The sequence below is a fragment of the Pontibacterium granulatum genome, assembly GCF_029961155.1.
Taxonomy (GTDB): Bacteria; Pseudomonadota; Gammaproteobacteria; order Pseudomonadales; family Balneatricaceae; genus Pontibacterium; species Pontibacterium granulatum.
Map to the genome: position 1 here is coordinate 173015 of NZ_JASBRH010000005.1, position 57671 is coordinate 230685.

Sequence of the window (57671 nt, forward strand, 5' to 3'; positions counted from 1 at the left end):
CTTTGCTCTGGCTGGCCGCTTCAGCATCAGCAGGAACGACGGTGTTGCAATCAAAGCAGAAGGTGCTGCTATCAGGCATTGCGGAACCAGCAGGGCGTTTGAAGTACACCTTCAGTACTTCCTGGTTGTCTTGACGTGACAGCTTATAGTGACTGATTGCATTCACATCGGTCAGGCCCATTGCGCTCAGGGTGTTGAATTCTGACATTGCTCTTTCCGTTGTTCTTATGGTTATGTGATTCGTCTCTTGCTAACACTCAAGAATAAAGCAGGGGGTTTGATTCAGTAGGGCCAGTTTGGTCGGGTGGATATAGCCAGTTTTGGTTCCAGCGGGATTTTTTTTCTGGCCCTAATGAGGAGAGGGCTCACTGCTTATAGTGAAATCATCAGGTCGACACTTGGTTTGAAGGAGCAGACAGTATGTCGGCCGAGGTTATAAGACTATAAAAACAACGCAGGAGTCATTATGGCGACTAAAACTCAAGTACAGATCGAACTGCAGCCTGAAACCTTGGAATTGTTTGATCGTTACCACAAATACACCGGCACAACCCCTGAACTGTACATCACCGAGTTGGTTGAGAAGACGCTCCCAACTGTTCAGGCAATGGTAGACGCAATGGATGAAGCCAGCGAAAACCCAGAGGGTGCTGATGTGATGGAGATCTTCGGTCGTAAGATGGCTGAAGCCGCTTTGCAGCAAAAGCAGGAAGCGCAGGGAACTCCGCTGACTGTATGAGACATCATTGTCTCTCCCTGAGAGTCGTTACTTTTTCTTTGCTCTGGTAACGCGCTGTTCGAGCCACGCCCACACGTGGCTCTTTTTTTTGGTTGGTCATCGTGAAGCGATGCCCAACAACTCCATTCAAAAATTCCGACTTAATGTTGGGTTCCGCACAGCGAAGACCAACCTATGCTTTTTTATATCTGGCTCCCACTACGGGTTCCCATGTTCTGCGTGGGAACCCATTGTTCACTCGCATTGCATACAAGTCCTATGCATTCCCTCGCAGAACGTGGGAACGAGGTAGGCAACTGTGCGTACAAAAGCTAAGAAAAGAAAGAAAAGAACACTATCACGGCTTAGGAAAGCTGAGCATGAACCAGCGCATGGGTCGTACTGCCGTGATAGTGCATGCCAAAGCCTGGCAACGGGTTGGTGGTATTGCGTTACGAGTGAAACAACGGCCGAACACCCCTGACGGGGTAACGGCCGGTCTTACATGTCACGATCACTATATCGGGCAAGCGTCTGACCTGTTTAGGTCCAGAGACAGGCGATACAAAGTGCCAGCGTTAAACGCCTCTTTTATATGAACTGCGCCGAAATGGTGCCAAAGTTCGATAAGTGTTGAGGCCAGTACTGTATAAAAGAGGAGTGGTCGTTGCCAGTGAACAGCAAATTGCTTAGTTTCAATTTCATGTCAGATCGACGGAGAAGAGGACTATGCAGTTAAAGGTTTCCCATAAGATAACCTTAGGTTTCACCTTTCTGGTGCTGTCAATTATGTTGGTTGGCGGTGGCGGACTATGGGGGGCTGCCACGATCAGCCGTGGCCTGGATCAGGTTACCAATCAGTCCCTTCCAACCGTGTCAGGCAGTCTTAACCAGATGATCACGCTGCAGCAGGCTAACTTGGCGCTGCTGACGGTTTTATCTGACGACAAAGACAAAAAGCTACGTGCCGAGCAGAAGAAAGGCTTTGAAGAGCAGGTGCAGGTGTTCCAGGCTCGTTTGCAAGACCTGGGCACACAGTATGATCTCAATGACGAGCAGCGCACCCAGCTGCAGACCGCAGCAGAAACAGAGGCCAAGTTTACAAAAGCCGCGATGGATGCCATGACGTTGCACGAAGAGCAGTTAATGCTTGCCGAGCGTGTGCGTCAGAAGGAGAGTGGTTTCCAGCGCAAGATGGATACACTCAACACCTGGGGCCAGAAATACATCAGCAAAACCACAATCAGCGATCGGCTAACCCGTATTCGTGCTTTCATGCGCGCCGCTAACGCCCACCGTACGCAATTAATAAATTTCCACCAGAGTCAGGATATGCCCCGCCTCGATCGTGAGCTGACCAGTACCGACGGTGAACTGACCAAGAGCCTTCAGGCTTTGGTCGCAATTGACCCGAGCGCCAAACGAATCAGTCGTCTGGTCGACGATCTGATTGCCGATCTATACGGCGACAACGGTATGGTGGCGCTGTACCGGGAGGCCTACAACAAAGGCAACCTACTGACTAAACAGCTTGCGTCTACCGCCCAACTGCAGACCGAAGCACAGGCGGTTGTGGATGGGTTTATCACCGCATCGATGAATCAGGCGGCTGAACGTAAAGCGGAAGCCGATAACAGCTCCCAGATCACAGAAACCATGATTGTGGCGTTGCTGGTCGGTAACCTGATACTGGCGATTGTGATCGCAACACTGACCGTCCGCAGCATCCATCAGCCTTTGTCTGCAACCGTAACTAAGCTCATGTTGTTGGCAAAAGGCGATATGCGCACCAGCTTTGATGACGACCGTAAAGATGAATTCGGTGATCTGGGGCGTGCGCTGAACGAAGTGGTTGCAAACCTGCACGACATTCTTGAAGAGATCGCCAACGGTTCTAAGCACCTGAGTGACGTGGCTGAAAGTAACGCTGTAACCAGTCGCCAGACCCATCGCGCGATGGGACAGCAAAGCGAACAGCTGACTATTACCGCCTCTGCATCCGAAGAGATGGAATCGATGGTGCAGGAAGTAAACCAGTTTGCGCGGACCACACTGGAAGCGGTGCAAAACTGCGAGCAACTTAGCTTGGATGCCGACCAACACGTACAGCAAACCGTATCCAGCATTCGTCAGCAGGCAGATGATATCACCAAGGCGGTATCTCTAAGTGATCAGCTAAGCCAGTACAGCAACCAGATCGGCTCGATTCTGGACACGATTGGCGATATTGCCCAGCAGACAAACCTGCTGGCGTTGAACGCAGCCATTGAAGCGGCTCGGGCAGGTGAGCAAGGCCGCGGATTCGCCGTAGTCGCTGACGAAGTACGCGAGCTGGCACGCCGCACTCACCACTCGACCCAGGAAATTCAGGAGATGGTGGAAAATATGCAGTCCAGCATCACCAGCGTTGTCGAGGTAATGCAGCACAGCGTAGCGCAGACCGAGTCATGCGTGGAGTCCGCACATAGTTCACAGGACGCCCTGATGAAGATGAAGGATGCCGTTGCCAATATTCGCAGTATGAGCACCCACATCACAGAAGCGACCAGCCAGCAGAACCAGGCGGTAGAGGAGATGGCGCGTACACTTGAACAGATCAACTCCGCCGCCAGCGAAACCGCAAACGGTGCCGAGAAAGTCTCCAATCACAGTGACGATCTGCTGCAGATCTCCACCCAACAGAAAGAGCTGATCAGCCGCTTCACCGTCTAATCCCCCAAACCTTCAGTCCAGTTGTTTTCCTAATTTGCTACTTTGCAAGGGGAAACAACTGGTACTAAAGGTTAATCATCCCTGTCACTACAGTTTATAAATCGCATAACCATATACTCGAATGTATCGCGTATACTTTCTCGCGCTCATCGCTGCGTCGTGCTGAATCGCCTGCAGCCTGTCGAACTTTCTGAATTGGAGCACCACCTATGTCCACCTCACAACTGCGGGCGTTTATGGATAAGAACGCTTTTAAAGAGTGGTTTTCGATGATTATGCCGGGGCTCTTGCTCTGTTTTGTGGTGGGTATGGCGGCTAAGTTTGTCTCTGAACACTACGGTGGCCCGACAATTCTTTACGCGCTGCTCATGGGGATGTCACTCAACTACTTGTCCGTAGAGGGGCGTTGCGCGCCGGGTATTCAGTTTGCTGCCAAGTCAATCCTGCGCTTTGGTATCGCGCTTCTTGGTGCGCGTATTACGTTTGAGCAGTTGATGGGGCTGGGTATTACACCCATCGCCATCGTCTTGGCTGGCGTACCGGCAACGATCTTTTTTGGTGTGCTCTGTGGTCGCTGGTTGGGGCTGAGCAAAAACCAGAGCATCCTGTCCGGTGCATCCGTCGGTATCTGTGGCGCATCCGCTGCACTGGCTGTTTCCGCCGTACTGCCCCAGAACAAAGAGTCTGAGAAACACCTGATCTTCACCGTGATTGGTGTAACGGCGCTCAGTACGGTCGCAATGATCGCGTATCCGCTGGTTGTTACCAGCCTTAACCTGAACCCCGATGAAAGCGGTATCTTTCTCGGTGCCACCATCCACGACGTTGCGCAGGTAGTGGGTGCCGGTTACATGATGTCCGACGAGATTGGTGACGTTGCTACCTTTACCAAGCTCCTGCGGGTCGCGGCACTGGTGCCGGTGGTCGTAGTGATCTCTATTCTTGTCGCTCGCAAAGCGGAAATGACTACCGATGGCAGGTCAAAGCTGCCTCTGCCGGGGTTTCTTGTTGCGTTTGTAATTATCGTGACCATCAACAGCGCAGTTGCCGTACCGGAGGTCGTAACGACCGGAATGAGCGAGTTGTCACGCTGGTGCCTGATCATCGCGATGGTGGGGCTGGGTATGAAAGCCTCGTTCAAAGAGCTGGCGACGATGGGCTGGAAGCCGATTGCGCTGCTGGTGGCTGAAACCGTGTTCCTTGCTGCGCTGGTCGCAATCTGGCTTATCTGCGCTCGCTAAGTTCTCTCAGGGCCTGTTTTGCAGGCCCGCCTCTTCCTCAAGCCCCTTAAACTATGCAGATTTGGCCCGACAGGGAGATATTGCCGTGTCGTTAGGCGATCCGAATAAGGCCGAATCGCGTTACGGGATCCGCGCAGAAGTAGATTTGGGCAAGGGGCTCCGTAAGACGTTAGAAGCGTTGTGTGACACTCAAACCAGTCTCGTAAGTTAGGCGGTTACATCCGAAAGTAAGCGCCTTAGCCATCGACACATCGGATCGTTGTGATAGCGCTCGTGCCAGTAAAGATTGAACTGGGTCGGTGGCAACGCCATCTCCGTCGGCAACGGTTGTATCGTTACGTCATGCCCTTTAGCAACCATGTGGGCGATGATCTCCGGGATCGCTACAAGCAGATCACTGCTTTCACAGAAATAGGCGGCAGGCGTGAAGTTGGGCAGTCGTGTTGGTTCAGGTGAGGGGATGTAGATTCAGTTTGTGCATGATGGATATGTTTATTATGCATTTTGTGAATCTGGTAGCCGTAGATATCCTTCTGCACATCGATTGAAAAACAACGGAAACCGCAACGAAGAGACCCCGCGCTTATGCATGGGTTCCCTAAACGGAATATACGGAGTGCAGTTACATGTCCAAAACGCTCAAAATCGCAGTTGCCTATCATAGCGGCTATGGCCACACCGAAGCGATTGCAAAGTCCGTTGCCAAAGGTGCGGAGCAGGGTGGAGCCGAGGTGGCGTTGGTATCTGTTGCAGACCTGGATGAACTCAACTGGGACATCCTAAACAATGCGGATGCGATCATCTTTGGCAGCCCAACCTACATGGGCAGTGTTAGCGGCCAGTTTAAGACCTTTATGGATGCCAGCTCCAAAGTCTGGTTCGAGCAGGGTTGGAAGGACAAGCTGGCCGCTGGTTTCACCGTATCGGCGTCCCAGAGTGGTGATAAGCTAAATACGCTGGTGCAGATGAGCATCTACGCAGCCCAGCAGGGCATGATCTGGGCAGGCACCGGTATGATGCCGGGTAACAACAGCAGTGCTGGCAGCGTCGAAGATCAGAACCGTCTGGGCAGCTTCCTGGGTTTAATGGCCCAGGCGAATGCCGATGAAGGCGCAGATGTATCCCCTCCAGCCACAGACCACCGCACTGCAGAGGCTTTTGGACAGCGCATCGCCGAAGCCGCTGAACGCTGGCACAAGCCTGAATAATCCAGATCGCCAGCGTTTGCCAAGCCTTACACCGGGAACGTCGTTTCCCGGTTTTTCCGTTTATTGAGGATAAGTATTTGTGACGATAACCGTTAGACGCCTGACAGTTCTATTGGCCATGTTGGTTGCTGTGACTCCGTTAGCAATCGATATGTACCTGCCCGCAATGCAGATGATGGCAACAGACCTTGAAACACCCATTCATCGCGTGGAACTGTCGGTCAGCGGCTTTTTACTGGGGTTTGCGATGGGGCAGATTTCAGGCGGCAGCTTGTCTGACCGTTGGGGGCGAAAACCAGCGGTTGCCTTGGGGCTTGGGATTTTTGCATTCACCAGCATTGCACTGATCTGGGTTGATACCATCGAAAGTTTGTTGGTGTTGCGGGTAATACAAGCAATCGGCGGGGGGATTGCCGTGGTGAACTCGTCGGCAGTGGTACGGGATCTTTACAGTGGCAAAGATATGGCACGCATCCTGTCGATGATCGCCATGGTGATGATGACAGCACCGCTGCTCGCACCCATGCTGGGGGCCTTTTTGGCAACGGTGGGTGGTTGGCGTTTGATCTTCGCAGCACTTGCCGGGTATGCGATTCTGGTGGGGATTCTGTTTTTGTGGCACGTGCCGGAAAGCAACAAACGCGATGCGAAATCACCGGGGATGATCGCAGCGTATCTTAGGATTGTCCGCCATCGTCAGGCAATGGCCTACATACTGGTGTTGTCATTCGCGTTTAGCGGCATGTTTGCGTTTATTACCGCCGCGCCGTTTACCTACCTTGAGCATTTCGGTGTGGGGGTTGAGATTTTTCCGTTTCTGTTTGGTGCAAACATTATAACGATGATGCTGTTCAACCGGATCAATGTTCGACTGCTCAGCCGCTGTTCGCCCAACACATTGATGACGGCAGGTGTCTGCGTACAGTGCGTAGCCGGGGCGGGGCTACTCGTGGCAAGTATGGCGGATGCTCCTCTATGGTCCGTTGTTGTGTGCAATATGTTGTTTGTGGGTGTTCTGGGCCTGATTGCTGCCAATGCGACCGCCAGTTGCTTGCAGTTTTTCCCTGACATCAGCGCCAGTGCGAATGCTGTTATCGGCGTGGTTGAGTTTTGTATGGGCGCCTTGGTGGGTCTTATGTGGGCACGGATGCACGACGGCACGCTGGTACCTATCGCATCGGTGATGTTCGGGTGTGCGCTTTTAGCCCTGTTTTCGTTCTTTGTAATAGGCAGCAAACAAAGGTTACAACCTGAACCAATTTCATCGTCGATACAGTCCTGACAATGATCTGTATCCCGTAGCGGCGCGTAAACCTGATTGTAAAAACAACATAAAAACCCGCCGCCGGGTACGGAGCTCACAGTATGTTTTTCACCGGTCTAACACAGATTTTCTGGGTGAATCTGGTCGGATTTCAGATGGTGTGGTGGCTGAGTATTTTGGGGCGCGATACCACGCAAAGCATAATTTTCCTGTTGCTTGTTATTCATCTGATGCTTCACGCACGTCCACGCCATGAACTAAAAGTGGTGATTATCTGCGGGATATTAGGGTACGCCATTGACACCGCACTGACCTATGCCGGTGTATTCGTGTTCAAGGAGCACGGCGGAGGTGTTTACCTGCCGCCACTCTGGTTGTTACTGCTGTGGTTTGGGTTCTCCGCTACGTTGCGCCAGAGTCTGGTGTTCTTCGTTGATAAGCTGCCGCTTGCTTCGGTTTGTGGTGCGATTGCGGGGAGTCTGACCTATTTGGCCGCGGTCAATTTGGGTGCCGTGCAATTGGGGTATTCAACGCACACATCCGCGTACTTGATTGCTGTGATTTGGGCCATTCTTTTCCCGTTTTTGGTGTGGCTAAGTGACCGTTTGGGGGAGTTTCATGTCGTTAAGCATACCTAGGGGTATGAGATTTTTGGCAACGTGCACAATTGTCTTAATGGTGTTCGGTAATAACGCACATGCACAACTAACCCCGCCAAACGACTACAAACAAGTAGGCGCGGCTAAGTTACGTGTGCTTTGGTTTGATATTTACGATGCCGAGTTAAGCAGTCCCGATGGTCGGTTTTCACGTATCACAGGCCCACTTATGCTGAAACTGACCTATCTTAGAGATATTAAAAAGAAGAAATTGCTTGAGGAAACAGCGAACCAGTTACGTGCGATTGAGCCGCCACGGGTTCAAATTTGGCTGAATCAATTGGAAAGGATCTGGCCGGAAATAAATCGGGGAGATCATCTTGCTTTCTATCTGGATGCGGAAGGATTTGGGCATTTCTACTTCAATGAGCATTACGTCGGATCGATCAACGACGCGCGCTTCGGAAAAGCTTTTATAAGCATTTGGTTGGGCCAAAACAGCGACTATCCGGAGCTCGCCAGAAAGCTGAGGGGGGAATCGTAATATGCTCACTCGTTTGGAAGCTTTCATCTCTGGAATGGTATTTTTGATGCCAGGGTTTACGACGCCTATTAACACCATGCCTGAGGAGATGCCCGCGCATTGGACGCCTACACGCTATGTTGAACAGCTTTTGGGTAGCGGAAGGGATGACTTAAAGCTTTGTGCCAATCATCAGAATAGGGAAACCACAAACAAGCCATTCTCGGTTCGGCTGCCCATCGAAAGTGGAATGGGAGAGATCGTTCATAAAGACTGGCAGTATTTTATTCTCGATTCGACTACCGCCAGTAGTCTGAATTTCGGCGGACTAAGTACTCCACCTGAAGGACATCGTTGGCGTATCACCAAACGTTACATCACTGATCATCATGGGCCCGGTGAGCATTGCCTAAACCCATTACAATCGCCTTGGATCAACAAACCCTCATATGTGATGTAGCTGATCCAATCGTACCCGGCAGCGTATAAATGGGTACTATGAAAAACAACTCCTCATCCTCAAAGCTTCCCTGGAAACGTACCTGGATTACGGGCGCGGGACGAGGTATAGGTGCGGCGTTGGCTCATGGACTGTGCTGGGCTGGCGTAGACGTATATGCTTCGGCGCGATCTGAAGACCAGTTGCAGCGCTTAAAGTCAGATCTCAGCGACGCGCCGGGTCGGATTCATCCTTGCCCGCTAGATATCTGTGACATCGAACAGGTTGAACGTTTGGCTTCGGACTGGGACAACACTAATCTTTGGCCCGATCTGGTAGTCCTGAATGCAGGAACACATGATCCTTTCCCGGCAGCGGACTTTACCGCGTTTCGTACCATGCAGCTGATCGAAACCAACGTCGGTGGTACTCTAAACTGTCTTGAGCCTGTTTTACGGCACTTCATGCAGCAAAACCATGGTCATATCGCCGTGATGGCTTCGGTTGCCGGATACCGGGGCTTGCCCACTGCGGCCGCGTATGGGGCCAGCAAAGCTGCACTGATTAATCTGTGTGAAGCATTGCACTTAGACCTTAAAGGAACAAACGTAAAACTTCAGATGATCTGCCCGGGCTTTGTACGCACACCGCTTACCGACAAGAACGAGTTCAAGATGCCCGCACTGATGGAGCCGGAGGATGCTGCAGAACGCATTCTCGAAGGGTTATCCAGCAATCGTTTTGAGATCACCTTTCCTAAACGGTTCGTTTATTGGTTGAAGCTGCTTCGATTGTTACCGTACAACTGGTACTTTGGCCTTGTCGCAAAAGCTACCGGTACGGGAAAAGGGTGATGGATACGATGGCAGAGACAACGATTACGCAAACCGAATCGGGGCCGTTGCATGCATACGCAGATACACTTGGATCGCTGAACGCGCATAACCTCGCCTCATTAAGCGAGCAGCTGGCCGTCAATGTAGTATTTACCGATCCATTTCATCGTGTACAGGGTCGAGACCGGTTTATCACCATCATGGACGATATGTTCCAACGTCTCGATAACGTTGGATTCAAAATACACCAGGTCACTCCTAATCCGGCGCCAACGAGTGGCGGCTTTCTATACTGGACGTTTGCCGCTGAGAATAAGCTCACCGGTAGGTTCAGTTTTGAAGGCGTCAGCCGAATCGAAATGGATCAGCAGGGGCTGATATCACGCCATGAAGATTACTGGGACAGTGCCGAACTGTATCGACGCATCCCGGGACTTAAAGTGCTGTTTAATTGGTTGCGTAAACGCTCAGCGACCAGCATCGAACCTTAAAGGTTGAGCCCTCAGTGAAGTGAAACATGGGCCCGCAATCACTTAGTCCAGTCATTCGATACACGTATGGCGATCACTTCTCCGCTGGCGCAACACCTGTTGTCACTGTACACGTCACACTCAACAACGATCTTTCGTTCATCTATTTCCTGCACCTCTGCATGCAGCTCAACTTCCTTATCAAGCCTGGAAGGGTGCTTGTAGCGTACTTTCAACTGACCGGTGACATACCAGATCAATTCGCCGGTCCCGATCTTCCGTTCTTCCAATTGGTATGCCTTGGCGATTGCAGTGCAGATACAGTGGCAGTCAATCAGCGTGGCAATAATCCCGCCGTTGAGATATTCCTTGGGGCCCGCACTATGGTGGTGTGACGGCTGAAAATGACAGATTGAACGATTACGCTTGCTCCAGTAACTTTTGATGCGAAGTCCGATATTGTTATGCGGCCCGCAACCAAAACAATGGTTATGAGGAATAAGATCCTGGAAAGCAGTGTGTTGTGACATGATACGCCTCCTGGTGACGAACGCAGCGGAGGCTTGAGCTGATTGAGTGCAGCGCGCTCTCCATGAGAGGCTTGCAGTTTGATACTGACAAGAAGTTCAATAGCGCAGCAGGACCGCTGCATCGCGTGTTAACTGCCTTAAAGTATGGATCAGCCCGCCGGTAACCACTAGCTGCAGGCTTAACAACAGTATTGGAATAACCCGATGTCATCTCTACCCGCTATCAGAGCCTATCAATCCAACGATGCCCACGCGATCGCAGACCTGTTTCACAACGCGGTACATGGCATCGATTCCAGTACATACTCTGAAGCTCAGAAAGAGGCCTGGGCGCCGACACCGCCGGACTATGCCGATTGGCAGGCCAGGCTTGAGGAAACAAACCCCTTTGTCGCAACACTGGACAATCAAATTGTTGGCTTTGTGGAGCTTTCAGCGGATGGGCATATCGACTGTTTCTATGTTCACCGTGATCACCAACGCAAAGGGATTGCTCAGGCGCTGTTTGGACATCTATTCGCTGTGGCTAAGAGAAACGGGATTTCCCGCCTGTATGTGGAAGCGAGTAAGGTGGCGAAACCGTTTTTTCGGAAAAACGGTTTCGTGGTGATGTCTGAAAATCAGGTAGAGCGAAGAGGGCAGGTGTTAGTGAATTTCAGTATGGAGCTTGATTTAGAAGAGTGATTAATAAGTATCTTGGTCGGCACCCTAAAGGGCATAAAAGCCCGCTGCCACAGAATCGTGCTTGTTGCAGCCCGCTCCGCGGTCGACCCTTAGGAGGTTCAAGCCTTAGCCAAACTCAACTTATACAGCCCAACGTTGATTGATCCACTATCAAACCCGCCTTCGCAGTACGCGAGGTAATAGCGCCACAAACGGTAGAATCGGTCGTCAAACCCCAACGGCTTAATTGCATCCCAACGCGCTTCAAACGCATCACGCCATCGCCGCAGTGTCTCGGCGTAGTCCGGGCCAAACAGCAGTTTTGCCTGCAGTTCAAATCCATGCTGATCAAATTTCTGCTGTAGTGCCTCAATACTCGGCAACATGCCACCTGGGAACACGTAACGCTGAATGAAGTCAGCATTCTTTCGGTAACTATGGAAGCGTTCGTCGTCGATCGTGATGATCTGCAACACCACGTTACCACCTGGCTTGAGGATACGCTGCAACGTCTGGAAGTAGGTGTCCCAGTGTGCTTCGCCGACCGCCTCAAACATCTCAATTGAAACAATTCCATCGTATCGATGTACCAGATCTCTGTAGTCGGTCAGGCTCAGACTAACCTGATCACTCAATCCGGCGGCTGTTATGCGGCTTTTAGCCCAGAATAATTGTTCCTGCGACAGGGTGACACCGTGCACGCGCAGCGCTTTATCTTTTGCGGCCTGTTCAGCAAAACCACCCCAGCCACAGCCGATCTCTGCAATATGCGCATTGGGTTGTGCGTCCAGCATGTCCAGGATGCGTGCATTCTTGTTGTGCTGTGCTTCTTGAAGTGTCTGATGGGGAGACTCGAACAACGCAGCCGAATACGTCATGCCCGGATCAAGCCACTCTTTGTAGAAATTGTTGCCCAGATCGTAATGGGCAGCGATATTGCGTCGACTGCCTTTTTTGCTGTTATCCCGGCGCCAGTGATAGAGATTGTGCAGGATTTGGGTGAAGAAGCTCGCCTTAGCAATGGACGAAAGAGACGTTTCGTATCCAAGAGCCCAGTTTACGAGCGCGGTAAGATCCGGACTGTCCCATTCACCGGCCAGATAACTCTCTGACCAGCCGTTGATACCACCGAATAACAGGCGCACCAGCGGGCGATAAGTATGCAGCGTTACCGACGCATTTGGTTTTCCTTGGCCGAAGGCACACTGAACGCCACTTGGCAGCTGAAGCTGGAGTTTGCCGGTATTGCCATCAAGCCGTTTCCGAAGAAAGCTGATTAGCTGCTGTTCCAAAAACGATGGTGGTTGAACCGGGTTGGTATCGCGTGCGCAGTTAATGGCTTTCATGGTGGAATTCTCCGTGTTCATCCTGCCAGCTAATGCTGTACTTGTTGCCTTCAGCGCGGGGCTGAATTTTCACTTTCTTACGCCATAGACGTAACGCTTCCCAATGGATGGCGGTAATCACTTTTAGCGTCATCAGCGGGTAGGTAAGAAAGGCTTTCAGAAGGCTCTTATCAGTCAGGCCACTGCGTTTACCGCCGAATGTCGCGTGTAGGATTGCTTGACCGCTGATCTGATCAGATTGCCGTATATTTACAGCAACCCGATCACCCGGCGGTTTAATGCGGAAGCTGTAACCCGTATCCATCGGCATGAACGGACTCACATACATCTGCTTGTTGCACTTGTGGCGGACATGCCCGGTTTCATCCAGATTTGCCGGTAGAAGATAGGTATGACGTTGACCAAAGGTGTTGCTGACTTCGTATAGAATTACTTCCAGCAAGCCGTCAGCGTTGTAGCAGAAGTACACACTGAGTGGGTTAAACGTGTACCCCAGAACGCGGGGGTAACAGAGCAGTTTGATGTGGGCGGTTGCCGATTGGCATCCCCGTTCAGTGAGCAGCTTAGTGATCTGATCCCTCAGCGAGCCGCTGCCGGTACCGTGATCTTTCTCGTGAAAAGAGAAAAGGTTAAACCGGTTTACCGAAAATAAACGGCATCGTTTCTGAAGAGCTTCAAACTCGTCCAAGTTCAGGCAGATGGAAAACACCCGATAGACGAACCTATGTCGCTTGGGCGTGAAGCGGTGGTGCATCACCACCCCTTTGTACAGCGACGACGTTAGTTCACCCATTTGCCTGTTCCTGCTGTGTAACTGGATTGGGCATATGAGAAGGGGCGGCCGGCTGCACATGAATTCGTGTGTTTGGCTCGTCAAGCACCCAAGGGCGCGGTATGCCGCCAAGCTGTTCCGCCACGGCAAGACCGGCCTGCAGGCCATCTTCGTGGAAACCATAGCCGAAATAAGCACCACAGAACCAGGTGTTCTGTTTCCCCTGCAGCGACCACAGCATTTTTTGATTCGCCAGTGCGTTCTTACCGAACTGCGGATGATCGTAGAAGAAGGTGCGCAAAATAGTGCCCTCTGCGGGTTCTCGCAGTGGATTGAGTGATACAAATAGTTGAGTCTCTGTATCCAGCGGCTGTAAGCGATTCATCCAGTAGCTGACCGATACCTCACTTTCACGGCCGTCACTGCGCTCAGCCATATAGTTCCAACTGGACCACACAGCGTCACGTTCCGGCATTAAAGATCGATCGGTGTGTAAGAATGCCTGATTGCGCAGGTAAGGGAACTGCCCCAGCAGATTGCGTTCATCCGCTGTCGGCGCCTCTAACAGCTTCAGAGCCTGATCTGAATGGCAAGCCAAAACAACGTCGTCAAAGAAGTCGCGACGACCGTGCATGTCCTCTATGATCACTTCGTTTTCACGCCGGATTATGCGATGGATCCGGCTGTTCAGGCGTATTTTTCCTTCCAGCTCCGCCCCTATCCTTTCAACGTAGCAATGGCTACCTCCGATCACGGTGCGCCACTGAGGGCGGTCCTTTAACTGAACCAGACCGTGGTTCTGGCAGAAACGCATAAAGCTGCTGGCGGGGTAGTTAAGCATCTCGTCCACGGGTGTGGACCAGATTGCAGAACCCATTGGAAGCAGGTGGTCGTAGATAAATCGCTCACCGTAGCCGTGCTGTTTGAGCAAATCACCAAGTGTCAGGCTGTTGATGTCAGCTTGCGCAGCCATATTGGATGACTCTCGGTAAAAGCGAAGCAGATCACTGATCATGACCCAGAAGCCCGGCTTAAACAGGTTTCGCTTCTGAGCGAACACCCCGGACAGGCCGCTGCCGGAATATTCCAGGGCGCCGTTATTCATGGATACGGCGAACGACATATCTGTATCGCAGGTATCTACATTCAGTGTTTCGAAAAGATTCACCAGATTTGGATAGTTCACCGGATTGAAGACAATGAAGCCGGTGTCCACGTTGATTGTGTTATCTGGAAGCTTGACTGTTACTGTGTTGGCATGACCGCCCAAACGATCATCTTTTTCGTAAAGGGTTACGTCATGTGCCTTGTTCAGTAACCAGGCACAGCCAAGTCCCGAAACACCTGATCCGACGACAGCGATTTTTCTGGGGCGTATAGCAGCGATGTTCATCTGATCGTCCATAATATTGAAGTTGATTCCTGTTACGCAGCTGATTCGAGAAAGGATCACACAAAATTATTTGGAGCGGCAGGACTTTATATCTTTATAGTCACAATAAAGGTGATCTACCTGAGGAATACGTCCGTAATGGAAGACAAGGAAAACAGAACACCAGGTGACGACGTGGAAAAAGTTGTGGCAATAAGCAGAGATCCGTCGGCAAGTCGAGAGTGGACCGCTCGGTTGGCTCATTTTGCCGAAACACGTGAGAAAGCCTCGTACATACAGCTGTTTCGCCATTTTGCACCCAAAGTTAAAGCCTACATCATTCGACTGGGTTTAACTGAGGCGACCGCGGAAGAGCTGATGCAAGAAACCATGCTCGCGGTGTGGAACAAAGCCCATCTGTATAACTCAAGCAAAGCGGCTGCGAGCACCTGGATTTTCACGCTGGCTCGAAACCAGAGTATCGATTGGATGCGCCGTCAGAAGTACCCGGAGTACGAATTGGAAGACTGGCACGTTGGTGAAGATGAAGGTGACGCGGGGGAACAGAGCGTCCTTTCAGACAGAATGGCGGAAGCGATGAAAACGCTTCCCGAGAACCAGGCTCAAGTGATCTACATGTCGTTTTTTGAAGGGCGCTCCCACCAGGAAATAGCCGACCGTATCGGTATCCCCTTGGGGAGTGTGAAGTCCCGCATCCGGTTGGCTGCGGATAAGCTGAAATCTGTCTGGAGGGTAGACGTATGAGTATTCGACACCATCTGGATGAAGCAACGCTTCTAAGTTACGCCGCAGGTTCCATGTCTCAAGGTATGGCGCTTGTCACTGCGTGTCACCTGGCGATGTGTTCCGCTTGCCGTAAACGTGCTCAACACTCGGAAGCGATCGGTGGTGCGCTGATGGAAACACTGACACCCTCGCCGATTAGCGACAGTGCACTGGACGCGGTACTGGCAGCAATTGAAGCCCAGGATGAGCCGATTCAGGTTGAAACGGTTCGTAGCAAGCCGGTACGGCCTGTTGATTCTGATGTGCCCGCACCGTTAACTGATTACATCGGTGAATCCTTCGACGAGATCGAATGGAAGCGCATTGTTCCCGGTGTGTACTACTTCGACCTGCCGTGTCAGAGTGGGGGCGTTTCCCGCCTGCTGCGTATCGCGCCGGGTAAGGCGATGCTGCCACACACCCACGAAGGCAACGAGCTGACATTGGTGCTGAAAGGATCGTTTACCGATGAGATCGGCCGCTTTGCTGCAGGTGATATCGCTGATCTGGATGATCAGATTGAACATCAGCCGCTGGTGGACAGTAGTGAAGATTGCATCTGCCTGGTCGCCACCGATGCGCCGCTTAAATTTACGACCATTTTAGGTCGGTTAATGCAGCCGATGACAGGCTTCTGATCCAATTGGGATCTGGTATCGTAAAAGTAAAGGACTGAGCACCCAAAAGGAGCATAACGATGAGTGATAAGAAGACCCCTTATATCCCGGTTGGTATCAGTGCGTGTCTCCTGGGACAAAAAGTGCGTTTTGACGGTGGTCATAAACGTTCCAACTACTGTCTCAACATCTTAAGTGAATGCTTCGATTTCAAACCGTTTTGCCCCGAAGTGGCGGCGGGCCTCGGCACGCCACGTCAGCCGATCCGCCTGGTGGGTGATGCGTCCAGTCCTCGGGCTCTGGGTACCCGTGATCCAGAGCTGGATGCAACAGACGGATTGGCAGAGCACGCAGACTTTGTATCTGACCACCATCCCGAGCTGTGTGGTTACATCCTGATGAAGGGCTCACCAAGCTGCGGTATGGAGCGTGTAAAGGTGTACCACCCAAACGGTATGCCCAATGAAGCGGGCAGTGGCATCTTTGCCGCGCGCCTGATGGCCAATAATCCTGCGCTCCCGGTCGAGGAAGAGGGGCGGCTAAACGATGCAGTGCTTCGCGAAAACTTCATTACCCGTGTTTTCGTTTACCACACCTGGAAGCAGCAGGTGGCGAATGAACCTTCCATGCACGGTCTGATACAGTTCCACAGCCGGCACAAATATCAGGTGATGGCACACAGTTACGAAGGTTACCGCGAGTTGGGCCGGTACCTGGCTCAAGAAGCGCCGTCTGTGTCACTGCAAGAGGCAATGGATCACTACATCCTGACGCTCATGAACGTGTTGCAGAAAAAAGCAAACCGCAAAAGCCACACCAATGTGCTGCTACATATCATGGGCTACATGAAGAAAGAGTTGGATTCCGATACCAAGCAGGACCTGCTTACCGCGATCGAAGAATACCGCACCAAAAAAGTACATCTTGTGGTGCCGCTCACGCTGCTCAAACACTACCTCAAACGGCACGGTAATGAATACATCATGTCGCAGGCTTACCTCAATCCCTATCCCCACGAACTGGGCCTGAGAAACTATATCTGACTTCTCATCACTCTTTGGTCCGGCAGCGAGGATAATATGCTCTCTGCCGAATCGAACTTGTTGCGTTACAGGAAATAACAATGAAACTGGTTTGGTTCAGAAACGATTTGCGTGTGCGCGATAACCACGCGCTGTTTAACGCGTGTCGTGACTCCGCTAATCAGGGCGTGGTTGCAGTTGCAGTCCTCACGCCAAAACAATGGTTGCTGCAGGACGAAGCGAACGGTCGCGTCCAGTTCTGGCTGGCCAACCTACGCGCCATAGGCGAAGACCTGGCTACACTTAATATCCCGCTCAAAATTCTGCGTGCGGCAACCAACCGCGAGGTACCGGAACAGCTGTTAGCGCTGGTGACACAGATCAAAGCAGATTCGATCTACTTCAACAACGAATATCCGGACTACGAGCAAAAGCGGGACAAGCGCGTGTCCGATCTGTTCAATGCGAATGGTTTGAGTGTTGCGTGTTACCACAGTGACGTGATCATTGAACCGGGTACGGTACGAAATAAGCAAAAGCTGCCATTTCGTGTGTTTACGCCCTTTAGTAAGGCGTGGCGAACATGTTTTTTGCACCAGAATCCAGAACCGCTGCCTCTGCCTGATAAACAGATATCGACTGCGATACAGAGTGATCCTGTACCTGAAGAAGTTATTTATGGCGCTCCTGTAGCAAGCGTATGGCATCGCGATCTGTTCCCGGCGGGATCTGACGAAGCACACCGTCGCCTTGAATGCTTTGTTAGAGATAAGTCCCGTGATTACAGGCAGTTACGTGATTATCCTGCGTTGGATTCTACCTCGGTTCTGTCGCCATATTTAGCTGTTGGAGCCATCTCTGCACGGCAATGTTTAGCCGGGATTCGAACGTACAGTAACGATCCCGACTGGCTAGCAAATCAATGGACATCCGAGGTGATTTGGCGTGAGTTTTACCGTCATCTTTTATTCGATTTCCCTGAAATGAACCGTATGATGCCGTTTAAACCAGAGGTGGAAGAGCGGCTTACTTGGTCTGATGACAACTTTCTGTTTGATGCATGGTGTCGGGGTGAAACCGGCTTTCCGATGGTGGACGCAGGCATGAAACAGCTGCTGGCAACCGGCTGGATGCACAACCGTCTGCGAATGGTTACTGCGTCATTTCTCACCAAACTGCTGCGCCAGGACTGGCGACGAGGTGCGCAGTTCTTTATGCAAAACCTGGTTGATGGAGATTTTGCATCAAACCTGGGTGGATGGCAGTGGAGTGCGTCAGTAGGCGCGGATGCCGCGCCATATTTCCGGATCTTTAATCCCATGCGCCAAGCGGAACGTTTCGACCCCGAGGGTGAATACATCGCCCGTTGGATTCCCGAGCTGGTGTCCCTTCAGGGTGTGCAGCGGTTTGATCCGCTGTTCGGTGCAGAAGTAGGACGCCCAGTGCCGATCATTGATTACGGCCACGCCCGTGAACAAAGCATCGGTGACTACAATCTAGCGGGCGCCCAGCCCTAGGCGAGGAGGGTTATGAAAATCCCAGCCCCATTGAAGTTCATCCAGTTGAGCACACTGCTATTGCTCACGTTTACGGCCATCCATGCGTACGCCAATGATGGCGGCTCTTCAGAATGCTCTGCACTGCTAAACCACGAGTTTAAGAAGCTTGGAGAGGACGAGCGAGTTAACCTGTGCGATGCGTATGCCGGCAAATTGATTCTGGTGTTAAATACCGCAAGTAAGTGCGCGTTCACGCCGCAGTATGACGGATTGGAAGCGATGTACGACCGGTATAAAGATCGAGGATTTGTAATTCTTGGATTCCCTTCCAACGACTTTGCAGGGCAAGAGCCGGGTACCGAGAAACAGATCAGTAACTTCTGTCGGCTTTCCTACGGTGTGCGTTTACCAATGTTCGAGAAGGTGCATGCTACTCAAGCCAATGCGTCACCGTTTTATCACGCACTGGCCAAAGAGGCCGGGGAATACCCTGGCTGGAATTTCCACAAATACCTGATCGTACCCAACGGTAAGCTGATTGCCAGCTTCAAGAGCCACATCCGCCCGGACAGCGCAACGCTGGTCTCCACCGTCGAAGCCAACCTACCTAAGTGACCGCCAACCATGTCGGACTCAAACCTAAAAGCCGCTGCCGTTCCCCGAAGCCGTCTTTCACGCCTGACCGGCATGGGCACCTTGGCCGGGCGTATAGCGGGCAATGCCCTGATCGAAAGTGGTAAGCAACTGCTGAACGGGCAGAAACCACGCGCCACCGATATTCTGCTTACCGAGGCGAATATTCGCCAGGTAGCGGATAAGCTTGCGAAGATGCGTGGTGCAGCGATGAAGGTGGGTCAGCTGCTGTCGATGGACTCAGGCAACCTGCTGCCAAGCGAATTGGCAGCAATACTGGAACGCTTGAGAGCTGACGCGATGACCATGCCACCCAGTCAGCTCTACGATGTGCTGGAGCGTAACTGGGGTGAGGCGTGGCAGGATCGATTTCACCGTTTTTCGTTCGAGCCAATCGCAGCGGCATCTATTGGGCAGGTTCACAAGGCGACCACACACGACGGCCGTGAGATGGCAGTAAAGATTCAGTACCCGGGCGTCCGGCAGAGCATCGACTGCGATATCGACAACGTCGTATCCATGATGCGCTTAAGCGGTTTACTCCCTAAAGACCTTGATATTGCCCCTCTTGTGGAAGAGGCCCGCAAACAACTTCACTACGAAGCAGACTATCTGCGCGAGGGCCAACAGATCGAAGCATATCGCGTATTCGTCGACAGCTTTCATCGTCAGGAAGAACTGAATCTCCCCGAATTCCATCAGGACCTGTCAACACAGGAAATTCTTTGTATGTCCCATCTTCCGGGACTCGCACTGGAGAAGGGGATTGCCCGCCACCCATCAGAAGCTGACCGGGTCATCACGCTGCTGATGGACCTGTTTTTTGCCGAGCTGGCCCAGTTCCGCTGCGTCCAGACCGATCCAAACCTTGCCAACTATCTGTACGATCCGGTCTCCGGCTGTGTAATGCTTCTGGACTTTGGCGCTGTACGGCACTTTTCCGACGAGTTTGTTGGAAAATACCTCTGTGCATTGCGTGCAGCGACACATGAAGACCGTGATGGATTAAGGGCCGCTCTGGAGGCACTGGGATTCTTTCAGGCGGGTGGTAGGGCAGCGAATGTCGAGATCGTCTTAGATATATTCCTGCTAGCTACAGAGCCGTTGCGTCATGAAGGAATGTACGATTTTGGTAAAGCCGAGTTGGCCAAACGTATTCAGACAATGGGGCGCACAATCAGCAGCGATCCGGATGCATGGCACACGCCGCCGCCGGATGTCTTGTTCCTTCACCGGAAGATGGGTGGTTTATATCTGATGGCCGCACGATTGGGGGCTAAGGTGGATGCTAAAACCCTGTTCGAGCGTCACCTCTCTGCTTATTGATGAGCCCTCAAGGCAGTCCGCATCCCTCTTTGCAGCGTGAACGATAGCGCCAACGTGCAAAACGGCGATAGGCGATATCGAGCGCGTCGGTAAGGTGAAACATTTCGACCAGTCGGGCCAGGTGCCGGTAGTACGGTAGTTCATGCCAGATCAGGACAAACGAATACGCACCCGTTTTAACAGCGCCGTTACGGTCAACGGTGTGTAGAAGCTTCATTGCGTCTTTAAACAGAACGCCTTTTTGCGCTAGTGATTCCTGCTCAGTCCAGATATCCAGCCAGTTGATTTTATGTTGCCGGTCCAGGCGCATGTAGTGTGCGATCTCTTTCCGACAAAGTGGGCAGCGGCCGTCGTAAAATACATCGGGCTTGGTCATGTTTTTCCATCATCTCAGTTATTAATTCAGCGTGTACGCAGATTGAATGTGATCGGTTCAACAGGATTACAACGTATGTATCTCAAATACATCAAGGAGAAACATCCCATGGTAAACCTGGATAGTTTCGATAGACGGATGAACGTGGTTGTAGCCGGCGCATCAGGTGGCATCGGGCACGCGCTGGTACAGCAGCTGGTATCCCATCCATCGGTGGCACAGGTACACGCACTAACGCGCAATCCAGATCAGTTACTGTTGGAGCAAAAGGACAAGCTGTGTGTCCATCACGTGGATATTCTGGATGAAGCGAGCCTGAGTGAAGCTGCCAAGCACTTTCGCTCCATTACGATAGATCTTTTTATCGTCGCCAGCGGAATCTTGCATGGTGCTGGCTTGGCCCCAGAGAAAAGCCTACGCGCTCTTCAAAGCGATAGCTTTATAGAGGTCATGCAGATCAACGCACTGGCCCCAATGCTGGTCGCGAAGCACTTTCTTCCCAGAATGACACGTGACGGGAAGGCCGTATTTAGTGTGATCTCCGCGCGTGTAGGCAGTATTTCTGATAATCGACTGGGCGGGTGGTACACCTACCGCGCCAGCAAAGCTGCACTGAATATGTTGTTAAAGACGCTGTCTATAGAATCCAGTCGAACGATGCCCAACCTGATCGTAGCAGGTCTGCATCCGGGTACAGTAGACACGGGCCTATCCAAGCCTTACCAGCGCAACGTTAAGCCGGAAAAGCTGTTTACCCCGGACCAATCAGCTGCATTCTTACTGAACGTGGTTAATGGCTTGTCTGTAGAGCAGAGCGGTAAGGTCCTCGCTTGGGATGGCCAGCAGGTCGATCCATAGGGACGTATTCTGGCTGCCTTTACGTCCGTCCTAACCTTTCAGGGGTATTTCTATCTCTAGCTATTGGTTCTAATGTGATGCGATTTTGTACCGCGATGTACACATAAAACATGCATTTCTTACATTTATGCAACGAAAGGTTACGTCTAAAGTCTATGTTCCAACCGTTCTCATAGGCTATTCTCTTAAGTCGGAGAACCGTTTAGCGTGAGCTAACGTACGTTTCCTCTATTTTGAGTGGCTTCAGGCCAGCGCTTTGCATCGTGCTTTTCATGGTAATGCGCTTGCCTGAAACTACTTTGAGGATTTATCACAATGAAAACCATCGTAATTGTAGGAGGCGGTGCCGGCGGGCTGGAACTTGCGACCAGATTAGGCCACACGTACGGCAAAAAGAAGAAAGCGAACATAATCCTGGTTGATCGCAACCGAAATCACATCTGGAAGCCTCTGCTGCACGAAGTGGCAACAGGTTCTCTCGACATCAACACCGACGGTGTGGTGTATCGAGCGCACTCCAGTATCCATGGTTATCAGTTCCAGTTAGGCACCATGACCGGTATGGATCGCGAGCGCAAGGTGGTTTACCTGTCGCCGCTGACCGACGAAGAGGGTAAGGAAGTACTACCGGCCCGTGAATTGAGCTATGACCAGTTGGTGATGGCTGTAGGCAGTGTCAGCAACGATTTTGGAACGCCAGGTGTTGCCGAGCACAGTTTCTTCCTCGACTCTCACCAGCAGGCTGAGCGCTTTCACCGTGCATTGCTCAACCAGTTCCTGCGCCTGAATCAGCAGGGCTCCGAGGGAGTCCTTAAACTGGCAATTGTGGGTGGTGGAGCAACCGGTGTAGAGCTCGCGGCGGAGCTTTACCACGTTGCGGACCTACTGAAGATGTACGGCATGCCAGAGATGTCTGCCAAACGCCTTAAGATCACCTTGATTGAGGCGGGACCACGTATTCTGCCTGCGCTGCCGGTTCGTATTGCGCTGTCTGCCAAACGTGAGTTGAGCAAACTCGGTGTGAATATCCTAGAAGACACACGCGTAGTGAGCGCAGACGAGTTCGGCTTTATCGCCAACGAAGATCAGCGTATCGATGCTGATCTGATGGTGTGGGCTGCAGGGGTTAAAGCACCTGATTTTGTAAAACAGATGGATGCGTTCGAAACAGCTCGTGGCGGCCAGATTATAGTTAAACCGTCACTGCAAAGTACCGTTGATGAAGACGTATTTGTTATCGGTGATTGCTGTGCGTGCGAGCAACCGGATGGCACCTGGGTACCGCCACGAGCTCAGTCTGCGCACCAGATGGCCTCGCTGGTTTACCGGAACATCCAGCTGAAAGAGCAGGGCAAGGCATTGAAGAGCTATATATACAAAGATCACGGCTCGCTGGTAAATCTGAGCAAATACAGCACCGTGGGTAGTCTGATGGGCAACCTCACCAAGGGATCGATGTTTATCGAAGGCCGTATCGCTCGCATGGTGTACATCTCCCTATACCGCATGCACCAGGTTGCGATCCACGGTTGGTTGCGAGCTTCAGCGGTGATGCTGGCGCAGAAAATCAGCAATGCGGTTAAACCGAAGATGAAACTGCACTAACACTCGACCCTCCTGAGCACCTACTCTCCAGAACCGGATTGATGCTGTAATACAGCCCAATCCGGTTTTTCTTTGTACCTGAAGCTATGCTGTTTATGTAACTCAGAAGCAACTCGGATGCTTTTCCAGTCTTGAAACTCCCCGTGGGAGTGAACAGGTGAAAGCTATGGCTGCGTGGTTGATGCTTGGCCTACAGATCATGTCGGCCCTCTTTATCTTCATCATTGGACTGGGCGTTCTGGCGGTCGTGTATATGTACATACGTGATGTGACCCAATCGAAGCAGGCGGTCCGTCGCAACTATCCGGTCATAGGCCGCTTTCGATACCTCTTCGAGAAACAGGGGGAATTCTTTCGCCAGTATTTCTTTGCGATGGATCGCGAGGAGATGCCGTTCAATCGTGCTGAACGCAGTTGGGTGTATCGCGCGTCCAAGAATGTCGACCGGATGCTGGCCTTTGGCTCGACCCGCAATCTGGAGCTGTCAGGATCAATCCTTTTTATGAACTGTGCCTTTCCCACGCTCGAGGAAGATGCGGTTGCCCCAAGCAAACTCACCATCGGACCGTACTGCAAGCATCCGTATACCACAAACTCACTGTTTAATATCTCTGCCATGAGTTACGGATCGATCTCCAGGCCCGCTGTACGGGCGCTCTCTCGTGGTGCCGCTAAAGCGGGCTGTTGGCTGAATACAGGGGAAGGGGGACTAAGCCCCTACCACCTGGAAGGTAACTGCGACCTGGTGTTCCAGATCGGTACTGCCAAATACGGTGTGCGCGATGCACAGGGCAATCTCAGCGACGAACGACTACGGGAGGTAGCGGCATACCCCCAGGTCAAAATGTTTGAACTCAAGCTCAGTCAGGGTGCCAAGCCCGGAAAAGGTGGGATATTGCCTGGCATTAAGGTAACGCCGGAGGTGGCAGCCATTCGTGGCATCCCTGTCGGACAGGCATCGATCAGTCCAAACGGACACCCTGATATCCGCACGCCGGAAGAGTTGTTGGCCATGCTCAACCGCATTCGTGAGGTGACAGGCAAGCCCGTGGGTTTTAAAGCGGTGCTGGGAGAGATGGGCTGGTTGGAGAAGTTTCTGGATCTGGTCTTGGAGCGAGGCGATGAGATGGCGCCGGACTTTATAACGGTCGACAGTGCCGACGGTGGTTCCGGTGCTGCGCCTCAGCCGCTGTTGGATTACGTGGGGCTGACACTGAAAGAGAGTCTGCCGTTGCTCGTTGATATGCTGATTGAACGGGGCCTCAAACAGCGGATTAAGGTGATTGCCTCAGGCAAGCTGATTGTGCCCTCAAAGGTGGCGTGGGCGCTGGCGACAGGTGCTGATTTCGTATCGTCAGCACGTGGTTTCATGTTTTCGTTGGGCTGTATACAAGCGATGCAGTGTAACAAGGATACCTGTCCAACCGGTATCACAACCCATAATATCCGCCTGCAACAGGGGTTGGACCCAGCCGACAAGGCTGAGCGTGTTGCGTATTACCACAAATACATCACCTATGGTGTAGGTCTTATTGCGCATTCATGCGGTGTAAAAGAACCGCGTCAGCTAAGGCGTCATCACGTGAAGATAGTGTCAGACCATGGGCTGTCCATCGCTATGGATAAACTGCATCCGTTGCCAGAAGAAGGGAGCCACCACCGTGCGATGAAGATCATTGCAACGTCCAAGGAAGATTCATCATTGCATCTGTAGGGCAGTCTTCAGACTGCCGGCACCCTGAAGGGAGCCCTACAAACACAACACACAGATCAATACACAAAAAAAAAGCCCGGGATGTTTCCACCCCGGGCTCTTTTCGTCTTTTGTAACGCGTGTGCGTTTCGCAGTCAGGCTTATGCGTTAGCAGCAGCCAGAGCAGCGTTCAGCGTTTCAGATGGACGCATTACTTTCTTAACGGTACTGCGTGCAGCATGGTAGTAACCATCCAGCTCTGCAGGTTTGCCCTGAGCTGCAGCCAGTTCCGCAACAATCTTCTCTTCGTTTTCAGCCAGAGACTTCGCCAGCGGAGCGAACTGAGCAGCCAGTTCAGCGTCTTCAGTCTGAGAAGCAACTTCCTGAGCCCAGTACATACCCAGGTAGAAGTGGCTACCACGGTTGTCCAGCTCACCGGTCTTGCGGGAAGGAGACTTGTTGTTCTCCAGCAGTTTACCGGTTGCAGCATCCAGAGTTTTCGCCAGGATCGCGGCACGCGGGTTGTCGTTCTTGATGCCCATATCTTCCAGAGATACAGCCAGTGCAAGGAACTCACCCAGGGAATCCCAACGCAGGTGATTTTCTTCTTCAACCTGCTGTACGTGTTTCGGTGCAGAACCACCCGCACCTGTTTCGTACATACCGCCGCCTTTCAGCATTGGTACGATAGACAGCATCTTCGCAGACGTGCCCAGTTCGATGATCGGGAACAGGTCGGTCAGGTAGTCACGCAGTACGTTACCGGTAACAGAAATGGTGTCGTTGCCGCGAATCATGCGGTCCATGCTGAAACGGATCGCCTGGTTGTAAGTCTTGATGTGCAGTTCCAGACCTTCGGTGTCGTGCTCTGGCAGGTACTTCTCGACTTTCTTGATCAGTTCACGGTCGTGCGCACGTTTGTGGTCAAGCCAGAATACAGCCGGAGTGTCAGACTGACGCGCGCGAGTCACAGCCAGTTTCACCCAGTCACGTACTGGCTCGTCTTTAGTCTGACATGCACGCCAGATATCACCCGCTTCAACGTCGTGCTGCATCAGGACGGTGCCGTCAGCTGCAACAACACGCATTACGCCCGCTTCAGACAGTTCGTAAGTCTTGTCGTGAGAACCGTACTCTTCAGCTTTCTTAGCCATCAGACCAACGTTAGGAACGGTACCGATAGTAGTCGGATCAAACGCGCCGTTAGTCTTACAGTAGTTGATCATTTCCTGGTAGATGCGCGCGTAAGTAGACTCAGGCATTACAGCTTTAGTGTCGTGAGTCTTGCCGTCCGCACCCCACATCTTGCCGCCGCCACGGATCATTGCAGGCATGGATGCATCAACGATTACGTCGGAAGGTACGTGCAGGTTGGTGATACCTTTAACGGAATCAACCATCGCCAGGGAAGGGCGGTTTTCGTAGCACGCGTGGATATCTTCTTCAATCTCTTCACGCTTGGAACGCGGCAGGGAAGCGATCTTGTCGTATACGCTACCCAGACCGTTGTTCGGATTAACACCCAGCTCTTTGAACAGCTCACCGTGCTTCTCGAACAGGTCTTTGTAGAATACGGTTACCGCGTGACCGAATACGATCGGGTGGGAAACCTTCATCATGGTCGCCTTAACGTGCAGGGACCACATAACGCCAGTTTCTTTAGCGTCGTTCATGGACTCTTCCAGGAACTCACGCAGCGCTTTGCAGCTCATGCGCATGGAGTCCAGGATTTCGCCCTGTTCCAGAAACAGCTCTTTCTTAACTTCCACGTCGCCGTTCTGGTTAACGAATTCGATGCGAACGTCGCCAGCTTCTTCCGTAGTTATGGACTGTTCGCTGGAGAAGAAGTCACCGTCACGCATGTAGTCAGCGTGAGTCTGGGATGCTTTGCTCCACTTGCCCATAGAGTGCGGGAATTTACGAGCGTACGCTTTTACAGCACCCGGTGCACGACGGTCAGAGTTACCTTCACGCAGTACTGGGTTTACCGCGGAACCCAGGATTTTGGAGTAACGGGCTTTAATATCTTCTTCTTCAGCGTTCTGAGGCGCTTCTGGGAATGCAGGGATGTCGTAACCCTGAGACTGCAGCTCGGCGATACAAGCTTTCAGCTGCGGGATAGATGCAGAGATGTTAGGCAGCTTAACGATGTTAGCTTTTGGATCCTGAGTCAACTGGCCCAGAAATGCCAGACCGTCCTGAACCTGCTGTTCTTCAGACAGCTTTTCAGGGAAAGCGGACAGGACACGGCCTGCCAGGGAGATATCGGTGATTTTTACGTCAATACCCGCTGCAGAAGTGAAAGTACGAACGATTGGCAGCAGAGATGCAGTTGCCAGCGCTGGTGCTTCGTCAGTCAGGGTGTAGTAAATGGTTTGCTCTGGTGTAGTCATTCTAATCCCCAAGTGTATATGGCCCCGGAATGGCCATAGGCTTCGTGAAAGGAGACTTTTGGTCGCCTTTGTCCCTTACCCGAGTCCCACTACCGAACTACGTCGGCTTAACTCGTTGGTTATAATTTTCGCGGTGTAGTATACAGAAAAAATGTGGCTGTTTATACGTAGTGTTGTTGCACCAAAGGATAATAAACTGCTCTGTATGCCGCATCGCACAAGGGACCGCGCAATAATCCCAACGTGTAAAAATAGTGTAGAAATTTTACAACACCTTGAAAACTGTGTGTTTTGAGGCATTTTTAACTCATAAACCTGCAATATTCTGAGTGTTTGATGATCAGTCGTGTTGCGGTTGCGCAAAAAAGAAACAGGTCGATCGATAACGCCAGGGGCTTGGACCGACTTCATTCTATTGATGTCATATCTGCGATCTGTTGCTATAGGTATCTTCAAGGAACGGGAAGCAGTCTGCAGGAGGAACGATGCGGCGTCTGTATATAAGCTTGGCCATTTTAATACTGCTTCCGGTATTACTGGTGGTTGCGCTCTACGCGGCTACACCTTATATCGTGCAGTGGGGCGGGTCACGTTGGCTGGCCGAGCAAAATTTCCAGAATGTGGTATTGGACATGGAACGTCCCGGTTGGAATCGCCTAACGGTTAAACGCTTTATGGCAGACATTGAAACCGAGACAGCACATGTTTCAGTATCTGCAGGGCCACTGACCATCGAATACACACCACTTACCCTTTGGGCGTCGCAGAAGGTCGATCTGGTAGAACTTCCGCAATCCAGCATCAGGATACAGATAACCGGCTCATCCCAGGACGAATCCACTCAGCCCGACGTTTATCTGAATCTACCTGAATTACTGCCCGCTGCATGGTTTGTGCTTTTACCCAGCAAGCAAATCCGTGTGGGTGAGATGAACTTGTTAGTCGACTATCCGGAAAGCCAGTCCGACTGGACACTCAGCGGCGCATTTCTAATTGACGATAAACAGTTCTATAGCCGTGTGCGCTTCAAACGCGACGAACAGGATCTGGGTTGGAGTGATCTGGAACTGACGCCCGAAAACCATTTCAATTTCCGTCTGCTACAGGAAGACAGTCCGTTTGTTGTGATCGACGGCAACCTGCGGGCGGAAAAGAACGTTTCTCTGCATGCGAACCAGGTAATAGACCTTGGCGGTTTGAGGGCGTGGCTGGATCGCTTTATGCCAACCCTATCACTGCCTGCGGCATCAGGTTCCGTCAGTACTCGCGGTACCTTTGTTTTGCCGCTGAAAGCGGCACTGTCCCCGGAAGGGATGCTGAGCCAGCTGGTTGCCAACCACAGTTATACTACACAAAGCACCGTCACAGGTATTTCTGACGAACTGCCTGCGTTGGCTCTGAACGCTGCCGGTCAACTTGAATTGGCGGCGGGGAACTTGGCGCTGAAAGTTGCGCAAAAGAGTTCAGTTAAGGCAGCTCCGGTGGTGTTGCCTAACATCCGATTGGCGAACGTGGATCTGGTTCTGGATCGTCCAATAAACGTCTCTGTTAATCTTAACGGGATGACCCGGGCCAACACGCCACCTGTGCCAACTCTCGATAATCTACCGATTCGCGGACAGTTGCATCTCACCTCTATACAGCGCGGAGACATTCGTGCAGCCATCAGTCCAATTCAGTTCAGTGTCGATTCAGCCGATCTGGTCCAGCATCTATATAAAGGAACACTGGAACTGCCCGAGGTAGCGGTAACACTGCCAGACCATAAGGTGCCGAATCTGGCGCTGAAAACCCAGTTCAGTATCAGCCCTGGCGAAGCCACAACCCGCTTCACCCTGCTAACCAAGGGCTTACCGATAAAAGTGAATGGTACCACCGCAACGAGTCTTAAGAAGGGACGTACAGACCTAACCTGGACGCTGGCTAGCGTGAGGTTGGCGGGATTGGATGATACGTTGAGGCCCTATGCGAAGCAGATACCACCGGAGTTAAGCCTGCTTGATGGCCGGTTTGATCACAACGGCGTGGGTTCAGTCCAGAATGGTAAGCTGAGTCTGACGTTCTGGAATGCAGTGAATGGTGCCGATGCCGCATGGGGAAAAACAGTACTGCGTGGCATCGGTTGGCAATCCAGCAGTCGCTATAGCGCATCTGGTGCCTTCAGTGACAAAGGCGCACTGACGGTTGGTTCATTGTTTGGTGGTGTAGAGATCGACAACATTTCGACCCGCTATAGCTTCAGGCAGACGCCGAAAGGCACACGGACAGTCTCGGTAGCACCGGTGAGTGCCGAAATGCTGGGTGGGGATATCCGCGTTGACGGGTTTAAAACGGCTCTCCAGTCACCGGATATCTCTACTTCAGTCACGGTAGAGCAACTGGATGTTGCAAAGATACTGGAGCTCGAACAGCAGAAAGGACTCAGCGGAAGTGGTCAAATGAGTGGACGTTTTCCGTTTCGCTACAATGCAGAGGGTGCAAGCGTAAACGATGGTCGCTTGACTGCACCGGAAGGTGGCGTGATCCGCTTCCAGCCGGACGCCGCTGTAGCTGCCTATGCAGCAACCAACCCGGCATTGGGTATGGCGTTGGGCGCACTGGAGAACTTCCAGTACGATACTTTGGACATCAAACTCAACTATCAACCTGACGGCACGGCATTATTGAACACGCGACTGAAAGGGCGAAATCCAGACTGGAATAACGGGCATCCGGTGGACTTCACAATCAACGTTGAAGAGAACATACCGGACCTGGTGCGTACATTGCAGTTCGCTGATCAATTGACGGAAAAGTTGGAAAAACGGTACGGTGACTAACGCGTCAGAAAGGACACAACAGAGGTGTGAGAATGAATCTGAATAGAAGCGTCCCATCGGTCTTTGTATTGGTGGTGGCGATGGGTCTGGCAGCCTGTTCGCCAAGGGTCGAAGTGGCGGTCCCCAGTGAGCCGATAACAATCAATCTCAATGTGAAGATTGAGCACGAAATTCTTGTCAAAGTCGATAAAGAGATCGATACGCTGCTGGATGAACAGGGCGATATCTTTTAAGGAGCTGAGGTATTTCTATGTTTCGTCGAATCCAACACATTCTGACCATGTTCGCACTTGCGTTGTCGCTGGTTGCAACCTCCGCATGGGCCACGTCAATGGATGAAGCAAAAGCAAAAGGTTTGATAGGGGAACGTACCAACGGTTATCTAGGCATCGTGGTCTCAAATCCTCCGTCCGACATCAGGCGTCTGGTCAACGACATCAACGAAAAACGTAAAGCTGCATACAAGAAGAGTGCAGCCAGCGCCGGTGCAGAGCAGGGCGTGTTTGAGCTGCGTATGGGCCAGCGTCTGCAACAACGCACGCCACGTGGCCAGTATATCCAGCTGCAAAACGGCAACTGGAAGAAAAAGTAAGTTCCTCTGTTATGGGCGGTATCGCGAATCAGCGCACCGCCCGTTTTCCTACCTTGTTAAAAAAACCGACATTATAGGTGTCGAAGCGTAGATAAGCCTTCTCACCAGATTGGCAAGTTGAGCAAGAATCGGGTGGTGAAACTCAATAGATTCTTGGCAATATTACCTCTTGGCATCTCCCGCCCAACCTTCGAATTCTAGTGAAGCAATAAGACACCAGAGGCAAGCGTGATTGATAAGACACAGATCGTACAAGGGTTGGAAGCCCTGTCCGACGTTGATACGGATATAGCCAAGGCGTACGGCTTGATCGGCGCTCCCGAGCCGCGTGTCCGTCCCACCGGGTTCAGCGCTTTTCTATCCATCATTATCGGGCAGCAGGTGTCTACCGAAGCGGCTAACGCGATCCGTGGACGTGTCGAGGCGCTGTTGGGTGATGTATCTGCCGAGCGTGTCATCGCCGTTGAGGACCAGGCGCTTCGTGAAGCAGGCATGTCCTTTCGTAAGATCGAGTACGCCAAGGGGTTGGCGGAAGCCCAACTGACTGGAACCTTTGATGCGGAAGGGCTAGATCTTCTAACGGACGAGGAGGTTATCGAATCAATAACCGCGCTGCGAGGATTTGGCCGCTGGAGCGCAGAGATCTACATGATGTTCTCACTCGGCCGCCAGGACGTGTTTCCGGCGGATGACCTTGCGATCCAGGTCGCGCTGGGACGCTTGAAAGGGTTGGAAAAGAAACCCACGCCGAAGCAGGCGAGGGATCTGATCGAGCACTGGTCACCGTGGCGAAGTGTGGGGTCGCTGTTTTTATGGCATTACTATCGCGGTGCGCCGACTTAGATATTCTATCGCGTGTTTGTAGCAGCGGTCTCCGACCGCGATAAACCAGGAACTACCTAATATCTATGTAGGGTAGCCTTTTAGGCTACCGGCACCCTGAAGGGGTGCCCTACAAGGTCATTTCACAATGATATTCTTTGCTTTCACCCATCAAACCGATACCCCAATCCATGCACGGTGAGCACGATCTTAGGATTCTTTGGGTCATGCTCAATTGTTTTGCGCAACTTGGAAATATGTTGATCAAGGGTGCGACTGTTGGGCAGGTAATCACGCCCCCAGCAATGGTTGAAGAGGGCGTCGCGGTCGACAACCTTTCCCTTTTCCCTATGCAACAGCTGCAGGATCTTCATATCCCGCAGGCTGAGTTCGATCGTCTGGCCGTCACGTGCCGCTCGTAATTCATCCGGGAATACATCAAGGTCGGCCATCTTAAACTGGTTGTTGTAAACGGGTGCGTTCCGAGCGGCAAGGGCGCGACGGGTAACCGCACGAATTCGAGCAATCACCTCACGGGTTCCAAACGGTTTTTTGATGTAATCGTCTGCGCCCAGCTCCAATCCAACCACCTGGTCGATCTCTTCAGATTTAGCCGTGATAAAGATCACCGGAATCTGGATGTCATGCTGCCGGATCGCGCGGCAGACCGCGTATCCGTCCATTTTGGGCATCATAATATCGAGCAGCACCAGATCCGGTTGATGGGCTTGGTATTGCGTCAGCGCCACTTCACCATCCTCCGCCTCAATACAGTGGTAACCTTCGGCTTCCAGAAGGTCTTTCAGCCCAAGACGAATATTGAAATCATCTTCAGCAATCAGAACGTTCATTGTTGTGCTCCTTGAGGGGGAATATCGGTGCGAAGTGAAATGAGGAAACTTGCGCCCTGATCCGACGCTTCGATTACAAGATCACCTCCGTGGCTGCGCGCTATTTCCCGCGCCAACCCCAGTCCGATTCCGGTGCCGGTTACGCCGTCGGTGAGTTGATTGCTGCAACGATAGAACGGTGTAAACACCTTGTGCCAATCGGCTTTGGGAATACCCGGTCCGTTGTCGGTCACTCGCAGGTAAGTCATACCCGCGTCGATCCAGCTATGAATACGAATGTCACCACTGTTTGCGGCATATTTTTCGCAATTGCTGAGCAGGTTGTTGAGGATCTGCTCCAGAGCACCGCAGTCTATCAGTACCGGCGTACGATCTTCTGCTGTAAAAGCCACCTTTAGGCCTCGCTGCAACAGCATGGGGGCGAAGTTCTCGATCACAGTTTCTACACAATCAGCAACAATACCCCGTATTGGGGTTATGGTATGGTTTCCACGTCCAAGACGAGAGAAGCTAAGTACATTCTCAATCAAGCGAGACAGGCGCTGACTCTCGTTACTAATCACACCCACATACCGTTGCGCCCGTTCAGCCTCCGGATCATCCGGCAGGCTTTGCTCCAGCATCTCTGCATACATCCGTACATTGGTGAGCGGTGTTTTGAGTTCGTGGGAGACTTGATTCACGAAGTTGACACGCTGCTGCGCCAAGCGCATATCCCGCTGGTATTCGCGATAGATCAACCAGGCAATCACAGAGAGTCCCAACATCGTGATGGCAATCAGCAGCGCCATACTGATCCAATTGGCACCTGGAGCGCTAAGCCCGGGCGCAAAGTACTCCAGCCGCCAACTGCCCAAAGGGTGGCTCAGCGGGAATATTTTTAACGGCTTGTTGTTATCGCCCAGCACACCCTCGGCCAATTGCCCCCACGCGTAGATCTGTTCTCCGCCGCTGTTTATCAAGCGAATCTCTGCGTTGTGGAGTGGGGCATCGGTTTGAACCTGGGTTAGGCTGGTCGGCAGGTTTGTGATCAGATCTGCGGTAAGGCGCGCACCGTTCAATGCAAATCCGATCACCGTGCCTGCATTGTTACGTCGCCAATAAATATGGTGCAGACGCGTATCGGCGTACCAAGCGATCCAGCCTGATGCAGCCGTATCAAATCCCGTTTGAGACCGCTCCGCCACAACCATCTGTTCCTCGGCAATATCTGCCTGGGCGATGTCCGCGGAGTAACTTGCCGCTGGCGCACGCAGCATGATCTTCTGGGGTGGGATGGTTTTTTGCGCGACCAGCGGTTCACTGCGCAGGTACTGCTCGGGTGCTGCGGACTGCGTTACCAGAGAAGGAGTAACAAGCGTCGGATCTTTCGGCTTATAGTTGAAAAGATTGGGGGTTGCCAGAAGCTCACGGGTTTGGGCGAGAAAGCGTTGCTCATCTACAGTAAGCTCGCTATCCGGCATTGGATAGAGGCGCTTACCTTCAGCATTTATTACGAATACACGTGCGATTTGCGGACTCTGTTTTATAAGTAAATCAATAGCCTGCGAATGGAAAGTAAAGTTGCCACTGCGATACAGATCATCAATCTGCTGATCCAATGCATTTTGCAAACGGGCAAAATGCTGCACCATCTGAGCATTCACATCAGACAGTTGAGCTTCGATCAGCGCACCCAACTGCAGCTTGAGCAATTCCTGCTGATTGCTCTGCAGACGCACGCCGAACCACGCTAGCAGAATTAACGGCACGATAATAAGGCTCGCGAGCAGGATCGGCGTTCGTGTCTTCAAAGTATCTGGTTCCTTGTCTTGGGTGTATCTCGGTAAGGCTTAATAGCTCTGCTGGGTTGCGCGCTTGTATTGACGCTCCTTCAGTTCTTTGCGTTTTCTGTTCCAGCCCTGTTCGCTTTCGAGCTCTTCCGCATCCTGTAGGGCCTCAGCTTTCTGTTCAAGCAGTTTAGGGGACGCCAGGCTTTGACCAAGGTTATCCAGGTAGATGGCGTTTTGCTTGAGCACCGACTTCGCGGCTTCAATATCCCCCTGGTCACGCAATTTGATGGCACGACGGCTTTCTTCGTTGGCAACCTGTTCGGCAGCGGCTTCGTAGGTTTCTACATCTACCGCTTCCTGAATCTGTTTCTCTGACTGACTGAAACTTGCCAGTACACGGTTTCGAAGAGACTGGGCTTGTTTGCTGTAAAGATTGGTGTAGCTCACACCCACATCTGCCACTTCAAGGTTTTGAGCCTCTGACTGTGCAGGAATTTCGACCTCGAGAATAATGAACTTCTCCTGTTCACTATAGAGCTGGTTCATACGGGTGGTGATTCGGTTACCCCGGATCTCTGCTTCCCGCCCTAAGATACGAACTGGACGAACACCGTTCTTACAATGAATCTCTATATTCACACCCTGAGCCACAACAGAGAGCACATCTCCAAACTCGTACTGGAATATCCGCGCAAGGTCTTCGGCGTTTTCAACAAAAGCATGGTTACCGTCACTGTAGCCGGCAAGCTGTGTCATTAGGTCTTCATTGTATCCAAGCCCTAAACCGATGGTGGTGACACTCATACCTTCCTTGGCCAGAGACAATCCCAGCTGGCCCAACTCATTAGGCGTGCTCGGCCCAACGTTTGCCAACCCATCGGACAGAAGGATGACGCGATTAACGTTGTTCAGATCGAGAAACTTACGCAGTTCCTGAGCGCCCTTGCTTACACCGGCAAACAGGGCGGTGTTGCCGTTGGCATGGATATTACGGATAGCCCGGGCGATCTGGTGCTTATCGCTTACCCGCGTGGCGGGTACGACCACTTGCACACGTGAGTCATAGGAGACCACAGAGACAATATCGTTTTCGTTAAGCCGCTGAATCGCCATGACTGCGGCTTCACGTGCCTGCTGGATCTTTTCCCCCTGCATCGATCCGGATTTATCCAAGACGATGGCAATGTTGGCGGGGATGCGCTTTTCGCTGTGTTCCTGCTTGAAGCCTTCAAGGGATATTTTGATGAAGGTGTTCTGACGCTGATCTGCACTCATAACCGGTGTCGCCAGGCTGGTGGTGAGATTAATCTCTCTGGCTTGGACGCTTGAAAGCCCCATCACCACCGCAAGCAGGGGGAGCAGTACACGGCGAGTGACTGATTGTATATTCATGACCTGTTTTCCTTGTTTGTAGGTTCGCTATTCACTCTACGCCGCCAAGCAATTTGAAAAGTCAGATAAAGGTTCGGAGTTTGTAAAAGATTTGTAAATAGTCGTCTGTTTGAGATCAAGGATTGCACAATGTCACAAATACTGTATATTTGTACAGTATATTAATATTAACCCCGTCAAATCGCTCTGAAGAGCTGCAGAAACCGTCAGGAGGCTACCGATGGCCATTGAGATTGTATACCGCGTGAAAGACCGGAACGGCAAGGTTGTAGGAGAATACATGGATTCTAAGCTCGCAAATATCATCGATAAGCGCACCGACGTTATGTACGAAATGGCTGACAAGTTGATTGCCACCGGTCTCAGTGAAGAGCAGGCCGATAATGCAGCAGAGATGATCCTTAACAGCCGACATGATTTTGTAGAACTGCTGAAGAGCGTGAAGGATATCCCAACACCTAAGGTGATTGAGGGAAAGGGCGGTAAAGCAGTTGAGAATAACCAAGTTGTAGCTGCAGAAGCTTAAACGATTGGTACTGAGCACCAAGTCGGCTCATCCAGTCCTGTTCCCCTGACTGGATGAGCCGCATTTTTCTAAGCCATGTGCCTCGGAAATTCGTCGCTATCAATAAATGAACAGGAATGAGCATTCATCCTGTCATTCCCCAAAGTGCTCGCTTAGATAATCCAGTATCACCTGGAGCTTGTGCGGCGGAAGTTCGTCCATTCCCTGTTCCTCAACCATCCATTCCAACGTCTGTTTCCAACGATCCCGGTTCATACCTTGCTGCTTCACAAGCATGAGTGAATGACAGGCCGAGCAGGTGGCATAGACCTCAGCCTGCCCTTGACCTGAAGGGAGGCCGTCAAAGGTAAAGGTCGCTGTCTCTGCTGCCATTTCTCGTGGTGCTGTAGGGGTATCCGACAGGGATGCAAGGTAGTCAAGAAGCGCCGCGCGTTGGTCTTTATCCTTGATGCCCGGAAATGCCATACGAGTACCTGGTGCCATTGCTGCCGGATCCTGTAAGAATGAATCAAGGCGTGTTGGTGTCCAGTTGCCTCCCAGCTTCAACAATGCATTAGAGTACTCATAACCTTCGGCTGAAGCGACGGGGCGATTAACCAGATCCCACAGGTTGGGGCCGAGTTTGTGGGGATGGCTCGCGTCGAGGTTATGGCAGGCCGCGCAGACGCGGGCAAACTGCGCGCCTAGCGTATCGCTCTGTTGAGGTTGAGCGTTTAAACCTCCCGCCACCATCATCAAGCCTAACCAGATAAGCATACGCGCCATGGTTGTCTCCAATCCTAACCGACACGAATGGCGATCCGGTGGTAAGAGTTGTTGAGATAACCTTTGGGGTTCCAGGCGATGCCAAATGGCTGGCTGACACCTTCGCTGTCAGTCGCTTTAGCCCAGATTTCGTAATACCCTGCCTGCGGGAATTTTACATCTAAGCGGAAATGCTGCCACGCTGCCGGGTTTGTTGGTTCCGACAGTTCAGCCTCGATCCAGGTTGCACCAAAGTCTATCGACAGGGCTACACCCTGAATGGAGCGATCTCCCGACCATGCGTGCCCACGGACTTCTACAGAATTACCACCGATTTGAGTATCCGTCGCGGGGTGGGTAATGAGGGATTTAACAGGCATTCGCTCAATGATGATAAAGTCCTCTTTGTCGACCTTTTCACCAGGTGCCACCGGACGGTTGGGTACACGATATGATGTACCGGTCATTTTCGGTCCATCATGTACCACATCGCGCAATTGGATCCGCTTTAGCCACTTCTGAGAACAGGAGCCAGGCCAGCCCGGAACCACTAATCTCAGCGGCGCACCGTTCATCGGGTGGAGAGCTTCGCCGTTCATAGCAAAAGCTATCAGGTTCTCGTCGCTCATCGCTTTAGCAATAGGCACACCACGCGAGATTGGGAGCTTGTCCGGTTTGCCAGATAGGTGGGTGTCAGCGCCATAGTGCGCGGTGTAAACGGCTTCAGGCTTCACTCCGGCCGCATTCAGAACATCGGCCAATCTCACGCCGGTCCAGCTAGAACATGCGACAGCACCGTATGTCCATTGGTTACCGGATGCCGGAGGATTAAAAAACGCACGACCATTGCCCCCACATTCGATAACCAGATCGCGGGTGACCACCTCGAAGTTCTTTTTCAGGTCATTGATCGAAAGCGTCAAGGGCTTGTCTACAACACCGTCGATAACCAGCTCCCACGCTTCAGCATCTACGTCTGAAGGGGGCACGCCGTTGTTACGGATAAAGTGGCGTGACGTAGGCGTTATTTCATCGTCAAGGAGATGAGGCGGTGTTTCTGCATTGACTGGACGGTCGTTTAAGACGAGCAGTCCCTCTTTGCCCTCTACCGCCAATGATGTGCTGCCGTCAGCAAAGGCCACAGGAATCAGACCCGGCGGCATATTTCGGTGATAGGGAATTGCGTGAACACCAAGCAAAGAAGCCATGGTTGCGATCCCCATCCCACTAATTACCTTACGCCGGGCCGGGTCTATCTGATGCTGGTTATCTGGACTCAGCGATGAATCGCTAAGTGCCTTAGTTGATGGTCGGTGGGTAGGTGTTCCAGGCTTGTGGTCGTTTGGCATGTGGCCTCCTCATGGATACGTTTGCCCGTCCTTGAGTTGGCATGGTTTAAAGCCCGATGATCCTTAACTGAAACCTCGAAAAAATCTCTGGGATTGGATAAATCCCCAAAGTTTGTAATCAATTATAGGTCAGACGAAATGGTATTGTGTGATTGCAAGGCTCGCGAATAAGGGTTGTATCCGCCAGAGTGCTAAAAGAGTGCTAAAAAAGCCAGCCTATGTAGTCAGACAACAGGCAGACTCATCCAACCCGGTTTCCCACGCTGGATGAGCTGAAATCTCACTGGAACACTTTCTTGAGCAGCTCGGTAGTGCGTGCTGCCGGATTCTCACGGATTTTCTTTTCTTCTTGCGCCAGAACGGTAAACAGTCCATCCAGCGCTTTTTCCGTTACATGGTCTTCAAGGTTCACGTTCAGGTTATTGCCCACATATGGCAACTGTTTCGCTTCTTCGGCAACTACATTGTAGTAACGGGTAACACCCACATCATTCATTGATTCGGTGATGCTCGGCTTAAACAGTTCGGTCAGGCGCGCAGACGTCTTTTCCCGGAAGTACTCGGTCGCCGCATTGTCCGGGCCGTTATAGATACGCTTGGCGTCTTCGATGGTCATCTCTTTCAATGCACCAACAATCAGAGCGGTTGCCTGTGGTGCTGCTTTTTCCGCCGCACGGTTCATGCTCTCTTCAAACTGCTGAACCTGCTTTTCCATTCCCATCTTATTAAGCAAGCTGGCGGCCTTATCGAGCGGTTCCGGCAGCGGTACACGGATATTGGCGTTATTCAGGTAGCCACCTTCCTGACCGATTGTATCGATGGCACGGCGACTTCCTACCTCCAGAGCCTCTTTCAGACCCTGGATCAGGGTTTCCGTATCCAGCGACGCCGGTAGGGCCGTATTCGAGGTATCGCCCCCGTTAATTTGCTTATCCAGTACTTCTTTACCCGTGTCTTCCAGGTTTTTGATGAAATCACCAAACCCGGCAGTCGCGGTATGGGTAAATGACAAACTCAGTGCAGTGGCGAGCGGTAACCAGATCAGTGTTTTTTTCATAGCAACTCCATGTGTACCAGATACAGCGTCTATCTAAATTTTGCGATTAGCTTAGATTGACGTGGCTTTATCCGTGCTGAATAAACCGTTGAGCTCTCAGTTTACTCACCGGAATCGCAGTTCAGTAGCTTTATCTTTGCAGGTTATATTCTTTAGCTGAAATTACTACTTTGGAACGAACTTTGAGCCGGTTTAAGAACGATCAGAATACGGAATAGTCTTACGTACCGTATAAGCAAACAGGAGCATACGATGAAAAAGCTCATTTTCGCCGTAGTTGCTGTGCTAGGGATGAGCGCAAGTATGGCTGTTTCAGCACATACCGTGGATGAGGGCGTTTACCAGGATACCTTTAGCCATAACATCGAACACATCTATAACCCATCCACCCGATAAGGCAGCAGTGAAGCAGGGAGCTTCTGACTCCCTGCTCACGCCTTTAAGGCTGAGGCGTGAGTGTACCACTCTGTATGGCTTCATCATTGACAGAACGGACCAAATTCAAAAAGCTGAGCGCGGCAATGTTTGAGATCGCGTCCCGATCATTTGCCCAAGGCTTTTGGTAACCGACAAACGGGGTGAGACCTTCCATTGATGCCGAGATAAACAAAGCCACCTGTTCTCGTGATTGCTCACTCAGATCGGGGTTGAGGCTGGCGACGAGCTCGTTTAGCACCAGCCGTGCTTTGGTATACAAGGCGTCCATGCGCTCTGCTGCATGCTCGTCATGGTTGGCCAGCGCCCAGAGTTCAGGGAAGAAATTGGTGGTTTCCTGTGTCCCCAAATCCTCGATGATAAACCGGACTATAGCGACAAACTGATCTTCCAGGGAAACGCCTGCATCCTGCCGCACGTTATCAAACTCCGCAATGTAGGCAGCAATCACGGTGTCGAGAAGGTCTCGCAACAGATCCTGTTTGTTGGAGTAGTAATAATTTAGGTTCCCCACGCTGATCCCTGCACCCGAGGCGACTTTACGCAGAGTGAGGTTGTGATATCCGCCGGAGATCATCAGATCTTGCGCCGACTGTAATATTTTCAGGACGCGCTCCTGGCCTTTGGAGAAGGCTGCGGTACCGGGTCTGACTTGCAACTGAATAGAACGCATGGGCTGTCTTCGAATAAGCCTGAGTTGGTGAAATTATTGCGGGTTTATCCGGCGCATTCAACGAGATCAAAAACTGATCAATAAATATACAGTTATAACAACATGGTCTTAGATTGATCAAATATAGGACTCTGGTCCTATTTTGTTTTTCAAATTCTACTGCTATGGTTAAATACATTCTAGGTCACGCGTCCTAATAAATATAAAACAGAGTGTCCCAACATGAATGTTCCAGCCCTGTACATCATGAAGATAAAGGTAACAATCCTGCCTTACCCGCTAGCAACGACTAAACGAACCTATCGCAAACACCATTCACTCAGTGACGGCTTAGTTACGCTGTCAGTGTTTTGTTGAGGTTCCCGTTATGTTTGCCAATACAACGCCGCATACATCAGATCAGCATCGCATCGTTACCTTTCCCGGCAAAGGCACCCGCTCCGTTAGGAGATCACAGATAACCCTGAAGGAAGTGACCTTCCAGGATACGGAGTTTTCCAAAGTTGCCCATCGCGGCGTCAAAGCGCTGAACCACGAGATTCCGATACTGATTCTTGGCGAAACGGGGGCGGGTAAAGAGGTATTGGCTCGCACCCTCCATCAAGAGAGCTGCCGCGGTTCCAGTCCGTTTGTCGCGTTGAACTGTGCCGCCATCCCTGAAGGTTTGATCGAATCGGAGCTGTTCGGTTATACCGATGGCGCATTCACCGGCGCACGCCGAGGCGGAATGAAAGGCAAAGTCCAACTGGCCGATAAGGGTACTTTGTTCCTGGACGAAATTGGTGATATGCCACTGGATCTCCAGGCGCGATTGCTACGCGTCTTGCAAGATCGCTGTGTGACGCCTTTGGGCAGTGGCAAAGAGATCCCTGTTGATATAACCGTTATCTGTGCCACACACCGTGACTTGAAACAGATGGTAGCGGAAGGCAGTTTTCGCGAAGACCTCTACTACCGCCTGAACGGAATGACCATTCGTATTCCCTCCCTTCGTAAGCGGTCCAACTTTGGCGATTTTGTTCACCACATGCTGCGGATTGAAGCCGGACATGATCACAACATCCGTATTGATACAGCCCTAATGGAAGAGCTCTCCTGCTATTGCTGGCCGGGTAACGTGAGACAGCTGCAAACAGTGCTTAAAACCTGTGTTGCGTTCATGGAAGAGGGCGAAAATCTCATTACCAAAGAGCATCTGACTGAAGACTTCCGCGAAGAGTTATCTTCCAGTCGCCATTTGCACCTAAGCAAAGATAGTGGTGCAAGTAAGGGTACAACACTAAAAAGCGCTGAAGCTGAGCATATACGGAAGGTGATTGCTTCTACCGGAGGTAATATCTCGGCTTCGGCTGCAGCGCTGGGAATTAGCAGGGCGACACTATACCGCCGCCTGCAAAACGCGGGCATGGACGCAGCACTCACTGCACGGGATTAACCGTAGAGGTAAACGCCATGATCATGCCGAACCCCGTCCGTCTCACTGAAGAAAACGCACAATATTCTGGTACAGGCGGTGTAAGCGAAGGAAATACACACGCGGGTTTTATACCGGCATTTATGGATACGGCGACCGGACAGGTAGAGCTTTCGCGCTTTAGTAACGGGCGTATTGCACCTTGCCACCTGTTGGACGGTTTACCTGAAAGCTGGATCACCTGCCGAGACTTGCGCGGACGCGTGCAGAATATCAAAAGCACCGTAATATCGGGTTTCGTACGCCTGGAGCAATTCTTCACCCGCGAGGAAGCTGCGCGCTTTATCTCTGGTTATTCGTAAAGTTAAATGGGGTTACGAGGACAACAGATCGCGGTAATGACTTTGTCGTAGCGCACATACGGAGCGGCAATGTGCCGGAGACCACTCAGGTCTAAAACGGATGACTCCGACACTTTCACTACTTACTCACCAACCAGATCACCAATAAGCGTGGTTACAGGCTTAACGCCAGACCAGGTTGGATAACTCTGGTCTTCCTCATCATCAACCGGTGGGCCCGTTCTGATCTTTGCTGACACCTCATCGATCGGAAAGCTGATCACAACGGTCGCTTTCATCTCGGTTTCGTTGGGCGCACGAGCTTCGGTCGAGCGACCTTGACTGAACTTCTCCAACATCTGGTCCAACGCAAAGCGCTTGTGCATCGGATCTTCTATTACCTCCCCCTCACCATAGAGCATCACCGAGCGGAAATTTGCAGAGTAGTGAAATGCCGATTTAGCAAACACCAATCCGTCCAGCAGCGTGACGGTTATACACGCTGTCTCACCGCGGATAATCGACTGGAAAAGCCCGTTTTTACTTGATCCATGCACATACAAGCGATCACCGATACGCCAGTGAAAATTTGGCTGTACCGCAGCGGTATTATGCATCGTCGCCCCTATATGACAGACGAAAGCCTCATCCAGTATTGAATAGATCGTTGTGCGGTCGTAGCGCGCCTTTTTGGGGCCACGTTTGACCCGCGTTCTTTCCGTTACGGTGATTGGTTCCACGGCAACAGCTCCCTTGTGTTGTTAGCTTGCAGTGGGCCCAGAATAGAGGCTAAATGGGCTAATGAAGAGCTCCATTATTACAATTTATGTAGACCCACTTTTATGGTTTCTCAGTTTCCCTCATCCCTGTATTTGCCATTTCAGGAATCAAGCAGCGAGTTAGCACAATACGTAAGACTGTTTCGCGCTTTCCAGCAGGCCATCATTAAAGGCAATCTGGCGCCTGGCGCAAAGCTGCCGGCAAGTCGCGCCTTGTGCGCAGAGCTCGGTATCTCCCGTAACACGGTTAAAACTGCGTATGAAATGTTGCATGCCGAAGGGTATGTTGAAACCCGCCACGGCGCGGGCAGTTTTGTCGCAACGAATCTTCCGTTGGATACGGTCGGCCAAAAAGAAGATCAAGCCCAATCACAGACTCAGAATCCCCCAAAACTCTCCGCAATGGCGCAAACGCTGGTGGGGGTGCGCAAGCCCAACCAAATGAAAAAGGGGGAGCTGCTGCTTCCTGCTCAACCCTGTATTAACAGTTTTCCCTGGAGTCAGTGGCAACGGGCGGTTGCAGGTGCCGGACGACAGATGAAATACCAGCAGAATTCGGTAATGGGAAACAACCAGCTTCGCGAGCAGATCGCCAGCTACCTTCGTGTTGTAAGGGGTGTGAAATGCTCCGCAGACCAGGTGATGATCTGTTCAGGTTCCCAGCAAGCGATGTTTCTCGCGCTTAAGCTACTGGTGAATGCCGGGGAGCCAGTCATTACCGAAGATCCGGGATACCAAGGTATCGACGGCGCGATCGCTGCGGTGGGTGCAACTAAAATCCCGGCACAAGTGGACGAGCAAGGCATTCAACTCGAAGATGGGCTGGAGAAAGCGCCGGATGCGCGAGTGGTGATGCTGACACCGTCCAGAAACCACCCGTTGGGCCATACGTTAAGCCTCGACAGGCGGCTGCACGTGCTACAGTGGGCAAAGCGAACCGGCAGCTGGCTGATCGAGGACGATTACGACAGTGAGTTCAGGTTCGAGCAACAGCCCCTAACTTCCTTGCAGGGGCTGGGCGGGCAGGACGTGGTGATCTATACCGGTACGTTCAGCCGGATTCTCCATCCCGGCATTCGTCTGGGGTATATGGTGCTACCGGAGCTGTTGTTAGAGCCTGCTAACCGCGCCAAAACTTACATGGAGGGGGAACATCGATTCTTCCACAACTTGCGTTGGCGGAATTCATGGGCAACGGTCATTTTGCCAGTCATGTGCGACGGATGCGCAAACTCTACCACCAACGTCGGGAAACTCTGCACAGTGTAATCGAAGCCCGACTCGGGGCTCACCTATCGCTAATCCCCAGCGATGGCGGTATGCACTCGGTTTACCTTATTCCTGAACAATGGAATGACCGACGTATACGGCAATTATGTGATGAACGCGGCTTGGGCATACGGGATCTTTCACGCTATTACAGCAGCAAGGAAGGGGCAAAGGGCTTGGTTATCGGTTTCGCCGGTTACACCGAATCAGAGATCAACACAGGCATCGATCGACTTGCAAAGGCTATTACGCTTTACAGGACTGAGTAAGAGCGCCTAGTAAGCAATTGAGATACGACGTGAATAACCCTTTACAAAGGAGGAGCCGCTGTTGCTGCTGTCAGCATACTTAGGCGCCGCTCAATCTGAGAGTTTCAGTTCGGGCTGTGTCGGAGTGACGTATTAATTTAGATATGTATATTCAGAAGGGCACAACTGAAGGAAGCCTGTTGTGCCCGGGAAAATCTGATCATATAGATCAGTTCAGCGAGAGCGACATCTCATGCCAGCTCAGGCCACCATGATCTGAATCGGATGGCCCAAGATCCTGATAGCCAAACCTGGCGTACATACCGATCAACTCTTCCTGACAGATCAGGAAGATCTCTTCCTTACCCATCAGCTTCATTCGGCCAATAAAGTCATCCATCAGCTTGCCCGCCATACCCTGGCCCTGATACTTCGGGTGAACGACAACGGACATAATCACGATCTTCTTGCCATTTGGATCGTGGCCAACCAGCTCTTTAAACGTCTCGTCGGAAAGCACCACATTGTCTGTGGCACCTGCGTTGATAAAGCCGATGATCTCGCGCTCGTTTTCGAGCACGGTAAACCCTTCGGGATAGGTTTGGATACGCTTAAGGATCTTCGCTTTGCTGGCGGCTTCATCGCCAGCGTAGGAGGTGGTTTCGATTTCGTAGCAGCGATCGATGTCCTGCTCGGTAACGTTGCGGATATTCAGGTGTGACATCAGTATGTGGATTCAGGTGGCATCATTGTAGGGCAGGCTTCAGCCTGCCGGCACCCTGAAAGGGTGCCCTACAGGCCGTTTCAACAAATAGCGAAAAGGGCTTAACCCTCTTCAGGCTCGTAACCCAGGTTAGGTGCCAGCCAACGTTCAGCCTGAGACATCTCCATGCCGGTACGGTGTGCGTAGCTCTCAACCTGATCTTCACTGATCTTCGCAACACCGAAGTACTGAGAATCTGGGTGGCTGAAGTACCAACCACTTACAGATGCAGCAGGCAGCATTGCGTAGGCATCGGTCAGGGTAATACCCGTGTGTTTCTCTGCATCCAGCAGCTCCCACATCAGGCCTTTCTCGGTGTGCTCAGGGCACGCCGGGTAACCCGGAGCAGGGCGGATACCCTGGTATTTCTCCTTGATCAGATCTTCGTTATCCAGCGCTTCATTGGATGCGTAGCCCCAGATCTCGCGACGCACTTTTGCGTGCATCATTTCAGCGAAGGCTTCAGCAAAACGGTCGGCCAGTGCTTTCACCATGATTGCGTGGTAGTCATCGTGATCCGCTTCGTACTCGGCCACCAGTTCATCACAACCGTGACCCGCTGTTACCGCGAACGCACCGAAGTAGTCTTTCTTACCGCTGTTCTTAGGAGCGATAAAGTCGGTCAGGCATATGTTGGCCTTACCTTCGGCTTTTTCGATCTGCTGACGCAGGTGGTGCAAAGTGGTCAGTACTTCGGTGCGGCTTTCGTCGGTGTACAGTTCGATATCGTCATCGTTGACGCTGTTCGCTGGGAACAAACCAACCACTGCTTTCGCCGTGAGTAGCTTGTCATCAACCAGCTTCTTCAGCATCACCTTCGCATCAGCAAACAGTTTGGTTGCTTCTTCGCCGATGATCTCGTCTTCCAGAATGCGTGGGTAACGACCCGCCAGCTCCCAGGAGTGGAAGAACGGGGACCAATCGAAGTAAGGCAATAGCTCGTCAAGAGAGACATCTTCGAATACCTGAATACCGATCTGGTTTGGTACCGGCGGCGTGTAGTTGTCCCAATCGATCTGAAACTTGTTTTCGCGTGCCGCTTCCAGGGTAACGCGACGCTTGTCGTTGGCTCGTGCAGCGTGACGTTCACGAACCGCTTGATACTCTTCCTGTATCTCTTTGACATAGTTGGCTTTTTTCTCTTTAGAGAGCAGGGCAGAGGCTACGTTTACCGCACGGGATGCGTTGGTTACGTGCACTACTTGGTCGCGATGGAACACCGGGTCGATTTTCACAGCAGTGTGCGCTTTGGAGGTGGTCGCACCACCAATCATCAATGGGATGTTGAATTCCTGACGCTCCATCTCTTTTGCCATGTGCACCATCTCATCCAGGGATGGCGTAATCAGACCAGACAGACCGATGATGTCAGCGTTCTCTTCACGGGCTGTTTTCAGGATGGTTTCCGCAGGAACCATTACACCCAGATCAACGATCTCGTAGTTGTTACACTGCAGCACCACGCCCACGATGTTTTTACCGATATCGTGCACATCACCTTTTACGGTGGCCATGATGATCTTGCCGTTGGAACTTGATTCGTTACCGGCTTTCTCTTCCTCGATAAACGGCATCAGGTAGGCCACCGCTTTCTTCATTACGCGGGCGGATTTCACGACCTGCGGCAGGAACATTTTACCTGCACCAAACAGGTCCCCGACGATACCCATGCCGTCCATCAGCGGACCTTCGATCACTTCCAATGGGCGGGCATAGTTCTGGCGGCACTCTTCCGTGTCTTCATCGATAAATTCGGTGATGCCTTTAACCAGTGCGTGGCTTAGACGTTTGTTAACTTCCCAGCTGCGCCACTCTGCTGCCTGCGGGTCTTCCTCTGCTGAGCCGTCACCACGGTATTTGTCAGCAACCGCCAGCAGGCGCTCGGTACCGTCTTCACGGGTGTTGAGGATGACGTCTTCAACCAGTTCACGCAGTTCAGTCGGCAGGTCATCGTAGATCGCCAACTGACCGGCATTCACGATACCCATGTCCATACCTTGCTTGATCGCGTGGTACAGGAACACACAGTGGATCGCTTCACGCACCGGGTTGTTACCACGGAAGGAGAAGGATACGTTGGATACACCACCGGACACTTTCGCGTGTGGCAGGTTCTTCTTGATCCAGCCAGTCGCGTTGATGAAGTCAACGGCGTAGTTGTTGTGCTCATCGATACCGGTTGCTACAGCAAAGATGTTCGGGTCGAAGATAATGTCTTCCGGTGGGAAGCCAACTTTGTCGACCAGCACACGGTAGGAGCGCTCACAGATCTCAATCTTACGCTCGTAGGTATCAGCCTGGCCCGTTTCATCGAACGCCATAACCACAACAGCAGCACCGTAACGACGGATCTTGCGAGCCTGTTCGATGAAGTTCTCTTCACCTTCCTTCAGGGAGATGGAGTTCACGACACCTTTACCCTGAATGCACTGCAAGCCAGCTTCCAGCACGTCCCATTTGGAGGAGTCGATCATGATTGGCACACAAGCGATATCTGGCTCACCGGCAATCAGGTTCAGGAAGCGCACCATAGCGGCGTGCGCATCCAGCATGCCTTCGTCCATGTTGATATCGATGACCTGGGCACCGTTTTCAACCTGCTGACGGGCTACGTCCAAAGCGGTTTCGTAATCGTTTTCTTTGATCAGACGTTTAAACTTGGCTGAGCCGGTTACGTTGGTACGTTCACCCACGTTAACAAACAGCGTGCTTGCACCGATGTTCATCGGCTCCAGACCGGAAAGGCGGCATTCAACCGGCAGATCTGGCAACGCGCGCGGTGGGTGTTTCTTCGCAGCATCACCCATCGCCTTCACGTGTTCAGGCGTGGTACCACAACAACCACCGATGATGTTCAGGAAACCGGACTCGGCCCATTCACTGATCTCTGCCGCCATCTGTTCCGGTGTTTCGTCGTAGCCACCGAATGCATTCGGCAGACCGGCGTTCGGGTGGGCAGACACGTAGGTGTCGGCAATACGGGACAGCTCCTGCACGTACTGACGCAGCTCCTGAGGACCCAGCGCACAGTTCAGACCGATTGAGATTGGCTTCGCGTGACGTACGGAGTTCCAGAACGCTTCTGTGGTCTGACCGGAGAGGGTACGACCGGATGCGTCGGTGATGGTGCCGGAGATCATCACCGGTAGACGCAGGCCGTTTTCTTCGAAGTAAGTTTCTACTGCGTAGATTGCTGCTTTGGCGTTCAACGTATCGAAAATGGTTTCGATCAGGATGATGTCCGCACCGCCTTCAATCAGGCCGTCTAGGGATTCTGTGTAAGCTTCGACCAGCGCATTGAACGTTACATTACGGTAGGCTGGGTCGTTTACATCCGGAGAGATGGAGCAGGTGCGGTTGGTCGGGCCAAGTACACCGGCAACGTAACGGGGTTGGTCCGGGTTCTGCGCAGTGACTTCATCTGCGACTTCACGTGCCAGACGCGCTGCAACCACGTTGATCTCGCGACTGATCGATTCCATTTCGTAATCGGCCATCGCGATGGTAGTCGCGTTAAAGGTATTGGTTTCGATGATGTCAGCACCGGCGTCCAGGTAAGCACGGTGGATATCAGCAATGATTTTTGGCTGGGTCAGAACCAGCAGGTCATTGTTGCCTTTGACTTCGATATGCCAGTCAGCAAAGCGTTCGCCACGATAGTCCTCTTCCTGAAGTTTATAGTCCTGAATCATGGTGCCCATACCACCATCCAATACGAGGATACGGTCTTTCAGGGCGGCTTTTAACTGTTCTGTTTTATCTACTTGTGCCACGGCGCTTCTATCCGGTCTGAAAACGAAAGGGATTATTTTAAATCAATTAGTTGCGAGATGCCCTGAGTCTGATTCAACTTTTATTGAATGAGTTTAATGTTTGCTGTTTTCTGTTGAGCAAAATTTCACCAAATCGACATAAGAAACCACCGGTTTTCCCTTATTTTTTCAGAATTTGGTGTTAGAATTGGCGCCCACGTGCTCGCGTGGTACCGGATCGGTCAAATTGCTTAGTTTCATTTTGTCCTTTTTCTAGTAACATGCGCAGCGCATTTCGTACGACTTAAGGTCGTGCGAAAGGAAAGACGTGCAGTGCACACTTGCACTGAACTCTTATTGCATGAGTATCGGGACTCGGCAATCAGAGCAGGGCTTCACCGTAACAGATCCTGTGTTCAGGTATCTGTTTGGGAAGCAGTATTGGGGGGAACCCGGAGCCAGATCCGGGAAAGGAAAGCAAGCAGGTATCACATTATGCTGCAGACATTCTTGAAGGCCAAATTGCACCGCGTAACTGTAACTCACGCAGAACTGCATTATGAAGGTTCCTGCGCGATCGACAGCGTACTGCTGGAGCGTTCAGGCATCAAAGAATATGAACAAATTCATATTTACGACATTAACAGCGGTGAGCGCTTCTCTACTTATGCAATTGCTGCTGAACCGAACAGTGGCATCATCTCTGTAAACGGAGCTGCTGCGCATAAGGCAAGCAAAGGTGATCTGCTGATCATCTGCTCATACGTACAGTTGGATGAACAGGAAGCTGAAACCTTCCAGCCAACTCTCTGCTACTTCGAGAATGCGAAAGCAGACGGCGGCATTGGCGCAAGCGACGAAGAGCTGCACCAGCGCAACGTAATGACGGGTATCAAAAACGAGATCCCAGTTCAGCCAAAAGATATCTGATCGAACAGAATATCCAACAAAGCCGCCCACGGGCGGCTTTTTTTGTGTCTGCAATTTAGGCCAGAACTCCCGCTATTTCTGCTTATTAGAAGTTTCCGCACCCGAAAAATCATCCGAAACCCCAATATTGTCGACAATCCAGCATCAGTCCTTAGTCGTACGACTCAGATCAACAAATCCGCCTCAACCCCATTAAATACGGGCTAATCACCAATATATTAACCTTTTGTATTAGTTAATTTATCGCGCCGGTCGGTTAAAGTGACAGAACTGAAAGGGGTCAACTGTCTACAATAATAAGAAAGACCCCGAACGACTAAGACAGATTAACAACTACAAAGACAAAGAAAGGACCCGCGCTATGTCCTATCAAGCAGAGTACAACAAGTCCATCGAAACTCCGGAAGCGTTCTGGGGTGAAAAGGCCGAAGCTATCGAGTGGTTCAAGAAGCCTGAAAACATCCTGTCTAAGGATGACAACGGCATCGACCGCTGGTTTGCTGACGGTGAACTGAACACCGCTTACCTGGCACTGGATTACCACGTAGAAAACGGCCGCGCTGATCAGTTGGCTATGATCTACGACTCTCCGGTAACTGGTAGCAAACGTAAGCTGACTTACCGCGAACTGCGTGACGAAGTTGCTAAGTTTGCCGGTGTACTGAAAGCACAGGGCGTAGAGAAGGGCGACCGTGTTGTTATCTACATGCCAATGATCCCTGAAGCGGTTGTTGCCATGCTGGCAGTTGCACGTCTGGGTGCCATCCACTCTGTGGTATTCGGTGGTTTCGCACCCCATGAACTGGCAGTACGTATTGACGATGCAGAGCCAAAAGTGATCGTGACTGCCTCCTGCGGTATCGAAATTGCTAAAGTCATCGAATACAAGCCAATGCTGGATCAGGCGATCGAAAAGTCTGCCCACAAACCATCTGCTTGTGTTGTTCTGCAGCGTCCTGAAGCTGAAGCGTCTCTGATCGAAGGTCGTGACATCGACTGGACTGCAGCAATGGAAACCGCAGAACCTGCTGACTGCGTACCAGTAAAAGGTACTGATCCGCTGTACATCCTGTACACCTCCGGTACGACGGGTAAGCCAAAAGGTGTTGTACGTGATAACGGCGGCCACGCGGTTGCACTTAAGTACTCCATGAAAGCGATCTACAACATGGAGCCAGGCGACGTATTCTGGGCAGCGTCTGATGTAGGTTGGGTAGTAGGTCACTCCTACATCGTTTACGGCCCACTGCTGGCTGGCTGCACCACCGTTGTGTACGAGGGTAAACCGGTTCGTACTCCGGATGCAGGCGCATTCTGGCGTGTATGTGCAGAATACGGCTGTAAAGCACTGTTTGCAGCACCGACTGCTTTCCGTGCGATCAAGAAAGAAGATCCGGAAGCGGGTGAGCTGGCGAAATACGACCTGTCCAAGCTTGAAACCATCTTCATGGCGGGTGAGCGTCTTGACCCACCTACTTACCACTGGACTGTCGAGAAGACCGGCAAGCCAGTTGTTGACCACTGGTGGCAGACTGAAACCGGCTGGGCAATCTGCGGTAACCTGACCGGCGTTGAGATGAAAGACCCTAAACCAGGTTCTTCAACTGTGCCTGTCCCAGGCTTCAACGTTCAGATTCTGGATCCGGAAGGTAACGAGCTGCCGGCAGGCGAGCAGGGCTCCATCGCTCTGAAACTGCCTCTGCCTCCAAGCTGTCTGCCAACCGTATGGGGCGACTTCGAGCGTTTTCGTACCGGTTACCTGTCCGAGTACCCTGGATACTACTGCTCTGGCGACGGCGGTTACAAAGATGAAGACGGTTATGTATTCATCATGGGCCGTACCGATGACGTTATTAACGTTGCAGGTCACCGTCTGTCTACCGGTGAGATGGAAGAGATCGTAGCGGGCCACAATGCAGTAGCGGAGTGTGCGGTTATCGGTATCAACGATCCGCTGAAAGGCCAGCAGCCTGTAGGCCTGGTCCTGCTTAAAGACGGTGCAGACATCGAAGAAGACGACCTGGAAGCAGAACTGGTTGCCCTGGTTCGTAAAGAGATCGGTGCAGTTGCCTGCTTCAAGCGCGCGATCGTTGTACAGCGTCTGCCTAAAACACGTTCCGGCAAGATCCTGCGTAAACTGCTGCGTCAAATCGCTGATGGTCAGGAATACACAATCCCGTCCACCATCGATGATCCAGCATCTCTGCCGGAAATCGAAGAAATTATGGGAAGCCACGGCCTGGTAACGGCTTAAGGGCTTCACATAAGAAACTGAAGTTCCAACCCTTAGCTCAGTTTTAGGCGATCCTCGGATCGCCTTTTTTCGTTTTTAGGACGGTTGAAATGTTGGGCATTTCTTCGAAATGGCCAACCTACGATTGATATGGTGTATGTAGGTTGGCCATCGCAACGCGATGCCCAACACGACGATTATCGCTCACCAAAATTACCCATAAAATCGTTCGATATCCCCCAATCCGCATCGATATCGCCCGATCTGATATATCGATGGATACTACTGTACGGCCAATCGGCTGCGCGGCTCACGTAACCATGCTTTACTGGGTTGAAGTGGATGTAATCGACGTGACGGGTAAAGTCGTTATCGTTACGGATAAGATGTTCCCAATATCTTCGTTGCCAAATACCTCGCTCACGGCGATCCAATTGGTCTGCGTTAGCGGGATTGGATTTTGCGATGCCGCGTGAGAAAGCAGCTTTGATGATCCTCCACCTAATCGAAAAGTCAGAATCATCGGGTGGAAGCGTCCAGATACAATGCAAATGCTCAGGTAAAACAACCATCGCATCAATATTGAATGGGTGCTTTGCTTTAGTCTTTGAGAAAACCGACCTGAGCAGGTCAATTTCATCAATCAGCGTTTTGTGATTTCGATTTTGAAGATTAACGGTAAAGAAATAGCTACCGCCAGCGACATCGCTCCTTCGATATCTCATGATTCACAGTCCTTGTGAAAGTATATTTTGGGTTAATTGTTGGGCATTTCATGCGAAATGGCCAACCTACAGAAGGCGTAGGTTAGCCATCGCGAAGCGATGCCTAACAAAAACCGCCCATTACTTATTCTCATCATCCGACACGCGGCGCAGGATGTAGTCCAGCCAACGGGCTGACAGGATGCGGCGCAGGTACGCGAACAGGTAGGTAGGGAAGGTGACGTAATAGCGAGGTTTCGGGCGATTGCTTTCTAGTGCATGCACCACTTTCTCTACAACGGCTTCAGGTCCGAGCGTAAACGGATCGTTTCCACGCTCCAGATCTTTCTTGGCCAAACGACGATCAACCGCTGCGTATACGTCCTTATGCGCGCTATGCTCGGTATCGATATTCGCCTTAAAAGCCGCGTATGCATTTACACGAAACTTGCTGGTAATCGGACCCGGCTCAACCAACGATACAAAGATATTACTGCCATGAAGCTCCTGGCGGAGGGTGTCGGTCAGGCCTTCCAGTGCAAACTTGGAGCAGTTATACGCACCGCGGTATTTCAGCGTAATCAAACCCAGAACAGAACTATTCTGAATGATGCGTCCGTATCCCTGCTTACGCATGATAGGCAGCACTTTACAGGTCAGTTCGTGCCAGCCGAGCAGGTTGGTTTCGAGCTGCTGGCGCAGTACATCGCGGGTAAGATCTTCTACCGCACCGGGCTGACCATAAGCGCCATTGTTAAATAGCGCATACAGTGTGCCGCCGGTCTGTTCCAATACCCAGTCCAGCGCGTCATTGATTGATTGGGTGCTGTCCAGATCAAGCTGACAGGCTTCCAGACCTTCCTGACTAAGACGCTCCACGTCCTCCATTTTACGAGCCGTGGCAAAGACCCGATATCCGCGTAAGCGAAGCATATGTGCTGTTTCGTAACCGATTCCGGATGAGCAACCTGTAATAAGAATTTCCTTGGTCATAGCCCCAATACCACCGTCAATGCCCGTCAAAAAAGGAGTCGTGAATGCTATCAGAAAATAATGTGTTTAAATAATTCACCTATGAAATTCAGCCCGAGTAGGTGGTCAGTTACGAATTGGGTCTATTATTGGAAATAGACCAACTGATCAGTAACTAAACAACTGTAAGGGTTTCATAACATCAGAGCCCGCACGGTTGTAGCCACATAATCTGATGCCGGAGGATATCTGGATGAATCTTTCATCTGAAGGGACCTCACCGGTTGTTGACGCTCAAGCATTTGGTGAAGCGCTGGTAGCGGCGGGATGCCTATCTGAAAATGATCTGTCACGTGTGATACAGATGCGCGAGAGCAGCGGGGATGATACGCCTATTGCATCACTGCTGATTCGGCTTGGGCTTGTTTCCGAAACTGATATCGCGAACCAGCTATCCAGCTTGTATGAAATTCCGCTGGTTAACTCCAGAGACTTTCCTACTGACGCAATCTTGCAAGACCAGATCTCCTATCGATTCCTGAAAGAAAATCACGTGCTCCCGCTGTTTGAGGAAGACGGCAAGATTGTCATAGCGATGGCCGATCCTCAGGACAGCTTTACTGTTGCCGCGATCGAAGAGGCCAGCGGTCAGCCTGTTTCCTGCCGCGTCGGAGTCGCCACAGAGCTTGATAACGCCGTCGAACGTCTATATGGCGAAGGTCATAGCAAGATGGGCGATATTCTAGCGGGCGTTGAAGCCGACGAGAAAGCATTAGAGCAAGATATAGAACAGCTCAAAGACATGGCCAGCGAAGCGCCTGTTATCCGCTTGGTAAACCTTATTATCCAGCGCGCTGTTGAAGCCCGAGCATCCGATATCCATATCGAGCCCTTTGAAAATTGGTTAAAGGTTCGTTACCGCATTGATGGCGTGCTTCAGGATGGCGAAGCCCCGCCGGTCAACATGTCACCGGCAGTGATCTCCCGTATCAAAATCATGGCAAAGCTGAATATCGCAGAAAGGCGACTGCCTCAGGATGGCCGTATCGAGATGCGCCTGCAGGGTAAAGACCTGGATATTCGTGTATCGACCGTTCCAACCATGCATGGCGAAAGCGTAGTACTTCGTCTGCTTGACCGCGAAACCGTTGCTCTGGATTTTGATTCACTCGGAATGGATGATGACCTCAAAGCCCAGCTGAATTCTATCCTCACCATCCCACACGGTATGCTGATCGTCACCGGTCCTACCGGTAGCGGTAAAACCACCACGCTTTATACGGCACTCAGCCAACTGAACACCGAGCAGAGCAAGCTGATTACTGTTGAAGACCCGGTGGAATACCAGCTTGAGGGGATCAATCAGATACAGGTGAAATCCTCCATCGGACTTACATTTGCCAGTGCGCTCCGCTCGATCGTACGTCAGGACCCCGACGTAATCATGGTGGGTGAGATGCGTGACCTGGAAACAGCGCGTATCTGTGTGCAGTCAGCGTTAACCGGCCACATCGTGCTTTCAACTCTGCACACCAACGACGCTGCCAGCAGCGTAACCCGACTTTTAGAGATGGGAGTGGAAGATTATCTGCTCACATCAACTCTGAACGGCGTAATCGGCCAACGACTGGTGAGGCGTTTGTGTCCTCACTGTCGGGAAGCGTATGAGCCACTACCTGAAATCGTTGAAGAACTGGGTCTGAAAGGTGCGAAAGAGCATCCAATCACACGTTTATACCACCCGAAAGGGTGTGAACACTGTGGCGGCAGCGGTTACCACGGGCGTATTGCGATAACAGAAATATTATCCATGAATGACGAAATCCGACGCTTGGTACTGCAACATGCGGATGCCGGCGTATTACTGCAAGCCGCAAGAGCATCGGGCATGCGTACTATGTACGAAGATGGTTGCCGTAAAGCGCTGGCAGGCATGACCAGTATCGAAGAAGTCATTCGTGTAACGCAGGAGGCCTGAGACCATGCCTCTATATCAGTACCGCGCCGTAACTGCCGAAGGGGAATCTCGCAGTGGCGCGTTGGAAGGGACGGACGAGCAGTCCGTAGTGCACCAGCTGCAGGGTAAGGGATTGATCCCAATCTCCATAGAGATGGGGGAAAGCGGGTTCAGCATCGCAGACCTACTCAACACCAAAGTAGGCAGGCGGGGACTGAGCGATGCTCGCCTGCTGATCTTTACCCAGCAGCTGTCTGCACTGATGCAGGCGGGTATCGCGCTCGATAGGGCCCTGGATATCATGTACCAGGTCAGCGACGATCCGCAGCTGTTAGTGCTGGTACAACCGATTCAGGACGGCGTACGACGTGGACTTCCGCTATCCCGTGTCCTTGCGGATATTCCCGACACGTTCTCTCATTTTTACGTGAGCATGGTGCAGGCTGCAGAGGTCTCAGGTGACCTGGGCAGCGGCCTCGACCAGCTCGCGATCTATCTCGAACGCAGCAAAGAGCTGCGTGATCGCGTTTTATCAGCCCTTATCTACCCGATCATCCTCGTGATCGTCGCCGCAGTATCGCTGCTCATCATACTCACATACGTGGTTCCTCAATTTCAGACGCTGTTTGCTGATATGGGGCAAGCACTGCCGCTATCAACTGCGATTGTAATCACGGCGGCGGAGGTAATTCGTGACTATTTCCACTGGGGACTGTTGATTCTCATCGCGGCACTTCTCTACTGGCGGCACCTGCTATCGAAGCCCGACATGCGTTTATGGTGGGATCGCAAGCGACTGTCGATACCGCTCATCGGAGCAGTAAGCCAGCGTGTCGATACGGCACGCTTTAGCCGTAGCCTGGGCACACTCGTGCAGGGCGGAGTGCCTCTACTGAGTGCGTTAGGCATTGCACGGGAAACCATTGCTAACACCTGTATGGCGCAGGCTGTGGCGGATGCAACCAAAAGTCTGAAAGAGGGTAAGCACCTGGCAGGACCACTGCAAGCCACCGGGTTGTTTCCATCGCTGGCATTACAGATGATCCAGGTAGGTGAAGAAACCGGTCAGTTGGAAAGCATGCTGCTCAAAGTCGCAGACGTGTACGACCGAGAGGTTTCAACATCCATTCAACGCGCACTGTCCATTCTGACCCCCGTACTGATCGTGGGATTGGGCATTTTGATTGCCGGGATCATCATGTCGATCCTGGTCGCTATCATGAGTATCAACGATATACCGATCTGATTTAGGAGAGTTTTGTTATGGCATTTAACCAGTCTGAACAAAGCATTACGCAAGGAAGGCAGAAGGGCTTCACCTTGCTGGAGATTCTGGTTGTCCTCGTGATCCTGGGCTTACTGGCAAGCTTGGTAGGACCGCAGGTGTTCAAGCAACTCGAAAGCTCTAAGAGCAAAACCGCTGCGTTGCAAATTCAGGAGCTGAGTGCAGCACTCGATCTGTATCGCCTCGAAGTCGGTAGCTATCCGTCAACCTCAGAAGGGCTGAACGCACTGCTGGAAGCCCCGTCGAGCGCGAGCAACTGGAACGGCCCATACCTTAAAAAGAAAGTCATTCGTGATGATCCATGGGGTATGGCCTATCAATACAAATCACCAGGTGATCACGGCGACTTTGATCTTTACTCCTACGGTGCTGATAAGAAAGAAGGCGGCGAAGGGGATGATCGCGATGTGGTGAGCTGGGAATAGCCTGGCCATACAGTTATGGGCTTTTGATTATGCACGCCTCGTCACGCAATCAGTACGGATTCACGT

At 51.8% G+C, this 57671-nt stretch carries 54 protein-coding genes (2 of these 54 running past the window's edge); 35 read left to right on the forward strand and 19 right to left on the reverse strand.

The window, feature by feature from the left end; all coding sequences use genetic code 11:
* Positions 1 to 208: the 5' portion of a DUF3461 family protein gene (locus tag QKW35_RS06895; protein WP_282351760.1), read on the reverse strand. It extends 176 nt beyond the left edge of the window; only the first 208 of its 384 coding nucleotides appear in the window; it begins with the start codon at positions 206 to 208; its stop codon lies off the left edge, out of view.
* A 258-nt stretch (positions 209 to 466) separates the two neighbouring features.
* On the opposite strand from QKW35_RS06895, the gene QKW35_RS06900 reads away from it, so the two are divergent.
* The 10 genes from QKW35_RS06900 to QKW35_RS06945 all read left to right on the forward strand — a co-directional run bounded on the left by QKW35_RS06900 (position 467) and on the right by QKW35_RS06945 (position 10031).
* The gene (locus tag QKW35_RS06900; protein ID WP_282351762.1) at positions 467 to 739 is read left to right on the forward strand and encodes a hypothetical protein; all 273 of its coding nucleotides are present in this window, start codon (positions 467 to 469) and stop codon (positions 737 to 739) included.
* A gap of 708 nt (positions 740 to 1447) precedes the next feature.
* On the forward strand, positions 1448 to 3430 hold the full coding sequence (locus tag QKW35_RS06905; RefSeq protein ID WP_282351764.1) for a HAMP domain-containing methyl-accepting chemotaxis protein: 1983 nt from the start codon (positions 1448 to 1450) through the stop codon (positions 3428 to 3430).
* Between the two features lie 209 nt (positions 3431 to 3639).
* Positions 3640 to 4671, forward strand: a complete 1032-nt coding sequence (locus tag QKW35_RS06910; RefSeq protein ID WP_282351765.1) for a YeiH family protein — start codon at positions 3640 to 3642, stop codon at positions 4669 to 4671.
* Positions 4672 to 5297: 626 nt separating this feature from the next.
* Positions 5298 to 5879, forward strand: coding sequence for a flavodoxin family protein (locus QKW35_RS06915; protein ID WP_282351766.1), 582 nt, complete (start codon positions 5298 to 5300; stop codon positions 5877 to 5879).
* 79 nt (positions 5880 to 5958) lie between these two features.
* On the forward strand, positions 5959 to 7161 hold the full coding sequence (locus QKW35_RS06920) for a Bcr/CflA family multidrug efflux MFS transporter (protein ID WP_282351767.1): 1203 nt from the start codon (positions 5959 to 5961) through the stop codon (positions 7159 to 7161).
* A gap of 83 nt (positions 7162 to 7244) precedes the next feature.
* On the forward strand, positions 7245 to 7781 hold the full coding sequence (locus tag QKW35_RS06925; RefSeq protein ID WP_282351769.1) for a DUF2878 domain-containing protein: 537 nt from the start codon (positions 7245 to 7247) through the stop codon (positions 7779 to 7781).
* A gap of 4 nt (positions 7782 to 7785) precedes the next feature.
* Positions 7786 to 8286 carry a chalcone isomerase family protein gene (locus QKW35_RS06930; protein WP_282351771.1) on the forward strand — a complete coding sequence of 167 codons (501 nt, stop codon included), beginning with the start codon at positions 7786 to 7788 and terminating at the stop codon, positions 8284 to 8286.
* Between the two features lies 1 nt (position 8287).
* Positions 8288 to 8725: a hypothetical protein gene (locus tag QKW35_RS06935; RefSeq protein ID WP_282351773.1), complete on the forward strand. Its 438-nt coding sequence runs from the start codon at positions 8288 to 8290 to the stop codon at positions 8723 to 8725.
* A 29-nt stretch (positions 8726 to 8754) separates the two neighbouring features.
* Complete coding sequence (locus tag QKW35_RS06940; RefSeq protein ID WP_282351775.1) at positions 8755 to 9558, forward strand: SDR family NAD(P)-dependent oxidoreductase; 804 nt, start codon at positions 8755 to 8757, stop codon at positions 9556 to 9558.
* 8 nt (positions 9559 to 9566) lie between these two features.
* On the forward strand, positions 9567 to 10031 hold the full coding sequence (locus QKW35_RS06945; RefSeq protein ID WP_282351777.1) for a nuclear transport factor 2 family protein: 465 nt from the start codon (positions 9567 to 9569) through the stop codon (positions 10029 to 10031).
* Positions 10032 to 10069: 38 nt separating this feature from the next.
* Here the strand turns inward: QKW35_RS06945 and QKW35_RS06950 are convergent, their stop codons facing one another.
* Positions 10070 to 10540 carry a PaaI family thioesterase gene (locus tag QKW35_RS06950; RefSeq protein ID WP_282351779.1) on the reverse strand — a complete coding sequence of 157 codons (471 nt, stop codon included), beginning with the start codon at positions 10538 to 10540 and terminating at the stop codon, positions 10070 to 10072.
* A gap of 204 nt (positions 10541 to 10744) precedes the next feature.
* On the opposite strand from QKW35_RS06950, the gene QKW35_RS06955 reads away from it, so the two are divergent.
* Positions 10745 to 11224: a GNAT family N-acetyltransferase gene (locus QKW35_RS06955; RefSeq protein ID WP_282351782.1), complete on the forward strand. Its 480-nt coding sequence runs from the start codon at positions 10745 to 10747 to the stop codon at positions 11222 to 11224.
* 98 nt (positions 11225 to 11322) lie between these two features.
* On the opposite strand, the gene QKW35_RS06960 is transcribed toward QKW35_RS06955, so the two are convergent.
* Genes QKW35_RS06960 through QKW35_RS06970 form a run of 3 tightly spaced genes read right to left on the reverse strand, consistent with a single transcriptional unit; the run spans position 11323 to position 14714 of the window.
* Positions 11323 to 12549, reverse strand: a complete 1227-nt coding sequence (locus QKW35_RS06960; RefSeq protein WP_282351784.1) for an SAM-dependent methyltransferase — start codon at positions 12547 to 12549, stop codon at positions 11323 to 11325.
* A complete protein-coding gene (locus QKW35_RS06965; RefSeq protein WP_282351786.1) occupies positions 12536 to 13342 on the reverse strand; it encodes a DUF1365 domain-containing protein in 807 nt (268 codons plus the stop codon). The genes QKW35_RS06960 and QKW35_RS06965 overlap by 14 nt, the downstream gene beginning before the upstream one ends.
* Complete coding sequence (locus tag QKW35_RS06970) at positions 13335 to 14714, reverse strand: NAD(P)/FAD-dependent oxidoreductase (protein ID WP_282351788.1); 1380 nt, start codon at positions 14712 to 14714, stop codon at positions 13335 to 13337. Before QKW35_RS06970 ends, QKW35_RS06965 begins: the two co-directional genes overlap by 8 nt.
* A 138-nt stretch (positions 14715 to 14852) precedes the next feature.
* Here QKW35_RS06970 and QKW35_RS06975 point away from each other — a divergent pair, with 138 nt between their 5' ends.
* The 6 genes from QKW35_RS06975 to QKW35_RS07000 all read left to right on the forward strand — a co-directional run bounded on the left by QKW35_RS06975 (position 14853) and on the right by QKW35_RS07000 (position 20576).
* On the forward strand, positions 14853 to 15458 hold the full coding sequence (locus QKW35_RS06975) for a sigma-70 family RNA polymerase sigma factor (RefSeq protein WP_282351790.1): 606 nt from the start codon (positions 14853 to 14855) through the stop codon (positions 15456 to 15458).
* On the forward strand, positions 15455 to 16117 hold the full coding sequence (locus tag QKW35_RS06980) for a ChrR family anti-sigma-E factor (RefSeq protein WP_282351791.1): 663 nt from the start codon (positions 15455 to 15457) through the stop codon (positions 16115 to 16117). The genes QKW35_RS06975 and QKW35_RS06980 overlap by 4 nt, the downstream gene beginning before the upstream one ends.
* A 59-nt stretch (positions 16118 to 16176) precedes the next feature.
* Complete coding sequence (locus tag QKW35_RS06985; protein WP_282351793.1) at positions 16177 to 17139, forward strand: YbgA family protein; 963 nt, start codon at positions 16177 to 16179, stop codon at positions 17137 to 17139.
* 80 nt (positions 17140 to 17219) lie between these two features.
* Positions 17220 to 18635 carry a cryptochrome/photolyase family protein gene (locus QKW35_RS06990; RefSeq protein ID WP_282351795.1) on the forward strand — a complete coding sequence of 472 codons (1416 nt, stop codon included), beginning with the start codon at positions 17220 to 17222 and terminating at the stop codon, positions 18633 to 18635.
* A gap of 12 nt (positions 18636 to 18647) precedes the next feature.
* Positions 18648 to 19232 (forward strand): glutathione peroxidase, encoded by a 585-nt coding sequence (locus tag QKW35_RS06995; protein ID WP_282351797.1) that lies wholly within the window; start codon positions 18648 to 18650, stop codon positions 19230 to 19232.
* Between the two features lie 9 nt (positions 19233 to 19241).
* Entirely contained in the window at positions 19242 to 20576 is a 1335-nt protein-coding gene (locus tag QKW35_RS07000) for an ABC1 kinase family protein (RefSeq protein WP_282351799.1), read from the forward strand.
* 7 nt (positions 20577 to 20583) lie between these two features.
* Here the strand turns inward: QKW35_RS07000 and QKW35_RS07005 are convergent, their stop codons facing one another.
* Positions 20584 to 20952, reverse strand: coding sequence for a thiol-disulfide oxidoreductase DCC family protein (locus QKW35_RS07005; protein WP_282351801.1), 369 nt, complete (start codon positions 20950 to 20952; stop codon positions 20584 to 20586).
* Positions 20953 to 21027: 75 nt separating this feature from the next.
* Here QKW35_RS07005 and QKW35_RS07010 point away from each other — a divergent pair, with 75 nt between their 5' ends.
* The 3 genes from QKW35_RS07010 to QKW35_RS07020 all read left to right on the forward strand — a co-directional run bounded on the left by QKW35_RS07010 (position 21028) and on the right by QKW35_RS07020 (position 25129).
* Positions 21028 to 21810 carry an SDR family NAD(P)-dependent oxidoreductase gene (locus tag QKW35_RS07010; protein WP_282351803.1) on the forward strand — a complete coding sequence of 261 codons (783 nt, stop codon included), beginning with the start codon at positions 21028 to 21030 and terminating at the stop codon, positions 21808 to 21810.
* Positions 21811 to 22125: 315 nt separating this feature from the next.
* Entirely contained in the window at positions 22126 to 23415 is a 1290-nt protein-coding gene (locus tag QKW35_RS07015) for an NAD(P)/FAD-dependent oxidoreductase (RefSeq protein ID WP_282351805.1), read from the forward strand.
* Positions 23416 to 23581: 166 nt separating this feature from the next.
* Entirely contained in the window at positions 23582 to 25129 is a 1548-nt protein-coding gene (locus QKW35_RS07020) for an FMN-binding glutamate synthase family protein (protein WP_282351807.1), read from the forward strand.
* A gap of 140 nt (positions 25130 to 25269) precedes the next feature.
* Here the strand turns inward: QKW35_RS07020 and QKW35_RS07025 are convergent, their stop codons facing one another.
* Positions 25270 to 27501, reverse strand: coding sequence for an NADP-dependent isocitrate dehydrogenase (locus QKW35_RS07025; RefSeq protein ID WP_282351809.1), 2232 nt, complete (start codon positions 27499 to 27501; stop codon positions 25270 to 25272).
* Positions 27502 to 27986: 485 nt separating this feature from the next.
* Between QKW35_RS07025 and QKW35_RS07030 the strand changes: the two genes are divergently transcribed.
* The 4 genes from QKW35_RS07030 to QKW35_RS07045 all read left to right on the forward strand — a co-directional run bounded on the left by QKW35_RS07030 (position 27987) and on the right by QKW35_RS07045 (position 31755).
* Positions 27987 to 30320, forward strand: coding sequence for an intermembrane phospholipid transport YdbH family protein (locus tag QKW35_RS07030; RefSeq protein ID WP_282351810.1), 2334 nt, complete (start codon positions 27987 to 27989; stop codon positions 30318 to 30320).
* Positions 30321 to 30352: 32 nt separating this feature from the next.
* A complete protein-coding gene (locus QKW35_RS07035) occupies positions 30353 to 30553 on the forward strand; it encodes a YnbE family lipoprotein (RefSeq protein WP_282351811.1) in 201 nt (66 codons plus the stop codon).
* Between the two features lie 17 nt (positions 30554 to 30570).
* Positions 30571 to 30912 (forward strand): YdbL family probable chaperone protein, encoded by a 342-nt coding sequence (locus QKW35_RS07040; RefSeq protein ID WP_282351812.1) that lies wholly within the window; start codon positions 30571 to 30573, stop codon positions 30910 to 30912.
* A 231-nt stretch (positions 30913 to 31143) separates the two neighbouring features.
* Entirely contained in the window at positions 31144 to 31755 is a 612-nt protein-coding gene (locus QKW35_RS07045; RefSeq protein WP_282351881.1) for a DNA-3-methyladenine glycosylase family protein, read from the forward strand.
* Between the two features lie 143 nt (positions 31756 to 31898).
* Here the strand turns inward: QKW35_RS07045 and QKW35_RS07050 are convergent, their stop codons facing one another.
* Genes QKW35_RS07050 through QKW35_RS07060 form a run of 3 tightly spaced genes read right to left on the reverse strand, consistent with a single transcriptional unit; the run spans position 31899 to position 35749 of the window.
* Positions 31899 to 32585, reverse strand: a complete 687-nt coding sequence (locus QKW35_RS07050; protein ID WP_282351815.1) for a response regulator transcription factor — start codon at positions 32583 to 32585, stop codon at positions 31899 to 31901.
* The gene (locus QKW35_RS07055) at positions 32582 to 34378 is read right to left on the reverse strand and encodes a sensor histidine kinase (RefSeq protein WP_282351816.1); all 1797 of its coding nucleotides are present in this window, start codon (positions 34376 to 34378) and stop codon (positions 32582 to 32584) included. The genes QKW35_RS07050 and QKW35_RS07055 overlap by 4 nt, the downstream gene beginning before the upstream one ends.
* Before the next feature lie 39 nt (positions 34379 to 34417).
* Positions 34418 to 35749 carry a vWA domain-containing protein gene (locus QKW35_RS07060; protein ID WP_282351818.1) on the reverse strand — a complete coding sequence of 444 codons (1332 nt, stop codon included), beginning with the start codon at positions 35747 to 35749 and terminating at the stop codon, positions 34418 to 34420.
* 220 nt (positions 35750 to 35969) lie between these two features.
* Between QKW35_RS07060 and QKW35_RS07065 the strand changes: the two genes are divergently transcribed.
* Positions 35970 to 36275: a YebG family protein gene (locus QKW35_RS07065; RefSeq protein ID WP_282351820.1), complete on the forward strand. Its 306-nt coding sequence runs from the start codon at positions 35970 to 35972 to the stop codon at positions 36273 to 36275.
* A 132-nt stretch (positions 36276 to 36407) separates the two neighbouring features.
* On the opposite strand, the gene QKW35_RS07070 is transcribed toward QKW35_RS07065, so the two are convergent.
* The 3 genes from QKW35_RS07070 to QKW35_RS07080 form a co-directional block, all read right to left on the reverse strand.
* Positions 36408 to 37040 (reverse strand): c-type cytochrome, encoded by a 633-nt coding sequence (locus tag QKW35_RS07070; RefSeq protein WP_282351822.1) that lies wholly within the window; start codon positions 37038 to 37040, stop codon positions 36408 to 36410.
* A gap of 14 nt (positions 37041 to 37054) precedes the next feature.
* Positions 37055 to 38368: a sulfite oxidase gene (locus QKW35_RS07075; protein WP_282351824.1), complete on the reverse strand. Its 1314-nt coding sequence runs from the start codon at positions 38366 to 38368 to the stop codon at positions 37055 to 37057.
* A gap of 280 nt (positions 38369 to 38648) precedes the next feature.
* Positions 38649 to 39425: a DUF4197 domain-containing protein gene (locus tag QKW35_RS07080; RefSeq protein ID WP_282351826.1), complete on the reverse strand. Its 777-nt coding sequence runs from the start codon at positions 39423 to 39425 to the stop codon at positions 38649 to 38651.
* A 252-nt stretch (positions 39426 to 39677) separates the two neighbouring features.
* On the opposite strand from QKW35_RS07080, the gene QKW35_RS07085 reads away from it, so the two are divergent.
* Positions 39678 to 39821 (forward strand): hypothetical protein, encoded by a 144-nt coding sequence (locus QKW35_RS07085; RefSeq protein ID WP_282351828.1) that lies wholly within the window; start codon positions 39678 to 39680, stop codon positions 39819 to 39821.
* A 43-nt stretch (positions 39822 to 39864) separates the two neighbouring features.
* Here the strand turns inward: QKW35_RS07085 and QKW35_RS07090 are convergent, their stop codons facing one another.
* Positions 39865 to 40533 (reverse strand): TetR/AcrR family transcriptional regulator, encoded by a 669-nt coding sequence (locus QKW35_RS07090; protein WP_282351830.1) that lies wholly within the window; start codon positions 40531 to 40533, stop codon positions 39865 to 39867.
* Between the two features lie 367 nt (positions 40534 to 40900).
* On the opposite strand from QKW35_RS07090, the gene QKW35_RS07095 reads away from it, so the two are divergent.
* Together QKW35_RS07095 and QKW35_RS07100 are read left to right on the forward strand one after the other, a co-directional pair.
* Positions 40901 to 41968, forward strand: coding sequence for a sigma-54-dependent Fis family transcriptional regulator (locus QKW35_RS07095; protein ID WP_282351833.1), 1068 nt, complete (start codon positions 40901 to 40903; stop codon positions 41966 to 41968).
* A gap of 17 nt (positions 41969 to 41985) precedes the next feature.
* Positions 41986 to 42309 (forward strand): hypothetical protein, encoded by a 324-nt coding sequence (locus QKW35_RS07100; RefSeq protein WP_282351835.1) that lies wholly within the window; start codon positions 41986 to 41988, stop codon positions 42307 to 42309.
* A 122-nt stretch (positions 42310 to 42431) separates the two neighbouring features.
* Here QKW35_RS07100 and QKW35_RS07105 read toward each other — a convergent pair whose 3' ends face one another.
* The gene (locus tag QKW35_RS07105) at positions 42432 to 43028 is read right to left on the reverse strand and encodes a pyridoxamine 5'-phosphate oxidase family protein (RefSeq protein WP_282351837.1); all 597 of its coding nucleotides are present in this window, start codon (positions 43026 to 43028) and stop codon (positions 42432 to 42434) included.
* A 102-nt stretch (positions 43029 to 43130) separates the two neighbouring features.
* On the opposite strand from QKW35_RS07105, the gene QKW35_RS07110 reads away from it, so the two are divergent.
* Positions 43131 to 44336: an aminotransferase-like domain-containing protein gene (locus tag QKW35_RS07110; RefSeq protein WP_282351838.1), complete on the forward strand. Its 1206-nt coding sequence runs from the start codon at positions 43131 to 43133 to the stop codon at positions 44334 to 44336.
* Between the two features lie 477 nt (positions 44337 to 44813).
* Here QKW35_RS07110 and QKW35_RS07115 read toward each other — a convergent pair whose 3' ends face one another.
* Positions 44814 to 45308, reverse strand: coding sequence for a GNAT family N-acetyltransferase (locus QKW35_RS07115; RefSeq protein ID WP_282351840.1), 495 nt, complete (start codon positions 45306 to 45308; stop codon positions 44814 to 44816).
* A 101-nt stretch (positions 45309 to 45409) separates the two neighbouring features.
* Positions 45410 to 49120 carry a methionine synthase gene (gene metH, locus QKW35_RS07120; protein ID WP_282351841.1) on the reverse strand — a complete coding sequence of 1237 codons (3711 nt, stop codon included), beginning with the start codon at positions 49118 to 49120 and terminating at the stop codon, positions 45410 to 45412.
* Positions 49121 to 49594: 474 nt separating this feature from the next.
* Between metH and panD the strand changes: the two genes are divergently transcribed.
* Positions 49595 to 50029 (forward strand): aspartate 1-decarboxylase, encoded by a 435-nt coding sequence (gene panD / locus QKW35_RS07125; RefSeq protein WP_282351843.1) that lies wholly within the window; start codon positions 49595 to 49597, stop codon positions 50027 to 50029.
* 325 nt (positions 50030 to 50354) lie between these two features.
* The gene (locus QKW35_RS07130) at positions 50355 to 52283 is read left to right on the forward strand and encodes a propionyl-CoA synthetase (RefSeq protein ID WP_282351883.1); all 1929 of its coding nucleotides are present in this window, start codon (positions 50355 to 50357) and stop codon (positions 52281 to 52283) included.
* Positions 52284 to 52459: 176 nt separating this feature from the next.
* On the opposite strand, the gene QKW35_RS07135 is transcribed toward QKW35_RS07130, so the two are convergent.
* Both QKW35_RS07135 and QKW35_RS07140 read right to left on the reverse strand, forming a co-directional pair.
* Complete coding sequence (locus QKW35_RS07135; RefSeq protein ID WP_282351845.1) at positions 52460 to 52987, reverse strand: REP-associated tyrosine transposase; 528 nt, start codon at positions 52985 to 52987, stop codon at positions 52460 to 52462.
* Positions 52988 to 53107: 120 nt separating this feature from the next.
* Complete coding sequence (locus tag QKW35_RS07140; protein WP_282351847.1) at positions 53108 to 53959, reverse strand: SDR family oxidoreductase; 852 nt, start codon at positions 53957 to 53959, stop codon at positions 53108 to 53110.
* Positions 53960 to 54191: 232 nt separating this feature from the next.
* Here QKW35_RS07140 and gspE point away from each other — a divergent pair, with 232 nt between their 5' ends.
* The 4 genes in view from gspE to QKW35_RS07160 are tightly spaced (at most 29 nt apart) and all read left to right on the forward strand, a layout consistent with a single transcriptional unit that may run on beyond the window.
* Positions 54192 to 55916, forward strand: coding sequence for a type II secretion system ATPase GspE (gene gspE / locus QKW35_RS07145; RefSeq protein WP_282351848.1), 1725 nt, complete (start codon positions 54192 to 54194; stop codon positions 55914 to 55916).
* 4 nt (positions 55917 to 55920) lie between these two features.
* Entirely contained in the window at positions 55921 to 57141 is a 1221-nt protein-coding gene (locus tag QKW35_RS07150; protein WP_282351850.1) for a type II secretion system F family protein, read from the forward strand.
* Positions 57142 to 57158: 17 nt separating this feature from the next.
* A complete protein-coding gene (gene gspG, locus QKW35_RS07155) occupies positions 57159 to 57605 on the forward strand; it encodes a type II secretion system major pseudopilin GspG (protein ID WP_282351851.1) in 447 nt (148 codons plus the stop codon).
* Between the two features lie 29 nt (positions 57606 to 57634).
* Positions 57635 to 57671, forward strand: partial view of a GspH/FimT family pseudopilin gene (locus QKW35_RS07160; RefSeq protein ID WP_282351852.1) — the 5' portion only. The gene runs 410 nt beyond the window's last position; 37 of the gene's 447 nt are visible here — the first part of the coding sequence; the start codon lies at positions 57635 to 57637; its stop codon lies off the right edge, out of view.

Excerpts from the sequence above, each read along its gene's own strand:
- QKW35_RS07080 (WP_282351826.1), bottom strand. The coding sequence starts at position 39,425 with ATGAAAAAAACACTGATCTGGTTACCGCTCGCCACTGCACTGAGTTTG.
- QKW35_RS06955 (WP_282351782.1), top strand. The coding sequence starts at position 10,745 with ATGTCATCTCTACCCGCTATCAGAGCCTATCAATCCAACGATGCCCAC.
- QKW35_RS07040 (WP_282351812.1), top strand. The coding sequence starts at position 30,571 with ATGTTTCGTCGAATCCAACACATTCTGACCATGTTCGCACTTGCGTTG.
- QKW35_RS07010 (WP_282351803.1), top strand. The coding sequence starts at position 21,028 with ATGTATCTCAAATACATCAAGGAGAAACATCCCATGGTAAACCTGGAT.
- QKW35_RS06905 (WP_282351764.1), top strand. The coding sequence starts at position 1,448 with ATGCAGTTAAAGGTTTCCCATAAGATAACCTTAGGTTTCACCTTTCTG.
- QKW35_RS06925 (WP_282351769.1), top strand. The coding sequence starts at position 7,245 with ATGTTTTTCACCGGTCTAACACAGATTTTCTGGGTGAATCTGGTCGGA.
- QKW35_RS06940 (WP_282351775.1), top strand. The coding sequence starts at position 8,755 with ATGGGTACTATGAAAAACAACTCCTCATCCTCAAAGCTTCCCTGGAAA.
- QKW35_RS07115 (WP_282351840.1), bottom strand. The coding sequence starts at position 45,308 with ATGTCACACCTGAATATCCGCAACGTTACCGAGCAGGACATCGATCGC.
- QKW35_RS07070 (WP_282351822.1), bottom strand. The coding sequence starts at position 37,040 with ATGGCGCGTATGCTTATCTGGTTAGGCTTGATGATGGTGGCGGGAGGT.
- QKW35_RS07085 (WP_282351828.1), top strand. The coding sequence starts at position 39,678 with ATGAAAAAGCTCATTTTCGCCGTAGTTGCTGTGCTAGGGATGAGCGCA.
- QKW35_RS06995 (WP_282351797.1), top strand. The coding sequence starts at position 18,648 with ATGAAAATCCCAGCCCCATTGAAGTTCATCCAGTTGAGCACACTGCTA.
- QKW35_RS06910 (WP_282351765.1), top strand. The coding sequence starts at position 3,640 with ATGTCCACCTCACAACTGCGGGCGTTTATGGATAAGAACGCTTTTAAA.
- QKW35_RS06975 (WP_282351790.1), top strand. The coding sequence starts at position 14,853 with ATGGAAGACAAGGAAAACAGAACACCAGGTGACGACGTGGAAAAAGTT.
- QKW35_RS07035 (WP_282351811.1), top strand. The coding sequence starts at position 30,353 with ATGAATCTGAATAGAAGCGTCCCATCGGTCTTTGTATTGGTGGTGGCG.
- QKW35_RS07060 (WP_282351818.1), bottom strand. The coding sequence starts at position 35,749 with ATGAATATACAATCAGTCACTCGCCGTGTACTGCTCCCCCTGCTTGCG.
- QKW35_RS06980 (WP_282351791.1), top strand. The coding sequence starts at position 15,455 with ATGAGTATTCGACACCATCTGGATGAAGCAACGCTTCTAAGTTACGCC.
- gspG (WP_282351851.1), top strand. The coding sequence starts at position 57,159 with ATGGCATTTAACCAGTCTGAACAAAGCATTACGCAAGGAAGGCAGAAG.
- QKW35_RS07020 (WP_282351807.1), top strand. The coding sequence starts at position 23,582 with ATGGCTGCGTGGTTGATGCTTGGCCTACAGATCATGTCGGCCCTCTTT.
- panD (WP_282351843.1), top strand. The coding sequence starts at position 49,595 with ATGCTGCAGACATTCTTGAAGGCCAAATTGCACCGCGTAACTGTAACT.
- QKW35_RS06900 (WP_282351762.1), top strand. The coding sequence starts at position 467 with ATGGCGACTAAAACTCAAGTACAGATCGAACTGCAGCCTGAAACCTTG.
- QKW35_RS06950 (WP_282351779.1), bottom strand. The coding sequence starts at position 10,540 with ATGTCACAACACACTGCTTTCCAGGATCTTATTCCTCATAACCATTGT.
- QKW35_RS07000 (WP_282351799.1), top strand. The coding sequence starts at position 19,242 with ATGTCGGACTCAAACCTAAAAGCCGCTGCCGTTCCCCGAAGCCGTCTT.
- QKW35_RS06970 (WP_282351788.1), bottom strand. The coding sequence starts at position 14,714 with ATGAACATCGCTGCTATACGCCCCAGAAAAATCGCTGTCGTCGGATCA.
- QKW35_RS07075 (WP_282351824.1), bottom strand. The coding sequence starts at position 38,368 with ATGCCAAACGACCACAAGCCTGGAACACCTACCCACCGACCATCAACT.
- gspE (WP_282351848.1), top strand. The coding sequence starts at position 54,192 with ATGAATCTTTCATCTGAAGGGACCTCACCGGTTGTTGACGCTCAAGCA.
- QKW35_RS06960 (WP_282351784.1), bottom strand. The coding sequence starts at position 12,549 with ATGAAAGCCATTAACTGCGCACGCGATACCAACCCGGTTCAACCACCA.
- QKW35_RS07140 (WP_282351847.1), bottom strand. The coding sequence starts at position 53,959 with ATGACCAAGGAAATTCTTATTACAGGTTGCTCATCCGGAATCGGTTAC.
- QKW35_RS07050 (WP_282351815.1), bottom strand. The coding sequence starts at position 32,585 with ATGAACGTTCTGATTGCTGAAGATGATTTCAATATTCGTCTTGGGCTG.
- QKW35_RS07030 (WP_282351810.1), top strand. The coding sequence starts at position 27,987 with ATGCGGCGTCTGTATATAAGCTTGGCCATTTTAATACTGCTTCCGGTA.
- QKW35_RS07015 (WP_282351805.1), top strand. The coding sequence starts at position 22,126 with ATGAAAACCATCGTAATTGTAGGAGGCGGTGCCGGCGGGCTGGAACTT.
- QKW35_RS07135 (WP_282351845.1), bottom strand. The coding sequence starts at position 52,987 with ATGAGATATCGAAGGAGCGATGTCGCTGGCGGTAGCTATTTCTTTACC.
- QKW35_RS07100 (WP_282351835.1), top strand. The coding sequence starts at position 41,986 with ATGATCATGCCGAACCCCGTCCGTCTCACTGAAGAAAACGCACAATAT.
- QKW35_RS06915 (WP_282351766.1), top strand. The coding sequence starts at position 5,298 with ATGTCCAAAACGCTCAAAATCGCAGTTGCCTATCATAGCGGCTATGGC.
- QKW35_RS07065 (WP_282351820.1), top strand. The coding sequence starts at position 35,970 with ATGGCCATTGAGATTGTATACCGCGTGAAAGACCGGAACGGCAAGGTT.
- QKW35_RS06965 (WP_282351786.1), bottom strand. The coding sequence starts at position 13,342 with ATGGGTGAACTAACGTCGTCGCTGTACAAAGGGGTGGTGATGCACCAC.
- QKW35_RS06930 (WP_282351771.1), top strand. The coding sequence starts at position 7,786 with ATGAGATTTTTGGCAACGTGCACAATTGTCTTAATGGTGTTCGGTAAT.
- QKW35_RS06935 (WP_282351773.1), top strand. The coding sequence starts at position 8,288 with ATGCTCACTCGTTTGGAAGCTTTCATCTCTGGAATGGTATTTTTGATG.
- QKW35_RS06945 (WP_282351777.1), top strand. The coding sequence starts at position 9,567 with ATGGCAGAGACAACGATTACGCAAACCGAATCGGGGCCGTTGCATGCA.
- QKW35_RS06985 (WP_282351793.1), top strand. The coding sequence starts at position 16,177 with ATGAGTGATAAGAAGACCCCTTATATCCCGGTTGGTATCAGTGCGTGT.
- QKW35_RS07095 (WP_282351833.1), top strand. The coding sequence starts at position 40,901 with ATGTTTGCCAATACAACGCCGCATACATCAGATCAGCATCGCATCGTT.
- QKW35_RS07025 (WP_282351809.1), bottom strand. The coding sequence starts at position 27,501 with ATGACTACACCAGAGCAAACCATTTACTACACCCTGACTGACGAAGCA.
- QKW35_RS07150 (WP_282351850.1), top strand. The coding sequence starts at position 55,921 with ATGCCTCTATATCAGTACCGCGCCGTAACTGCCGAAGGGGAATCTCGC.
- QKW35_RS07005 (WP_282351801.1), bottom strand. The coding sequence starts at position 20,952 with ATGACCAAGCCCGATGTATTTTACGACGGCCGCTGCCCACTTTGTCGG.
- QKW35_RS06990 (WP_282351795.1), top strand. The coding sequence starts at position 17,220 with ATGAAACTGGTTTGGTTCAGAAACGATTTGCGTGTGCGCGATAACCAC.
- QKW35_RS07110 (WP_282351838.1), top strand. The coding sequence starts at position 43,131 with ATGGTTTCTCAGTTTCCCTCATCCCTGTATTTGCCATTTCAGGAATCA.
- QKW35_RS07090 (WP_282351830.1), bottom strand. The coding sequence starts at position 40,533 with ATGCGTTCTATTCAGTTGCAAGTCAGACCCGGTACCGCAGCCTTCTCC.